Annotated in this window: 55 protein-coding genes (1 of these 55 only partly in view); 36 read left to right on the top strand and 19 right to left on the bottom strand. The window is 71.2% G+C overall.

Annotation, left to right across the window (positions count from 1 at the left end):
* Positions 1-182: 182 nt before the first annotated feature.
* On the top strand, positions 183-497 hold the full coding sequence (locus tag IEY61_RS26450) for an alpha/beta fold hydrolase (protein ID WP_229706457.1): 315 nt from the start codon (positions 183-185) through the stop codon (positions 495-497).
* 83 nt (positions 498-580) lie between these two features.
* On the opposite strand, the gene IEY61_RS26455 is transcribed toward IEY61_RS26450, so the two are convergent.
* A complete protein-coding gene (locus IEY61_RS26455; protein ID WP_189049096.1) occupies positions 581-1201 on the bottom strand; it encodes a TetR/AcrR family transcriptional regulator in 621 nt (206 codons plus the stop codon).
* 59 nt (positions 1202-1260) lie between these two features.
* Between IEY61_RS26455 and IEY61_RS26460 the strand changes: the two genes are divergently transcribed.
* Positions 1261-2139: an alpha/beta fold hydrolase gene (locus IEY61_RS26460; RefSeq protein WP_189049098.1), complete on the top strand. Its 879-nt coding sequence runs from the start codon at positions 1261-1263 to the stop codon at positions 2137-2139.
* Between the two features lie 116 nt (positions 2140-2255).
* Here the strand turns inward: IEY61_RS26460 and IEY61_RS26465 are convergent, their stop codons facing one another.
* Positions 2256-2861, bottom strand: a complete 606-nt coding sequence (locus IEY61_RS26465) for a YdeI/OmpD-associated family protein (RefSeq protein ID WP_189049101.1) — start codon at positions 2859-2861, stop codon at positions 2256-2258.
* A 1184-nt stretch (positions 2862-4045) separates the two neighbouring features.
* On the opposite strand from IEY61_RS26465, the gene IEY61_RS26470 reads away from it, so the two are divergent.
* On the top strand, positions 4046-4960 hold the full coding sequence (locus tag IEY61_RS26470) for a hypothetical protein (protein ID WP_229706458.1): 915 nt from the start codon (positions 4046-4048) through the stop codon (positions 4958-4960).
* A gap of 195 nt (positions 4961-5155) precedes the next feature.
* Here IEY61_RS26470 and IEY61_RS26475 read toward each other — a convergent pair whose 3' ends face one another.
* On the bottom strand, positions 5156-5803 hold the full coding sequence (locus IEY61_RS26475) for a hypothetical protein (RefSeq protein ID WP_189049103.1): 648 nt from the start codon (positions 5801-5803) through the stop codon (positions 5156-5158).
* Positions 5804-6012: 209 nt separating this feature from the next.
* On the opposite strand from IEY61_RS26475, the gene rapZ reads away from it, so the two are divergent.
* The 8 genes from rapZ to IEY61_RS26515 all read left to right on the top strand — a co-directional run bounded on the left by rapZ (position 6013) and on the right by IEY61_RS26515 (position 13036).
* Positions 6013-6930 carry an RNase adapter RapZ gene (rapZ, locus tag IEY61_RS26480; RefSeq protein WP_189049105.1) on the top strand — a complete coding sequence of 306 codons (918 nt, stop codon included), beginning with the start codon at positions 6013-6015 and terminating at the stop codon, positions 6928-6930.
* Positions 6927-7904: a gluconeogenesis factor YvcK family protein gene (locus tag IEY61_RS26485; RefSeq protein WP_189049107.1), complete on the top strand. Its 978-nt coding sequence runs from the start codon at positions 6927-6929 to the stop codon at positions 7902-7904. Before rapZ ends, IEY61_RS26485 begins: the two co-directional genes overlap by 4 nt.
* A 55-nt stretch (positions 7905-7959) precedes the next feature.
* Complete coding sequence (whiA, locus tag IEY61_RS26490; protein ID WP_189049110.1) at positions 7960-8940, top strand: DNA-binding protein WhiA; 981 nt, start codon at positions 7960-7962, stop codon at positions 8938-8940.
* A 264-nt stretch (positions 8941-9204) separates the two neighbouring features.
* Positions 9205-10209 carry a type I glyceraldehyde-3-phosphate dehydrogenase gene (gene gap / locus IEY61_RS26495; protein ID WP_189049112.1) on the top strand — a complete coding sequence of 335 codons (1005 nt, stop codon included), beginning with the start codon at positions 9205-9207 and terminating at the stop codon, positions 10207-10209.
* Positions 10206-11408 carry a phosphoglycerate kinase gene (locus tag IEY61_RS26500; RefSeq protein WP_189049114.1) on the top strand — a complete coding sequence of 401 codons (1203 nt, stop codon included), beginning with the start codon at positions 10206-10208 and terminating at the stop codon, positions 11406-11408. Before gap ends, IEY61_RS26500 begins: the two co-directional genes overlap by 4 nt.
* Positions 11408-12199 carry a triose-phosphate isomerase gene (tpiA, locus tag IEY61_RS26505; protein ID WP_189049116.1) on the top strand — a complete coding sequence of 264 codons (792 nt, stop codon included), beginning with the start codon at positions 11408-11410 and terminating at the stop codon, positions 12197-12199. The genes IEY61_RS26500 and tpiA overlap by 1 nt, the downstream gene beginning before the upstream one ends.
* Positions 12200-12294: 95 nt before the next feature.
* A complete protein-coding gene (gene secG, locus IEY61_RS26510) occupies positions 12295-12555 on the top strand; it encodes a preprotein translocase subunit SecG (protein WP_189049118.1) in 261 nt (86 codons plus the stop codon).
* 136 nt (positions 12556-12691) lie between these two features.
* Positions 12692-13036, top strand: a complete 345-nt coding sequence (locus tag IEY61_RS26515) for an RNA polymerase-binding protein RbpA (protein WP_189049120.1) — start codon at positions 12692-12694, stop codon at positions 13034-13036.
* A gap of 54 nt (positions 13037-13090) precedes the next feature.
* Here the strand turns inward: IEY61_RS26515 and pgl are convergent, their stop codons facing one another.
* From pgl to tkt, 6 genes are read right to left on the bottom strand one after another with little or no spacing between them, the layout of a single operon-like run.
* Positions 13091-13849: a 6-phosphogluconolactonase gene (gene pgl, locus IEY61_RS26520; protein WP_189049122.1), complete on the bottom strand. Its 759-nt coding sequence runs from the start codon at positions 13847-13849 to the stop codon at positions 13091-13093.
* Between the two features lie 54 nt (positions 13850-13903).
* The gene (locus IEY61_RS26525; RefSeq protein WP_189049124.1) at positions 13904-14920 is read right to left on the bottom strand and encodes a glucose-6-phosphate dehydrogenase assembly protein OpcA; all 1017 of its coding nucleotides are present in this window, start codon (positions 14918-14920) and stop codon (positions 13904-13906) included.
* The gene (gene zwf / locus IEY61_RS26530; RefSeq protein ID WP_189049126.1) at positions 14917-16431 is read right to left on the bottom strand and encodes a glucose-6-phosphate dehydrogenase; all 1515 of its coding nucleotides are present in this window, start codon (positions 16429-16431) and stop codon (positions 14917-14919) included. Before zwf ends, IEY61_RS26525 begins: the two co-directional genes overlap by 4 nt.
* A gap of 37 nt (positions 16432-16468) precedes the next feature.
* Complete coding sequence (locus tag IEY61_RS26535; protein WP_189049128.1) at positions 16469-18115, bottom strand: glucose-6-phosphate isomerase; 1647 nt, start codon at positions 18113-18115, stop codon at positions 16469-16471.
* Positions 18116-18163: 48 nt separating this feature from the next.
* Positions 18164-19369: a transaldolase gene (gene tal / locus IEY61_RS26540; RefSeq protein ID WP_189049130.1), complete on the bottom strand. Its 1206-nt coding sequence runs from the start codon at positions 19367-19369 to the stop codon at positions 18164-18166.
* Positions 19370-19386: 17 nt separating this feature from the next.
* Entirely contained in the window at positions 19387-21525 is a 2139-nt protein-coding gene (gene tkt / locus IEY61_RS26545) for a transketolase (protein WP_189049132.1), read from the bottom strand.
* 268 nt (positions 21526-21793) lie between these two features.
* Here tkt and IEY61_RS26550 point away from each other — a divergent pair, with 268 nt between their 5' ends.
* The 3 genes from IEY61_RS26550 to IEY61_RS26560 all read left to right on the top strand — a co-directional run bounded on the left by IEY61_RS26550 (position 21794) and on the right by IEY61_RS26560 (position 24263).
* On the top strand, positions 21794-22750 hold the full coding sequence (locus IEY61_RS26550; protein ID WP_189049134.1) for a heme o synthase: 957 nt from the start codon (positions 21794-21796) through the stop codon (positions 22748-22750).
* Between the two features lie 208 nt (positions 22751-22958).
* On the top strand, positions 22959-23294 hold the full coding sequence (locus IEY61_RS26555) for a hypothetical protein (RefSeq protein WP_189049136.1): 336 nt from the start codon (positions 22959-22961) through the stop codon (positions 23292-23294).
* Positions 23295-23300: 6 nt separating this feature from the next.
* Positions 23301-24263: an ATP-grasp domain-containing protein gene (locus tag IEY61_RS26560; protein WP_189049138.1), complete on the top strand. Its 963-nt coding sequence runs from the start codon at positions 23301-23303 to the stop codon at positions 24261-24263.
* A gap of 27 nt (positions 24264-24290) precedes the next feature.
* Here the strand turns inward: IEY61_RS26560 and IEY61_RS26565 are convergent, their stop codons facing one another.
* The gene (locus tag IEY61_RS26565) at positions 24291-25244 is read right to left on the bottom strand and encodes a COX15/CtaA family protein (protein ID WP_189049140.1); all 954 of its coding nucleotides are present in this window, start codon (positions 25242-25244) and stop codon (positions 24291-24293) included.
* 116 nt (positions 25245-25360) lie between these two features.
* Between IEY61_RS26565 and IEY61_RS26570 the strand changes: the two genes are divergently transcribed.
* From IEY61_RS26570 to IEY61_RS26620, 12 genes are all read left to right on the top strand, one after another.
* Positions 25361-26113 (top strand): helix-turn-helix transcriptional regulator, encoded by a 753-nt coding sequence (locus tag IEY61_RS26570; RefSeq protein ID WP_189049142.1) that lies wholly within the window; start codon positions 25361-25363, stop codon positions 26111-26113.
* Positions 26114-27544 (top strand): Fe-S cluster assembly protein SufB, encoded by a 1431-nt coding sequence (gene sufB / locus IEY61_RS26575; RefSeq protein WP_189049144.1) that lies wholly within the window; start codon positions 26114-26116, stop codon positions 27542-27544. It begins immediately after the preceding gene.
* Positions 27545-27626: 82 nt separating this feature from the next.
* Positions 27627-28769 carry a Fe-S cluster assembly protein SufD gene (sufD, locus tag IEY61_RS26580; protein ID WP_189049146.1) on the top strand — a complete coding sequence of 381 codons (1143 nt, stop codon included), beginning with the start codon at positions 27627-27629 and terminating at the stop codon, positions 28767-28769.
* On the top strand, positions 28769-29113 hold the full coding sequence (locus IEY61_RS26585; protein ID WP_189049149.1) for a non-heme iron oxygenase ferredoxin subunit: 345 nt from the start codon (positions 28769-28771) through the stop codon (positions 29111-29113). Before sufD ends, IEY61_RS26585 begins: the two co-directional genes overlap by 1 nt.
* Positions 29113-29886, top strand: a complete 774-nt coding sequence (gene sufC / locus IEY61_RS26590) for a Fe-S cluster assembly ATPase SufC (RefSeq protein WP_189049151.1) — start codon at positions 29113-29115, stop codon at positions 29884-29886. The genes IEY61_RS26585 and sufC overlap by 1 nt, the downstream gene beginning before the upstream one ends.
* 28 nt (positions 29887-29914) lie before the next feature.
* The gene (locus IEY61_RS26595; RefSeq protein ID WP_189049153.1) at positions 29915-31246 is read left to right on the top strand and encodes a cysteine desulfurase; all 1332 of its coding nucleotides are present in this window, start codon (positions 29915-29917) and stop codon (positions 31244-31246) included.
* A 45-nt stretch (positions 31247-31291) separates the two neighbouring features.
* Positions 31292-31768 (top strand): Fe-S cluster assembly sulfur transfer protein SufU, encoded by a 477-nt coding sequence (sufU, locus tag IEY61_RS26600; protein ID WP_189049155.1) that lies wholly within the window; start codon positions 31292-31294, stop codon positions 31766-31768.
* Positions 31765-32232, top strand: a complete 468-nt coding sequence (locus tag IEY61_RS26605; RefSeq protein WP_189049158.1) for a metal-sulfur cluster assembly factor — start codon at positions 31765-31767, stop codon at positions 32230-32232. Before sufU ends, IEY61_RS26605 begins: the two co-directional genes overlap by 4 nt.
* Positions 32233-32595: 363 nt before the next feature.
* On the top strand, positions 32596-33462 hold the full coding sequence (locus IEY61_RS26610; RefSeq protein WP_229706459.1) for a sulfurtransferase: 867 nt from the start codon (positions 32596-32598) through the stop codon (positions 33460-33462).
* 248 nt (positions 33463-33710) lie between these two features.
* Positions 33711-33836, top strand: a complete 126-nt coding sequence (locus tag IEY61_RS31880; protein WP_268240692.1) for a hypothetical protein — start codon at positions 33711-33713, stop codon at positions 33834-33836.
* Between the two features lie 217 nt (positions 33837-34053).
* Positions 34054-37746, top strand: coding sequence for a reprolysin-like metallopeptidase (locus IEY61_RS26615; protein ID WP_229706460.1), 3693 nt, complete (start codon positions 34054-34056; stop codon positions 37744-37746).
* 248 nt (positions 37747-37994) lie between these two features.
* On the top strand, positions 37995-38657 hold the full coding sequence (locus IEY61_RS26620; protein WP_189049162.1) for an acVLRF1 family peptidyl-tRNA hydrolase: 663 nt from the start codon (positions 37995-37997) through the stop codon (positions 38655-38657).
* Positions 38658-39310: 653 nt separating this feature from the next.
* Here the strand turns inward: IEY61_RS26620 and ypfJ are convergent.
* Positions 39311-40231 carry a KPN_02809 family neutral zinc metallopeptidase gene (ypfJ, locus tag IEY61_RS26625; RefSeq protein ID WP_189049164.1) on the bottom strand — a complete coding sequence of 307 codons (921 nt, stop codon included), beginning with the start codon at positions 40229-40231 and terminating at the stop codon, positions 39311-39313.
* 232 nt (positions 40232-40463) lie between these two features.
* On the opposite strand from ypfJ, the gene IEY61_RS26630 reads away from it, so the two are divergent.
* Entirely contained in the window at positions 40464-42068 is a 1605-nt protein-coding gene (locus IEY61_RS26630) for an ABC-F family ATP-binding cassette domain-containing protein (protein ID WP_189049166.1), read from the top strand.
* A 62-nt stretch (positions 42069-42130) separates the two neighbouring features.
* Here IEY61_RS26630 and IEY61_RS26635 read toward each other — a convergent pair whose 3' ends face one another.
* The gene (locus IEY61_RS26635) at positions 42131-42730 is read right to left on the bottom strand and encodes a cadmium resistance transporter (RefSeq protein ID WP_189049168.1); all 600 of its coding nucleotides are present in this window, start codon (positions 42728-42730) and stop codon (positions 42131-42133) included.
* Positions 42731-42962: 232 nt separating this feature from the next.
* On the opposite strand from IEY61_RS26635, the gene IEY61_RS26640 reads away from it, so the two are divergent.
* The 5 genes from IEY61_RS26640 (at position 42963) to IEY61_RS26660 (ending at position 48108) form a co-directional block, all read left to right on the top strand.
* Positions 42963-43190 carry a helix-turn-helix domain-containing protein gene (locus tag IEY61_RS26640; protein WP_007072022.1) on the top strand — a complete coding sequence of 76 codons (228 nt, stop codon included), beginning with the start codon at positions 42963-42965 and terminating at the stop codon, positions 43188-43190.
* A gap of 58 nt (positions 43191-43248) precedes the next feature.
* Positions 43249-44016, top strand: a complete 768-nt coding sequence (locus tag IEY61_RS26645) for an enoyl-CoA hydratase/isomerase family protein (RefSeq protein ID WP_189049170.1) — start codon at positions 43249-43251, stop codon at positions 44014-44016.
* Between the two features lie 112 nt (positions 44017-44128).
* Positions 44129-46105: an ABC transporter ATP-binding protein gene (locus tag IEY61_RS26650; protein WP_189049211.1), complete on the top strand. Its 1977-nt coding sequence runs from the start codon at positions 44129-44131 to the stop codon at positions 46103-46105.
* A gap of 144 nt (positions 46106-46249) precedes the next feature.
* Complete coding sequence (locus IEY61_RS26655) at positions 46250-46909, top strand: PadR family transcriptional regulator (RefSeq protein ID WP_189049172.1); 660 nt, start codon at positions 46250-46252, stop codon at positions 46907-46909.
* On the top strand, positions 46906-48108 hold the full coding sequence (locus IEY61_RS26660; RefSeq protein WP_189049174.1) for an FAD-dependent oxidoreductase: 1203 nt from the start codon (positions 46906-46908) through the stop codon (positions 48106-48108). The genes IEY61_RS26655 and IEY61_RS26660 overlap by 4 nt, the downstream gene beginning before the upstream one ends.
* Positions 48109-48132: 24 nt before the next feature.
* Here the strand turns inward: IEY61_RS26660 and mug are convergent, their stop codons facing one another.
* From mug to IEY61_RS26690, 6 genes are all read right to left on the bottom strand, one after another.
* On the bottom strand, positions 48133-48684 hold the full coding sequence (gene mug, locus IEY61_RS26665; protein ID WP_189049176.1) for a G/U mismatch-specific DNA glycosylase: 552 nt from the start codon (positions 48682-48684) through the stop codon (positions 48133-48135).
* 38 nt (positions 48685-48722) lie between these two features.
* The gene (locus IEY61_RS26670) at positions 48723-49484 is read right to left on the bottom strand and encodes an SDR family oxidoreductase (RefSeq protein WP_189049178.1); all 762 of its coding nucleotides are present in this window, start codon (positions 49482-49484) and stop codon (positions 48723-48725) included.
* Positions 49485-49629: 145 nt separating this feature from the next.
* Positions 49630-50103: an SCO6045 C-terminal-like domain-containing protein gene (locus IEY61_RS26675; protein ID WP_189049180.1), complete on the bottom strand. Its 474-nt coding sequence runs from the start codon at positions 50101-50103 to the stop codon at positions 49630-49632.
* A complete protein-coding gene (locus IEY61_RS26680) occupies positions 50100-50918 on the bottom strand; it encodes an MbnB/TglH/ChrH family RiPP precursor modification enzyme (protein ID WP_189049182.1) in 819 nt (272 codons plus the stop codon). Before IEY61_RS26680 ends, IEY61_RS26675 begins: the two co-directional genes overlap by 4 nt.
* The gene (locus tag IEY61_RS26685) at positions 50915-51850 is read right to left on the bottom strand and encodes a TIGR04222 domain-containing membrane protein (RefSeq protein WP_189049184.1); all 936 of its coding nucleotides are present in this window, start codon (positions 51848-51850) and stop codon (positions 50915-50917) included. The genes IEY61_RS26680 and IEY61_RS26685 overlap by 4 nt, the downstream gene beginning before the upstream one ends.
* Before the next feature lie 90 nt (positions 51851-51940).
* Positions 51941-52513 carry a TetR/AcrR family transcriptional regulator gene (locus IEY61_RS26690; RefSeq protein WP_189049186.1) on the bottom strand — a complete coding sequence of 191 codons (573 nt, stop codon included), beginning with the start codon at positions 52511-52513 and terminating at the stop codon, positions 51941-51943.
* Between the two features lie 150 nt (positions 52514-52663).
* Between IEY61_RS26690 and IEY61_RS26695 the strand changes: the two genes are divergently transcribed.
* Complete coding sequence (locus IEY61_RS26695; RefSeq protein WP_189049188.1) at positions 52664-53308, top strand: HAD family hydrolase; 645 nt, start codon at positions 52664-52666, stop codon at positions 53306-53308.
* 60 nt (positions 53309-53368) lie between these two features.
* Here IEY61_RS26695 and IEY61_RS26700 read toward each other — a convergent pair whose 3' ends face one another.
* Positions 53369-53617, bottom strand: a complete 249-nt coding sequence (locus tag IEY61_RS26700; protein ID WP_189049190.1) for a DUF2630 family protein — start codon at positions 53615-53617, stop codon at positions 53369-53371.
* 478 nt (positions 53618-54095) lie between these two features.
* On the opposite strand from IEY61_RS26700, the gene IEY61_RS26705 reads away from it, so the two are divergent.
* The 3 genes in view from IEY61_RS26705 to IEY61_RS26715 are tightly spaced (each overlapping or abutting the next) and all read left to right on the top strand, a layout consistent with a single transcriptional unit that may run on beyond the window.
* Positions 54096-55439, top strand: coding sequence for a cytochrome P450 (locus IEY61_RS26705; protein WP_373293222.1), 1344 nt, complete (start codon positions 54096-54098; stop codon positions 55437-55439).
* Positions 55436-56338 carry a terpene synthase family protein gene (locus tag IEY61_RS26710; RefSeq protein ID WP_229706462.1) on the top strand — a complete coding sequence of 301 codons (903 nt, stop codon included), beginning with the start codon at positions 55436-55438 and terminating at the stop codon, positions 56336-56338. The genes IEY61_RS26705 and IEY61_RS26710 overlap by 4 nt, the downstream gene beginning before the upstream one ends.
* Positions 56335-56655 carry the 5' end (the start) of a prenyltransferase/squalene oxidase repeat-containing protein gene (locus IEY61_RS26715; RefSeq protein ID WP_229706463.1) on the top strand. Its footprint extends 1311 nt past the window's final position, so 321 of the gene's 1632 nt are visible here — the first part of the coding sequence; its start codon is at positions 56335-56337; its stop codon lies beyond the right edge, outside the window. Before IEY61_RS26710 ends, IEY61_RS26715 begins: the two co-directional genes overlap by 4 nt.

A 56655-nucleotide genomic window follows, 5' to 3' on the forward strand; every position in this document is an offset into this window, starting at 1 on the left:
ACCAGCATCGCCAACAGCTCCTCGTACGAGGGCGGGACCTGCGGGACGGGCGACACACCATGATCATGCCAGCCGATCAACCAGAGTGGACCACCGGCCGCCGACTCACCTCAAGCTGAATACGTACGGTACTGCGGGCCTACATCGCAGGAGCCAGTCACGTCGGCCTCACGCCTGGGCAGATGGATGCTCTCATTTCGCCTTGGCTCGATGCCAAGGGGCAAGCCGCGTTCTACCGACAGATCGCTCAGGCGGACCAGGCCTATACAGACGAGATTCAAGGGCTCTATCCACATCTCGACTTGCCAGTGCTGGTGACGTGGGGCAGGAACGACAGCTGGATCCCGGTCGACCGCGCTCACCGGCTGGCAGAACTCATCCCTGGCGCTCAACTTAAATTGATCGATGAGGCGGGTCATCTGGTGCAGCTTGATCAGCCCGTACAACTGGCCACGACGCTGCACGGTTGGCTTACCGCTCAGGCAACGATGTCTTGACGCGATCCACCAACCCCTCATCGGCAGTAACAATCGACCATGCGGCTCCTGGAGTCGCATGGATTTGTGATGCCGGTTGGTGGTCAGGGCTTGAACAGCCGATCGATGTGATCGATGAGGATGCGCAGTGCGGCTGCACCGTCTCGTTGCCCGCCGAGCACGCTTGAGCCGAGGCCGTTGGTGAGGGCGAGCAGTCCGGCGGCGATCGTCTCCGGATTCAGGGTGGCGTCGATCTGGCCGGCCTGCTGCGCGGCGGTCAGTTGCATGGCGAGTAGTCGTTCGACCTTGTCCGGGTAGGTGGCGCCGTGCCGGGTGGTGAGGTCGGGGTCGGTGAAGACCAGGGTGTAGTAGCCGGTGTATGCCCTGGTCAGGTCGAGGCTCTCGGCGTCGGTGGGCAGGATCGCGGTGAGTGTGCCGTAGACGATGTTGCGTGGGGTCACCGGGCCCAGGGCGCGGATGTGGTTCTCGACCCGGGTGGCCAGCCGTTCGCCGAGATAGGCCAGGCTCGTGAGCAGTAGTTCCTCCTTGGTGTGGAAGTAGTACTGCACCAGACGGAGGGAGACGCCGGCTTCGGCGGCGACCTCGCGCATGCTGGCGGACTGCAGACCGCGGGCGCTGGCGATGCGCAACAGCGCCTCCCCGATCTGTCGGCGGCGTATCTCATGATTTACGCGTTTGGGCACGGCGATCCGCTCCTGGAACATCGACGGCTTTGATGATACAGTCGTATCAAGAAATGTTTGGCGAGGGTGGTGACAGCGCCATGCCGGTTGCCGGAATCAGTAGCTTCACCAGCGAGAAAACCCAGGCGCGGTTCGCGCGGGCGTACGAGGACATGCGTCGGCGGCGATGGCCGGCGGAGACGGCCGTAATCGACGTGCCGACCAGCTTCGGCTCTACCAGGGCGTACCGGATCGGTGGTGAAGGCGTCCCGTTCGTGCTGCTGTCGGGTGCCGGCGGCAACGCGTTGTCCTGGCATCGCTACATGCACCCGTTGGCCGCGGCGCGGCAGGTGATCGCTCTCGACCCGGTCGGTGAACCCGGATACTCGGTGCAGGAGAGACCATTGCGCGACGGGCGCGACTGGGCCAACTGGCTGCATGAGACCCTCACCGCCCTGGACGCGGAGCGCGTCCACCTGGTCGGCATGTCCTACGGCGGCTGGGTCGCCTTGCAGTACGACCTGCACCTGCCCGGCCATGCCGATACGATCACCCTCCTCGACCCCGCCGGCTTCGGCCGACTCAGCGGCCGTTTCCTCGCCTGGATCATGATGGGCGGACTCGCCGCGTTCAGCCCCACACCGATTCGCCGTCTCGCGGCGCGGGCCCTGCACAACGCCACCCTGCTCGACGACGACCTCGTCCGACTGTTGCGGGCCAGTACCGGCTTCCGCCGCCGCCAGTTTATTCCGCCCGAATTCACCGACGAAGAGCTACGCAAGGTGACCGCCCCAATCCTGGCCCTACTCGGAGAAAGGAGCCAGATGTACGACGTTCACGTCGTGGCTGCACAGATCCGGGCCCAGATCCCTGACGTACGCGTCGAAACCGTCCCGGAAGCCGGCCACGACCTTCCCGTCCGCAGCCCCGACCTCGTCATCGACCGGACCATCCAGTTCACCGCCGCCACCGCGAAGTAACCGGCGACATCCGCTCATCGGCAGGACCGAGCGTTGGCCCCACTCCCCGGCGCCTGTCACGCAACGTGCCCCCGCGACCTGCGGCAGATCAGCGTACTGGATCATGAAGATGTCGATTACGGCGAGTTCGGAGGTTTGGCCTTCTGCGGGTAGATCGTCTCGTGGCGCGCCAGCATGGAAACGAACTCGCCGATCTTCCGCTCGCGGGTCTGCGCCCGTTTGACGGCATTGAGGCGGTGGATGAGGGCGAACCGGTTGGTTCTGGTGAGTACGTCGAACATGGCCTGGGCGGCGGGGTCGGCGGCGATGGCGGCGAGCAGGTCGGCCGGTGTCTCGGCTTCTGACGGCGGGGCGTAGGCGGTCGCCCACCGTCCGTCCGCCTTCGCGGCTTCCACCGCGGCGCGGCCTGGGGGCATCATTCGCCCCTGCTCCTCCAGCCGGGCCACGTGGGCGACGTTGCGTTGTGACCAGGAGCTGCGGGGCCTGCGAGGGGTGAACCGGATCCAGGAGGTCTCCTGATCGCGTTTACGGGCCTGCCCGTCGATCCAGCCGAAACACAGTGCCTCGTCGACCGTTTGCTGCCAGGTCAGCGTGGTGGCTGTGCCGCCCTTCTTGGTCAGCGCGAGCCAGACGCCGGGCGACGTGGCGTGGTTGGCCGACAACCATGCGCGCAGCGCCTCGGCGTCCGCGACGATCAACTCATCCAGTTCGGTGCCCGCCATGACGGCAGGCTAACCGTTGCACCGTGGCCGCCAACCTCTCCCGGGCTTGCTCGGCGCTCATCGACATCTCGCCCTACTGGCGGCAGTCCGAGGGCGTCGTGGTGGCCGGCGCGCTCTGCTGGCACGGGGCACCAGCGTCGCTGCGGACGACAGTGGATGCGTCGGGAGCAGCGGTAGCTCGTGCATTGCTGTTCCGGATGGCCACGATGAACGAACGCCTCGCTCCCGGAGTTGGTGGAGTGGACCTGCTCGACGAAGCCCGGCGGTACGGACTCGCGGCCCTCTCCTTCCTCGGGCGGGATGCGCAGGGGATCGACGGTCGTTACGGAAGAGATTCTGTTTGCTCAGATTCTCTCCACGAGCGGTACGCAGCGAGGGAGTCCTCGGCGTTGCCGAGCTCTTCGATGACGGATGGATCGCTGGCATCCATGCAGGCCGCCGTGAGCAGGGTGCATGGGTGCGGACCTCGGAGCCACCGGTCGACATCAACCCAGAACTGATCGCGGGCCTCGGTCGATACCATCCAGTCCGGAATGAAGGCAGCCAGGTGTCTGGCTGGCGCCGCGCCCGGCTGAGAGGGCCACGCGTCGAGGTACGGGACTACGCGGTGCCCTGACCCGCCGATGGTTTCCAGCACATCTCGCGGTTCGCATCGGCTGGGCCAGGACGAGATGGTCGCCAAACCTCAGCGGGGTTCGGTGCAGAGCCTCCACCTGCTCCGGAGCCACGCAGTGATCGCAATAGTTCACCTGGTCAGGCAGCTGAACATGCCCGAACGCCTGGTAAAGCTCCTCGACCGCTGCCTTGAGGTCGTCTCGCACAGCGCCAGGCTACCGTCCGACGCCGCAAAGCCGGCTGTTCCGGCTCACGGTGCTTATCTGCGCGTGCCCGGAGGTCAGCCGAGCCTGTGCGAGGTTGCCGGCCGGCTGAGATGCCTGGCATGATCTTGGCATGATCGAAAGAATCGAGTCGTCCGTCCGCCGGTGAGCGCGGCACCCGAGCCTGGACTGCTCGGACCCCAGTTGTCGTTGTTTGATTACGCGTTGCGGATGCACCGCGAGGATCCCGACGCTCCTCTTCCCCGTGACGGTGAGCCGTATCCGGATGACGGACAGCATCGAGGTCGAGAGTCTCGTCCTCGAGAGCCGGAGGATCAGCGCCGCAGCGGTGCTGAGGTCGCCGCTGTGTTGGACGCGCATTTCGCCGAGCCGTCTGCCGTTCCAGGCGATCTTGCCGGGACGTTCCATGACCTTTATGTTCCGATCCACCCCAACGAACACATCACGGCTGCAGCCTGTCGTGTGGACGCCGAGCGTGTCCGGGCGACCGGTCGCTGGCTTGTCCAACACGCCACCGATCGTTGTGCCGCGACTGTGGGCCTGGCGTTGCTGACCACCGTGTGGGATGACGACGACATAGCTTTGATCAAGACGATCGGGTTGTTGTCGAACCACTTCGGTCCACTGGCCGCCCACGCGCTCAAGCGGCGGCGTGATGGCTCGGACGCATTGCTGTGGCTGGCGGAGCGAGTCACCGGCTGGGGACGGGTGTATGTCGTGGAGGCTCTGTGCACGGTCGGCAGCACCGTGGCGCGACCGTGGTTGCTGCGACGTGCATGTGATGGCGACTACCTCAACCGCTACTTCGCCGGAAAGGTCGCCACCGCGGCGCACCTGCATGAAGCGATCACTGCGGCGAATCCTGACAGCGAGTTGGTCGATCACACCGGCCTGCTGCTGACCATCATGGCTGACAGCGGCGGCATGGGCATCACGCTCGATTGTTATCCGCCCGCCCCCGCCGTGCTGGAGGCTCACTGCGCACACATCGGCCGTCTGGAGCCGTCGGTGAAGCGTTTCGTCATCGCCGCGCAACTGGCTCAGCAGCTGCACCAATCAGCAACGGAGCGAATGACGTGGCCCGAGGATAGACGAGAACGCGTCCTGGACGGCTATCTCTCCCTCCTCAACCGCGACGACTGGTGCACGATCGCCCGCGCTGGACTGGCCGCTGATGATCATCGGGTCACCTGGCTTGCCGAAGCACTGGCACCAGGTCTTGGGCTTCGAGCGTTCACCGACGCCGCGAACGACGAGTAGCGCCCGGAGGCCGGCGGAAAGGACGTCCGCGTTCTCCCCGCCGGCCTGCCGCCCTCCGCGTCTCTCAGATTGCGGGAGACGGTATGTGGATCTTGGACAGTTTCCGGCTGAGCCGGTGCGGCTCGGTGTGCTCGGCCTCGACCGGGTCACGGCGCTGCACCGCCACTGACCAGGGCGGCGGCAGCTCCGAGGCGGTCAGGAGGGCGACGGGACGGGGACGGGTTTGGCCCAGCGGGGGGTGCCGGTGGGGTCGACGTGACAGAAGGCGACCAGCAGGTCGGACGGGTCGGTGAGCGGTGCGGCGCCCAGGCCCATCCGGAACAGCGCCACCAGGCTGCCGCCGGCCACCGCCGAGGTGCCCACCGCGCCGAGGTTGTCCGGGGTGCGTAGCGAGTCGCTCGACTCGGGGCGGGAGACGGCATCGGCGAGCCAGTCGTACCGTGCGGCCAGTTTCTCGTACGAGCCGGCCCAGTTGGTCCCGGTGCTGCCAGCGGCGTCCCAGCCGTCGATCGGCCGCACCACCCGGGGCGGGGTGACCCGGTTGTCCAACAGGATCACCTGGTAGGTGCCGGGCTGGGGCGGCCCGTTCCAGCGCAGCCGCAGCAGCACCGCCTGATTGTCGGGGTCGCCGACGACCACGCCGTCCCGCCAGCCGTACGCGGCGGCCAGGTCGGACACCTGGTCCGGCTCTGGCAGCATGGCCTCGACGGTGACGGTGACCGCGTCGGGGCCGGCGGTGCGCTCGCGTTCGCGCTGCCGGGCGTGGTCGACTGTGGCCAGCACGGCGACGGTGACCGAGACGAGGGCCACCACCCAGCGCAGTCGCGCCCCAGGTCTGCCCATCGCCGGAGGATAGCGCCCGATCGCGCCCCGCGCCGTCAACCAGCCGACAGGAACAAGGCAGTCGGTGTTCAGGGCCGATTGACCTGGCCGGATCGTCGCCAAGGAGCTCATGGCGCCAGTGGCATCGGTCCTGGACAGCGCACTAGAGTCGCTGATTGACCAATGCCCGGTCGGCATCGACCGCGGCGCCACGGCTTGGGGGTTGATGGGTGGGCGAGGCGCACACGACCGGTCACCACACCGGCGTTTCCGGGGCGGCGGCGGAGACGGACACCACGCTGGTCGTGGTCACCGGTCTTTCGGGCGGTGGCCGCAGCACGGTGGCCCGGGCCCTGGAGAACGTCGGCTTCTACGTGGTGGACAACCTGCCGCAGGCGCTCCTGCTGGACATGGCGGAGCTGGCGGTGAAGGCCGGCGGGGCGGCCCGGCGTACCGCGATGGTGCTGGACGTACGCTCCCGGGCCTTCTCGACCGACCTGGCCGAGGCGATCCGGCAGCTGAAGGAGCGCGGCTACGCCCCCCGGGTGGTCTTCGTCGACGCCGACGACGAGGTGCTGATCCGCCGGTTCGAGAGCGTGCGGCGATCGCATCCGTTGCAGGGCGACGGGCGGCTCGCCGACGGCATCGCGGTCGAGCGGGGCCTGCTGGAGGAGGCCCGCGACCAGGCGGACGTGATCATCGACACCAGCCACCTCAACGTCAACCAGCTGCGCCGACGCGTCGAGGAGCTGTTCGGCGGCGAGGACGCCCGGCGGCTGCGGGTGACGGTGCTCTCCTTCGGCTTCAAGTACGGTCTGCCGCCCGACGCCGACTTCGTGCTCGACGCCCGGTTCCTGCCCAACCCGTACTGGGTGCCGGAACTGCGCGAGCACACCGGCCGGGAGGAGGCGGTCAGCGCGTACGTGCTGGGACAGGAGGGTGCGGACGCCTTCGTCGAGGCGTACGCGGACCTGGTCAACGCCACCACCACCGGCTTCGAGCGGGAGGGCAAGCGGTACCTGACCGTGGCGATCGGCTGCACCGGCGGCAAGCACCGCAGCGTGGCGATCGCCGAGGAACTGGCCGCCCGGCTGCGTCGTACCGGCCTGGCCGCCAACGCCCAGCACCGCGACCTGGGGCGGGAATGACGATCCGGGTGGTCGCCTTCGGCGGCGGCCACGGACTGTCCGCGTCGCTGCGGGCGCTGCGGCGCTGCGCCCCCGCGCTCGATCTGCAGATCACTGCGGTGGTGACGGTCGGTGACGACGGCGGTTCCAGCGGGCGGTTACGCGCCGAGCGGGGCGGAATACCCCCCGGGGACCTGCGGCAGGCGCTGGTCGCGCTCGCCGGCGATCATCCCGCCACCCGACGCAGCGCGGGGTTGTTCCAGCACCGCTTCACCGAGGGGGCCAACGGCGGCTGCGGTCGGGGCGACGCCCTGGCCGGCCACGCGGTCGGTAATCTGGTGCTCTGCGGGCTGATGGAACTGCTCGGCGACCCGGTGGCCGCCCTGGAACACGCCGGGGCGATGCTCGGCGCGGTCGGCCGGGTGCTGCCGATGTCGTGCCAGCCGGTCGACATAGAGGCCCGGGTACGCGGGGCGGACCCGGGCCGTCCCGACGAGGTCTGCACCGTACGGGGGCAGCACCAGGTGGCGGTCACCACCGGGCGGGTCGAGTCGCTGCGACTGACCCCGCAGGCGCCGCCGGCGTGCGCGCAGGCGGTCGCCGCCATAGGTGCGGCCGACTGGCTGATCTTCGGGCCGGGAAGCTGGTACACCAGCGTGCTGCCGCACCTGCTGGTACCTCAGCTGGCCGCGGCGATCCTGACCAGCCGGGCCCGGCGGCTGGTCACGCTCAACCTCGCCGCCGAGAAGGAGACGCTCGGTCTCTCCGTCGCCGACCACCTGGCGGCGCTGCGCTGGTACCTGCCGGAGCTGGCGGTCGACTTCGTGCTCGCCGACGCCAAGGCGGTCGGTGACCCCGAACCCGTCGGCCGTGCGGCAGAATCGCTGGGAGCTCGACTGGTCCTCGCTCCCGTCGCGGTCGACGACGGCACTCCCCGTCATGATCCGGCTGCCCTGGGCACCGCCCTGGTGCCCGTCCTGGGCGCCGATCGTTAGACACGTACGTAATCCTCCGGCGACACGCCGGAACCGGTCCGTGAGGGGACGCACAATGGCGATGACGGCTGCGGTCAAGGACGAGCTGAGTCGGGTCGACGTGCCCAAGCCCTGCTGTCGGCGGGCGGAGATGGCGGCGCTGTTGCGGTTCGCCGGTGGGCTGCACATCGTCTCCGGTCGGGTGGTGGTGGAGGCGGAGTTGGACACCGGCTCGGTGGCTCGCCGGCTCCGCCGGGAGATCGCCGAGGTGTACGGCTACCCGAGCGAGATCCACGTACTCGCCTCCGGTGGGCTGCGCAAGGGCAGCCACTTCATCGTCCGGGTGGTCAAGGACGGCGAGGCCCTCGCACGGCAGACCGGGCTGCTGGACGTGCGGGGCCGGCCGGTACGCGGCCTGCCGCCGCACGTGGTGGCCGCCAACGTCTGCTGCGCGGTCTCCGCCTGGCGGGGCGCGTTCATGGCGCACGGCTCGCTGACCGAGCCGGGCCGATCCAGCGCCCTGGAGATCACCTGCCCCGGTCCGGAGTCGGCCCTGGCCCTGGTCGGCGCGGCCCGCCGCACCGGCATCACCGCGAAGCACCGGGAGGTGCGGGGCGTGGACCGGGTGGTGGTCAAGGACGGCGACGCCATCGCCGCGCTGCTCACCCGGGTCGGCGCCCACGCCAGTGTGCTGGCCTGGGAGGAGCGCCGGGTCCGCCGCGAGGTACGCGCGACAGCCAACCGGCTGGCGAACTTCGACGACGCGAACCTGCGCCGTTCGGCGCGGGCGGCGGTGGCCGCCGCCGCCCGGGTGACCCGGGCGCTGGAGATCCTCGCCGACGACGCACCGCAGCACCTGACCTCGGCCGGCCGGCTGCGTCTGGAGCACCGGCAGGCGTCCCTGGAGGAACTGGGCGCGCTGGCCGATCCGCCGCTGACCAAGGACGCCATCGCGGGGCGGATCCGCCGGCTGCTGGCGTTGGCCGACAAGCGGGCAAGGGACCTGGGCATCCCGGATACCGAAGCTGCCGTCACGCCCGACATGCTCGTGGTCTGATAGGACGGTGGGTCGTCAGCACGCAGCGGGGAACCACCCGGCGCAGCGCGGTTCGCCGCGCTCGGATATGGTCGCTGCGTACGGCAAGGGGGCCGTTATCGGCGCTCCCGCCGTACCCACCGCCTCACGGCGGTCTGGTCCCCTGGACCGCGGCGGGGCGGCCGAGATGAATCGTCAACGGCCGGCTCCAACGGTCGGCGCACACCACTTCGCCGGCCGAGGCTCTCCACGCCGGCGGACCAGAAACGCGAGGAGATGGGACCTGTGACCATCCGGGTTGGCATCAACGGCTTCGGCCGAATCGGCCGCAACTTCTTCCGGGCAGTGCTGGCGTCCGGCGCTGACGTCGAGGTCGTCGCGGTCAACGATCTCACCGACAACGGCACGCTCGCCCACCTTGTCAAGTACGACAGCATCCTGGGCCGCCTGCCGCAGGAGGTCAAGGCCACCGCCGACGAGATCACCGTGGGCGGCAAGAGCATCAAGGCGTACGCCGAGAAGGACCCGGCGGCGCTGCCGTGGGGCGACGTCGGCGCGGACGTGGTCATCGAGTCCACCGGCTTCTTCACCGACGCCACCAAGGCCAAGGCGCACCTCGACGGTGGGGCCAAGAAGGTCATCATCTCGGCGCCGGCCAAGAACGAGGACGTCACCGTCGTGATGGGCGTCAACGAGGGCTCCTACGACCCGGCCAAGCACAACATCATCTCGAACGCTTCCTGCACCACCAACTGCCTGGCGCCGATGGCGAAGGTCCTGCACGACACGTTCGGCATCAAGGGTGGCCTGATGACCACCATCCACGCGTACACCCAGGACCAGAACCTCCAGGACGCGCCGCACTCCGACCTGCGCCGGGCCCGCGCCGCCGGGATCAACATCGTGCCGACCTCGACCGGCGCCGCGAAGGCCATCGGCCTGGTGCTGCCGGACCTCAAGGGCAAGCTCGACGGGTACGCGCTGCGGGTGCCGATCCCCACCGGCTCCGCCACCGACCTCACCGTCACCGTCGGTCGGGAGACCACGGTGGACGAGGTCAATGCGGCGCTGAAGGCGGCCGCGGACGGCCCGCTGCGGGGCATCCTCACCTACAACGAGGACCCGATCGTCTCCGCCGACATCGTCACCGACCCGGCGTCGTGCATCTTCGACGCGCCGCTGACCAAGGTCATCGGTAACCAGGTCAAGGTGGTCGGCTGGTACGACAACGAGTGGGGCTACTCCAACCGCCTCGTCGACCTCGTGAAGCTGGTTGGTTCGTCGCTGTGAGCATCCGTACCCTCGACGACCTGCTCGCCGAGGGGGTGCCGGGTCGGCGCGTGCTGGTGCGCGCCGACCTGAACGTCCCGCTCGACAAGCAGACCGGCGAGATCGCCGATGACGGTCGGATCCGGGCGGTGCTGCCGACGCTGGGGGCGCTGACCGAGGCCGGTGCCAAGGTGGTCGTCTGCTCGCACCTGGGCCGGCCGAAGGGCTCGCCGGATCCGCAGTTCAGCCTCGGCCCGGTCGCCGGCCGGCTCGGCGAACTGCTCGGCGCGTCGGTGCACTTCGCCACCGACACCGTGGGCGAGTCGGCCCGGGACACCGTGGCGGGGCTCGCCGACGGGGAGGTCGCGCTGCTGGAGAACCTCCGCTTCAACAAGGGGGAGACCAGCAAGGACGACACCGAGCGGGGTGCCTTCGCCGACCAGTTGGCCGCGTTCGGTGACGCGTACGTCGACGACGCGTTCGGCGCCGTGCACCGCAAGCACGCCAGCGTGTACGACGTACCCGCTCGCCTGCCGCACGTCGCCGGTCGCCTGGTGCTGCGCGAGGTGGAGGTGCTCTCCACCCTCACCGGCAACCCCGAACGGCCGTACGTGGTGGTGCTCGGTGGCTCCAAGGTCTCCGACAAGCTCGCCGTGATCGAGGCGCTGCTGCCGACCGTGGACCGGCTGCTCATCGGCGGCGGCATGTGCTTCACCTTCCTCAAGGCGCAGGGTCACGAGGTGGGCAGCTCGCTGCTCGAGAAGGACATGGTCGAGACCTGCCGCAACCTGCTGGAGCGTTCCGAAGGCAAGATCATGCTCCCGGTCGACGTGGTGGCCGCCGACGCCTTCGCCCCGGACGCGGCGCACGACGTGGTTCCCGCCGACGGCATCCCCAGCCACCGGGTCGGGCTCGACATCGGGCCGGAGACGGTGGCCGGTTTCGCCGCCGCGCTCAGGACCGGCACCCGGACCATCTTCTGGAACGGCCCGATGGGCGTGTTCGAGATGCCCGCGTTCGCGGCGGGCACCCGGGGCGTCGCCGAGGCGATCGCCGGCTCCGAGGCGTTCAGCGTCGTCGGTGGCGGCGACTCGGCCGCAGCGGTGCGGGCGCTGGGGCTGGACGAGAAGGCCTTCGGCCACATCTCCACCGGCGGCGGCGCCTCCCTGGAGTACCTGGAGGGCAAGACCCTCCCCGGCATCGCGGCTCTGGAGAACTGATGACGAGCGCTCCCCGTCGGCCGTTGATGGCCGGCAACTGGAAGATGAACCTCAACCACCTCGAGGCGAACCTGCTGGTGCAGAAGCTGGCGGCCAGCCTCACCGAGAAGCAGCTGACCGAGGTGGAGACGGTGGTCCTGCCGCCCTTCACCGACCTGCGTACGGTGCAGAGCGTGGTGGAGGGCGACAAGCTGCTGATCGGCTACGGCGCGCAGGATCTGTCGCCGCACGCGTCCGGCGCGTACACCGGGGACATCTCCGGGCCGATGCTGGCCAAGCTGGGCTGCACGTACGTGGTGGTCGGGCACTCCGAGCGGCGGGCCTACCACCACGAGGACGACGCCCAGGTGCGGGCCAAGGTGCAGGCCGCGCTGACCCACGGACTCACTCCGATCCTCTGCGTGGGGGAGGGGCTGGACATCCGGGAGCAGGGCGGACACGTCGCGCACTGCTCCGACCAGCTCGACGCGGCGCTCAAGGGGCTGCCCGCCGAGCAGGTCACCAAGGTCGTGGTCGCGTACGAGCCGGTCTGGGCGATCGGCACCGGCAAGACGGCCACCCCCGAGGACGCGCAGGAGGTCTGCGGCGCGGTACGGGCCCGGCTGGCCAAGACCTTCGACCAGGGCACGGCCGAGCAGGTCCGGATCCTCTACGGCGGCTCGGTGAAGTCGTCGAACATCGCCGCGATCATGGCTCAGCCGGACGTGGACGGTGCCCTGATCGGCGGCGCCAGCCTGGACGCCGAGGAGTTCGCGAAGATCTGCCGGTTCCCGGAGCACATCTCCGGCTGATCGCTCGCTATCCTTGACTCCGCCCGTCCGCCGGTCGGTGCCGCCGTGCCCGAACTGCCCGGGCGAGGATCGTAACGAGAGGACTGACCCCCGCCATGCCGATCTGGTTCGCCTACACGTTGGTCGTGTTGCTGGTCACCACGAGCGTCCTGCTCACCCTGCTGATCCTGCTGCACCGCGGTAAGGGCGGTGGGATGTCCAGCATGTTCGGCGGTGGCGTCAGCTCCAGCCTGGCTGGGTCGTCGGTGGCCGAGAAGAACCTTGACCGCTACACCGTTCTGGTGGGCATCGTCTGGTTCGCCTGCATTGTCGGGCTCGGCCTCTGGCTCCGCCTTCAGGTAGGCACAGGAGTCTGAGCAGCCCGTCTGGTCGTACAATCTGCGCGCGGTTCGTCACTCGACGAGCCGCGCGCAGTTCGTTTCACCCGCTGCACCGCGTCGCCCGCCGTCCACCCCTCGACGGCGGTCCCCTCCCACGACAGGAGTCAGCGCCGTGTCGAACGGCCACGTCATCCGGGGCGCCCGGGTCGGGTCCGCCCCCGCACGTCACCCCGAACGGCATCAGCCGGTCCCGTGCCGGTCGGTCAGCTACTGGTGCCGCAACGGGCACCGCACCGACATCCGCATCGTCGCCGACGTGGCGGCCCCGCCCGTCTGGGACTGCCCCCGCTGCGGCCAGCCCGCCGGTCAGGACGCGCAGGATCCGCCGGCCCGAACCCGCGACGAGCCCTACAAGACCCATCTGGCGTACGTCAAGGAGCGGCGTACCGACGCCGAGGGTGAGGCGATTCTCGCGGAGGCGCTCGCCGCCCTGCGGCACCGCCGTGGCACTCGCTGACCCACCGCGGATCGCGCGCGGTGTTAAGAGGGGGCCCCTCCTATGCACCAGGCGTTAAAAGGGGGCCCTTCCTTTCACTTCGGCGGCGGCAGCGCGGTCGAGCAGCCAGAGGGTGCGGCTGGTGCCCTGCACCCCGGCCGCCGGGATCTGCACCGGCTCGGCGCCGGCCAGGGCCATGCCGACCGCGTGGGCCTTGTCGGCGCCGCCGGCGACCAGCCACACCTCCTCGGCGGTGTTGATCGTCGGCAGGGTGAGGGTGACGCGTACCGGCGGCGGCTTCGGGCTGTCCCGCACCGCGCTGACCGGGCGGCTCTCGTGGTGCACCGGGTGCTCCGGGAAGACCGAGGCGACGTGCCCGTCCTCGCCCACGCCGAGCAGCAGCACGTCGAAGTGGGGCAGCGCGGCGGTGCCGGGCCGGGCCGCCCGGGCGAGTTCGTCCGCGTACCGGGCGGCGGCCTCCTCCGGGTCGGCGCCGCCGTCGGAGGCGGGCATCGGGTGGATCCGGGCCGGATCGAGCGGCAGCGCGTCCAGCAGCGCCGCCCGGGCCTGGGTCTCGTTGCGCTCCGGGTCGCCGGCCGGCAGGAACCGTTCGTCGCCCCACCACACGTCGACCCGGGACCAGTCGACGGCGTCGGCGGCGGGCAGCGCGGCCACCGCCCGGTAGACCGCTGCGGCGATCCGGCCGCCGGTGAGCACCACCGACGCCTCGCCGCGTGCGGCCTGCGCGTCGAGCAGCCGCACCACCAACCGGGCCGCGACGGCCTGCGCCAGCAGGTCGGCATCGGCGTGTACGGCGACACTCGCCTCACTCATGGGTGGTCCTTCCGCGACCGCACGGCGGTCGTGTCGTGCCAACGAATAAAGAAGTCAGGATCCGGTGTTGGTCGCGGCGTGCGTGGTGACGCCCGCCTCGGCCCGTTGGGCGGTGGCCGGATCCTTCCAGACGTGCACCCGCCGCCCGGGGCGCCGGTCGAGGTTGGTCAGACCGGCGAAGGCACCCAGGGCGTCCGCGTACACCTGGTCGGGGCCGAGCCGGCGCAGTTCCTCGGCCAGTTCGTCGCCGAGTGGCCGACGGACCAGCGGCAGCATCCGGTCCTCCTGGCCGGTGCGCCGGAAGACGGCCATGCTGTCGTCGCGGGTCAGCGTCAGCTCGTCGCCGTTGGCGCAGCGCAGTTGCACCTCGCGCATGCGCGGGAACTCCCGGGTCCGCTCCCAACGCGGCTTGATACCCAGCCGGCTGCGCAGCCAGCCGCGCATCAGCGCGGCGGTCGGGTCGGTCGGGGGCGCGACCACCACGGCCTCGGTGAGCTGCGCCTCGGTGGTGTCGAACGCGCCGGCGACCAGGGTTCGCCACGGGGTGATCCGGGTCCAGGCGAGGTCGGTGTCGCCCGGGGCGTAGTCGCGGGCCCGCTGCCGAAGCGCCTCGATCGGGTCGGGGGCCTGGGCGCTGTCGGTGATCCGCCGGTCGGCGACCACGCCGAGGAAGTCGGTGGCGATCTCGTCCGGCGGTTCGCCGTGCCACCAGGTGACCACGGGCACGTCCGGCACCAGCAGCGGCATCACCACCGATTCGGCGTGCAGGGCCAGCCGCCCGTACATCCGCATGACCACCGCCTCGCACGGGCCGAGCCGCCCGCCCACGACGATCTCCGCGTCCAGCCGGCTGCGGTCTCGCTCCACGTCGGAGCGGACGACCACCAGCAGCCGGCACGGGTGCGCGGCGGCGGCGATGGTGGCCGCCGCCTCCGCGTCGCGGACCCGCTTCTCGTCCACCACCACGATCAGGGTCAGCGCCATTCCGCTGGCCACCCCACCGGCGCTGCGCCGCTCGGCGGCGAGTGCCTTGACCACCTCGTTGCCGGTGGTGTCCCACAGTCCGATCATGCTCGTCTCCAGGCCCGGCCCTCGCGGGCCAGCATCTCGTCGGCGGCCCGGGGGCCCCACTCGCCGGCGCGGTAGGCCTCCGGCTTCGTGCCCTCCCAGGCGTGCTCCAGCGGGTCCACCACGGCCCAGCTCTGTTCGACCTCGGCGGCGTCCGGGAACAGCGTCCGGTCGCCGACCAGCACGTCCAGCACCAGCCGTTCGTACGCCTCCGGGCTGGCCTCGGTGAACGCCTCGCCGTACTGGAAGTCCATCGCGATGTCGCGGACCTCCATGGTGGTGCCCGGTACCTTGGAGCCGAACTTGAGCACCACACCCTCGTCCGGCTGCACCCGGATGACCAGCTGGTTGTTGCCGAGCATCTCCATGTCGGCCGGGGTGAACGGCAGGTGCGGCGCCTTCTTGAAGATCACCGCGACCTCGGTGACCCGCCGCGACAGCCGCTTGCCGGCCCGGATGTAGAACGGCACCTCGGCCCAGCGGCGGTTCTGGATGCCGAGCCGGACCGCCACGTACGTCTCCGTGGTCGAGGTCGGCGGGACCCCGTCCTCCTCCAGGTAGCCCCTGGCCCGCTGGCCACCGACCCAGCCGGGTAGGTACTGCCCGCGTACGGTGCCCTCCGCGACGTCCTGCGGCAGGGTGATCGCCTTGAGCACCTTCAGCTTCTCGGCCCGGATCTCGTCGGCGTCGAAGCTGGTCGGCTCCTCCATGGCGACCAGGGCGAGCAGTTGCAGCAGGTGGTTCTGCAACACGTCGCGGGCGGTGCCGACCGAGTCGTAGAAGCCGGCCCGGGTGCCGATCCCGACGTCCTCGGCCATGGTGATCTGCACCGAGTCGACGTACTGCGAGTTCCACAGCGGCTCGAAGAGGTTGTTGGCGAAGCGCAGGGCGAGGATGTTCTGGACTGTCTCCTTGCCCAGGTAGTGGTCGATGCGGAACACGTCCTGCCGGGTGAACACGTCGTCGACCAGGTCGTTGAGCGCCTTGGCCGAGGGCAGGTCGTGCCCGAACGGCTTCTCCACCACCACCCGGCGCCAGCCGCCGCACTTCTCGTTGTCGGCCATGCCGGTGCGGGCCAGCTGCTTGAGCACGACCGGGAAGGCCGTCGGTGGGATGGAGAAGTAGAAGGCCGCGTTGCCGTGGATGCCGTGACTGTCCCGCAGGGCCTCCATGCAGTGGGCGAGCCGGTCGAAGGCGTCGTCGTCGTCGAACGAGCCGCCGACGAACTTGATGTTGTGCTCCAGCCGTGACCAGACCTCCTCCCGCCACGGAGTGCGGGAGTGTGTCTTGGCCGCCTCGCGGGCCAGCGACGAGAAGTCGCCGTCGGTCCAGTCCCGCCGGGCAAACCCGACGACCACGAAGCCGGGCGGCAGCAGCCCCCGGTTGGCCAGGTCGTACACCGCCGGAATCAGCTTTTTCTGGGCCAGGTCACCGGTCACTCCGAAGATCACCAGAGCACACGGCTCCGGGATCCGCGGCAATCGCCGGTCCTGCGGGTCGCGCAGCGGGTTCACGCCGCCTCCTCGCTCCGCTCGTCCACGTCGTCCATCGTCATGCCCGTAGCGACCCGACCGCGTCGAGCAGTTGGGCCAGGCCCACCGTCCGGTCGGTCAGGTGCAGGTGCAGCAGCGGGCGTTCGCGACCGGCCAGGGCCTGGCGGTCGCCGACGGCCTGCGCCGCCTGTAGTTCCCCGAAGGAGTACGGCCGCCCGGGCACCGGTAGATCAACGTCGACCGTACCGGTCACCTGAAGAAAGGTACCCACCTGCGGGCGGCCCATGTGGTACTGGCCGATCAGGTGGGAATGGCGCGGTCGCCAACCGAAGGTGACCGGCCGCCGGGTGGCCTCGGCCAGCAACGGACGCAGCCGGGCCGCAGCGGCGTCGGCGTGCCGGTCGAGGTACGCGACCACCGTGAGGTGACTCTCATCGCCGATGCCGTGCAGCAGGTGGCGCAGGGCGCCGGTCAGGTCGGCCGGGGCGCCCGGCGGGGCGTACACCTCGATCGCGCCCTGGACGGCCGACGGCGCCGCGGCCGGGACCGCGCTGATCCGCTCGCCGGCCCCGACGCCCGGCGCGTCGAACGGGTCGCCCCCGCGCACGGTGGCGTCGAACGGGTCGACCCCGCGCACGGTGGCGGCGACCGCGGCGGCGTACTGCCAGGCCAGGAACTGGGCGCCGAGCGGGCCGTTGACCGCGATGTCGGTCGCCGGGCCGGTGGCGGGCACGTCGCCGGCGGTGAGCGCGCCGCCGTAGCTGACGGTGAGCACGTCGGCGCCGGTCACCCCGGGAGCCGCCGGCGACTCGACCACCACCGGCAGGAGGCCCAGGCCGACGCCGGCGAGCAACTGCGCCACCCACTCGCCGAGCCCTTCGAGGCCGCTGCCGTCGGCGACCAGCGCGACCTTGTCCCGCCCGGTCGTCGTGGCGGCGGCCAGCGCGGCACCGAGCGCCAGGGCCGGGTTGCCCTCCGACCGGCTCAGCGACGCCGTGAACTCCTCGGCCTGCTCGAGCAGGTCGGCCACGGCGACGCCGGCCAGCGCGCAGGGCACCAGCCCGTACGCGGTCAACGCGCGGTAGCCGTCGGCCACCTCGGGGTCGGCCGGCACGGTGATCGCGCCCAGTTCGGCGGCGACCGCCTCCAGCGGGGAACCCGGGGCGGTGACGACGACGAAGTGTCGCCCCGCCTCGGCCTCGGTCATCCCCGCGTCCAGGAACGCCCGCCAGTAGGCGCGCCGGTGGCTGTCGAGCTGCACCGGGTCGCCGCAGTGGTCGGCCAGCACGACCACGGTGCGGGCCGGCCGGTCGGCCAGCGTGGCGCGGACCCGACCGGGGTCGGCCGTGTCGAGCACGGTCAGCGGCCGGCCCGTGGTCCGCGCGACGGCATCGGCCGCGAGCGACGCGTCACCGGTGCCGACGAGCACCACGTGGTCCAGGTCGGCCAGCTCCGCCGTCAGCTCCGCGAGCTGGGGGAGCAGCTCACGGCCGCGGCGGTAGGTGTCGAGCGGGCCGAGCCCGACTCCGGCGCCAGCCGCCGGTGGACCCCACAACGTCGGGTCCCCGGCGGCCAACCGGCCCGGTACGCCGGCGTCGACCAGCGCCTGCCGAACGGAGGCCGGCGCGCCGCCGTCGACGGCCCGCGCGCCGTACACGGCGAGACCGCCGGCGGCCTCGCCGGGTGCGTCCAGCAGGTCACCCACGCCGCCACCCCGTCGGGGCGGCGGCGTGGGTGGAGCCGGGAAGCACCGTCACGCATTTCCTCCGGCCCGCGCGGCGGCGTCGGCGTTGGTCCGGGCGGCCTCGCCCGGACTGTCGGTGCCCTGCCCGGCGGCGGCCAGCGACTTGCGGACGCCGTCGAGCAACTCGTTCCAGCTCGCCTCGAACTTCTCCACACCCTCGCGTTCCAGGGTGTCGATCACGTCGGCCATGTCCACACCCACCGACGCGAGGTCCGCGAAGACCTGCCGGGCGTCGTCGTACGCGCCGGTGACGGTGTCCGGGCGGGTCTCGCCGTGCTCGGCGTACGCGTGGATGACCGACTCCGGCATGGTGTTGACCGTGCCGGTGGCGATCAGCTCCTCGACGTAGATCACGTCCCGGTAGTCCGGGTTCTTGGTCGAGGTGGACGCCCACAGCGGCCGCTGCGGGTGCGCCCCGGCGTCGGCCAGGGCCTGCCAGCGGTCGGAGGAGAAGACCTCGCTGTAACGCTCGTAGGCCAGCCGGGCGTTGGCCACCGCGGCGCGCCCCTTGAGTCCCAGCGCGCGCTCCTTGCCCGCGCTGTCCGACGCCTCACCGGCGATCCGGTCCAACCGCTTGTCCACCTCGGTGTCGACCCGGGAGACGAAGAACGAGGCCACCGAGCCGATCTTCGACAGGTCGTGGCCGTTGGCCCGGGCCTGCTCCAGGCCGGCGAGGAAGGCCTCCATCACCTGCGAGTAGCGGTCCAGCCCGAAGATGAGGGTGACGTTGACGCTGATCCCCTCGGCCAGCGCGGCGGTGATCGCCGGCAGGCCGGCCTCGGTCGCCGGGATCTTGATGAACAGGTTCGGCCGGTCCACCAGCCACCACAGCGCCTTGGCCTCGGCGACGGTACGCCGGGCCTCGTGGGCCAGCCGTGGGTCCACCTCGATGGAGACCCGACCGTCGACGCCCGCGCTGGCGTCGTACGCCGGACGCATCACGTCGCAGGCCCACCGCACGTCGTACGTGGTGAGCATGCGGACGGCCTCCTCGACCTCGATGCCCCGGGTGGCCAGGTCGCGCAGCTGCCAGTCGTATTCGTCGGCGTCGCTCAACGCCTTCGCGAAGATCGTCGGGTTGGTGGTCACCCCGACGACGTGCTTCTCGCGGCGCAGCTGGTCCAGCCCGCCGGAGCTCAGTCGTACCCGGGAAAGATCGTCGAGCCAGATCGCCACTCCCGCAGCGGTCAGCTCGCCCAGCCGGTCGGTCGTCATGTAGGCCAACGCTCCCCTCAGTTGCCGGTCGTGAAACCGGTGATGTCCCCGACCCGGGTCAGCGCCGCGTGCGCGGCGGCGACGATCCGGTCCGGGGTGAAGCCGAACTGCTCGAAGAGCATGGAGTGCGGGGCACTCGCGCCGTAGTGCTCGAGGCTGACGGTCTCACCGCAGTCGCCGACGATGGCGCGCCAGGACATCGCGATGCCCGCCTCCACGCTCACCCGGGCCTTTACCCCGCGCGGCAGCACCGACTCCCGGTACGCCTCGTCCTGCTCGAAGAACCACTCCTGGCAGGGCATCGAGACCACCCGGGTGGGCGTGCCGTCGGCCTCCAGCCGCTCCCGGGCGGTCAGGCAGAGCTGCACCTCCGAGCCGGTGCCGACGAGGATCACCTGCGGCTTGGCGTTGGACGCCTCGGCGAGCACGTAGCCGCCCCTGGCGGCACCGTCGGCCCCGGCCAGTTCAGACCGGTCCAGGGTGGGCAGCGGCTGGCGGCTCAGCGCCAGCGCGGTCGGCCGGTCGGTGTGCTCCAGCGCCCGCCGCCAGGCCCACGCCGTCTCGTTGGCGTCGGCCGGACGGACCACGTCCAGACCGGGGATGGCCCGCAGCGCGGTGAGGTGCTCCACCGGCTGGTGGGTCGGGCCGTCCTCGCCGAGCCCGATGGAGTCGTGCGTCCAGACGTAGATGACCGGCAGCTTCATCAGCGCGGCCAGCCGCACCGAGGGACGCATGTAGTCGCTGAACACCAGGAAGGTGCCGCCGTAGGGGCGGGTGCCGCCGTGCAGGGCGATGCCGTTGAGGATCGCGCCCATGGCGTGTTCGCGGATGCCGAAGTGCAGCGTGCGGCCGTACTCGTGGCCGGGGAACTCCTTCGTGGCGTACTGGCTGGGCACGAAGGAGGGCTCGCCCTTCATCGTGGTGTTGTTGCTCTCGGCCAGGTCGGCCGAGCCACCCCACAGCTCGGGCAGCACCGGGGCGAGCGCGGCCAGCACCTTGCCGGAGGCGGCCCGGGTGGCCACGCCCTTGGCGTCGGCCGGGAACTCCGGCAGCGCCTCGGTCCAGCCTTCGGGCAGGGCCCGGCCGGCCAGCCGGTCGTAGAGCGCGCGGCGCTGCGGGTTGGCCCCGGACCAGGCGTCGAAGGCGGCTGTCCACTCCTGCTGCGCGGCCTCGCCCCGGCGCAGCGCCTGGCGGCTGTGGGCGAGCACCTCCTCGGTGACCTGGAAGGATGCGGCCGGGTCGAAGCCGAGGATCCGCTTGGTGGCGGCCACCTCATCGGCGCCGAGCGCCGAGCCGTGAATCTTGCCGGTGTTCTGCTTGTTCGGCGCCGGCCAGCCGATGATGGTGCGGAGCGCGATGAACGACGGGCGGCCCGTCTCCGCCTTGGCGGCCAGCAGCGCCTGGTACAGCTCCTCGACGTCCTCGTGGTAGTCGCCCTGGTCGGCGTCGCCGCGCCGCCAGTCGACCGTCTGCACGTGCCAGCCGTACGCCGCGTAGCGGGCCGCCACGTCCTCGCTCAACGCGATGCGGGTGTCGTCCTCGATCGAGATCTCGTTGTCGTCGTAGATCACGCAGAGGTTGCCCAGCTGCTGGTGCCCGGCCAGGGCGCTGGCCTCGTGGCTGATGCCCTCCTCGATGTCGCCGTCGGAGGCGATGCACCAGATGTGGTGGTCGAAGACCGACTCACCGGGCTCGGTCTCCGGGTCGAACAGGCCGCGCTCGCGGCGGGCCGCCATGGCCATGCCGACGGCGTTGCCCAGCCCCTGCCCGAGCGGGCCGGTGGTGGTCTCCACGCCCGGGGTGTGGCCGTGCTCGGGGTGCCCCGGGGTGAGCGAGCCCCACTGCCGCAGCGACTTCAGGTCGTCCAGGTTCAGCGGGTAGCCGGCGAGGAAGAGCTGGATGTAAAGGGTCAGGCTGGAGTGGCCGGCGGAGAGCACGAAGCGGTCCCGGCCGGGCCACAGCGGATCGGCGGGGCTGTGTCGCATGACCCGGTTGAACAACAGGTACGCCGCCGGAGCGAGGCTCATCGCGGTGCCCGGGTGGCCGTTGCCGGATTTCTCCACGGCGTCCATGGCCAGGACGCGGACGGTGTCCACGGCACGGCGGTCGAGATCGGTCCAGTCGAGTGGGGGGTGGGCGGATCGGTTGGCTGCCACGGTGGTGATTGCTCCTCGGCGAGATGGGCGGAACCCTCACTGGTGACCCTATCGAGCGGTGCTGAAAGTGCACCCGAGGATCTCAGCATGCTGGTCTGTACGTTTTCAGTCGCCGCCGCGGTTCAGCCCCTGGTGTGACGGTCCGCACCGTTACCGGGTCGCCCGGGCAGCCAAAACGACAGCGCGTAGTGTGTGGGGCGGTGCGCCGCTCCGCAGCCTGGTCCGGCCGCACCGACCTCCCCCCGCCGACGCCGGAAGGTGACTATCCGTGAGCATGATCACCGAGCGTCCGGTCAGTAACCCTGCCGGACAGTCGCCGGTGGGCGCGACGGAGGAGGCCCCGGGCCGTTCCCGGAACCTGCGGGTGGTGCTGGCGGCGTACCTCACGCTGACCAAGCCGCGGATCGTCGAGCTGCTGCTGGTGACCACCGTGCCGGCGATGATGCTCGCGCACGGCGGGATGCCCTCGCTGTGGCTGGTCGCCGTGGTGCTGGTCGGCGGCTCGCTCGCCGCCGGGGCGGCCAGCGTGCTCAACTGCTACCTCGACCGCGACATCGATCAGGTGATGCGGCGGACCAAGCGCCGACCGCTGCCGGCGCACACCGTGACCCCCCGCAACGCCCTGATCTTCGGCCTGGTGCTGGCGGTGGTCTCGCTGGCGATCATGGTGGCCTTCACCAACCTGCTCGCCGCCGGGCTCACCCTGGCCGCCATCCTGTACTACGACGTGGTCTACACCCTCTGGCTCAAGCGCACCACGGTGACGAACACCTTCTGGGGTGGCGCCTGCGGCGCGGCCCCGGTGCTGATCGGCTGGGCGGCGGTGACCGGGTCGCTGTCGCCGATGGCCTGGGCGCTGTTCGCGGTGGTCTTCTTCTGGCAGCTGCCGCACTTCTACCCGCTGGCGATGAAATACAAGGACGACTACGCCCGAGCGGGCATCCCGATGCTGCCGGTGGTGGCCTCCGTCCGGCGGGTCAACGCCGAGATCGTGCTCTTCGCCTGGCTGACGGTGCTCACCTCGTTGGGCGTCTGGGCGCTCGGCCTGAGCCCGATCTACGGCGTACCGACCCTGGTGGTCGGCGCGATCTTCATCATCGAGGCGCACAAGCTGGCCGGCCGGGCCAGCCGGGGCGAGGCGGTCAAGCCGATGCGGCTGTTCCACTGGTCGACGACCTACCTGACCATCGTCTTCGCCGCCGCCGCCCTCGACGCCCTGCTGTAAGGAAGGGCCCCTTCTTAACGCCTCGTGCATAGGAAGGGCCCCCTTTTAACACGCCGTCGGTGTTCACCGGATTGGTGTTTTCGGGCCTTTCCGTGCGGAGAAATCCGGGCGAAACGCCCGCGGGCCTGCCTAAACCGAGGCGTAATGGGTATCACAAAAGGTTCATGGTTCTCGCCCGTCCGGGTGGTCGTCTGCATAGGCTCGGGTCATGACAGATGGTTCCGACACGACGCTGACGGCTGATCAGACCGTCCCCGGGCCGGCCCCCAGCGGCGTGGTCGCGGGTATCAAGTCGTTCGCCGCCGAGCACGGCGGGGCGAGAGCGGTCATCGAGTACGTCGGCAAACGCGGCGCGCGGATCGTCCTGGTGGGCTCCGACGGCGCGTGGGGCGACCAGTTCGCGGAGGACACGGTCCAGGCCCGCGAGGCCTGCGCACAGGCCGGGGTCGCCGTGGAGAACGCGTGGGAGCGGGAACTGATGGACCAGATGCGCCCGAGCAACGACCTCTGGCGTTCGATGGCCCGGCGCACGATGGCCCGTTGAGATAAATTGACCGACCATCACCAGTCGACCCGGGGGAAGCCCCGGGTCGCTCTCGTCACCTGCTCCGAACTGCCCGAACTCGACCCGGATGATCGCCTCGTCCGGGGCCCGCTGTCCGCGCGTGGAATCGCCGCGGAACCCGCCGTCTGGGACGACCCGGCCGTCGACTGGACGGCGTACGACCTGGCGGTGCTCCGGTCGCCCTGGGACTACTCGTCGCGGCGCGACGATTTCGTCGCCTGGGCCGCCCGGGTGCCCCGGCTGGCCAACCCGGCCGACGTGGTGCGCTGGAACACCGACAAGCGCTACCTCGACGAACTCTCCGTCGCCGGGGTGCCGACGGTGCCGACCGGCTGGGTGCTGCCCGGCGAGCGCTGGCAGCCGCCCGCCGACCGGGGCGAGTACGTCATCAAGCCCGCCGTCAGCGCCGGCAGCCGGGACACCGGCCGCTACGACCTGGCCGACCCGGAACACCGGCGACTGGCGTCGGCCCATGTCGGGCGGCTCGGCGCGACCGGCCGGGTGACCATGGTTCAGCCGTACCTTCGCGCCGTGGACACCGCCGGCGAGACCGCGCTGCTCTACCTCGCCGGCCCGGACGGCCTGGCCTTCAGCCACGCGATCCGCAAGGGGCCGATGCTGACCGGGCCGGACGAGGGCGTCGAAGGGCTGTACAAGCTCGAGGAGATCGCCCCGCGTACCGCCGACGGCGCCCAGCTCGCCGTGGCGGAGCGGGCCCTGGCTGCGGTGCCGGGCGGACCGGACCGCCTGCTCTACGCACGGGTGGATGTGATTCCCGGCCCCGACGGCACCCCCGTGCTGGTGGAGCTGGAGCTGACCGAGCCCTCGCTGTTCATCGGGTACGCCGAGGGCGCCCCGGACCGCCTCGCCGAGGCCATCCGCGCCCACCTGGCGCGCGACCGCCCGTCCGGGCACGCCCATGCCGCGGCCGTGGCGCCCGACGCCTGACCCGTCCGGGCGTGCCGGCGGCGCCCGTTACGCGGGGACCGGCTCCTCGGCGGCCGCGACCGGCGCGGCCGCCCGGGTCGGCGCGTCGGCCGGGCGGCGCTCGCGGATCGACCAGAGAACCGACAGGGTGGCGAGCCAGACCAGGCAGGACCCGAGCATGTGCGCGCCGACCAGCAGCACGGGCAGGTTCGTGAAGTACTGCACGAAGCCGATCACGCCCTGGGCCAGCTCGACCAGGAGTAGCGTGCGGGCGGCGCGTACGGCCGACGCCGGGGCGCCGACCGCGTGCAGGGCCAGCCAGAGGCCCACGGTCAGGCCGACGAGCAGGAAGACGAGGTCGGCGTGGATCTGGGAGATCGTCTGGGGGTCGAGGCCGTTGCGGATCGCGTCGGCGTCGCCGGCGTGCGGACCGCTGCCGGTCACCGCGACCCCGACCACGATCACCGCCGCGCTGACCACCACCGTGCTCCAGGTCAGGGCCCGCAGCGCCGGGGGCACCAGCGGAACCTTCGGCCCGTCCGGCTCGGCGACGCGACGCCACAGGGCGTACGCGACGAGCAGCAGCAGCATCGAGACCACGAAGTGGATGCCCACGATCGAGGGGTGCAGTTGGGTGCGTACGGTGATCCCGCCGATCACGGCCTGGGCGATGATGCCGAACACCACGCCCAGCGCGAGCGGCACCACGCCCCGTCGGCGCGGCCGGTGGGCCAGCGCGGCCAGCAGGGTGGCGCCCGCGATCAGCACCAGGCCGAAGGTGAGCAGCCGGTTGCCGAACTCGATCGCCCCGTGCACGCCCATCTCGGCGGTGGTGGTGTAGGACTCGTCGGTGCACCGGGGCCAGGTGGGGCAGCCGAGCCCGGAGGCGGTCAACCGGACCGCCCCGCCGGTGACCACGATCCCCGCGTTGGCGACGATGTTGGCGAACGCGAGACGGCGCAGCAGGGTGGCGGAGACCGGAAACCGGGCAGGTCGCTTCACGCAGCGAATCCTACGCACCGTAGTTGATCCCGATCGGGTGACTCCGGCGCCGCGGTGGTTCGGATCACCGGATCGGGAATTTGCAGGGCCTGGACGAATTACGTAACGTGGGTGTTGTGAAAAAGGCGGCAGGGTTCTTCGGGCACCCGCCGGCGGCTGATTCGGCCGCCGGCCGGTCCGCGCCGGCCGCTGACCGGTCGACCCGCGACCGGGTCACCCAGCTGCTGCTGGCACGCCGGGCGGCCACCGCCGCCCAGTTGGGCGACGCGCTGGGGCTCAGCCCGGCGGCGATCCGCCGGCACCTCGACGCGATGCTCGTCGACGGCGACGTGATCGCCCGCGAGCAGACTGTTCGCGGGCAGCGGGGAAGAGGACGCCCGGCCAAGGTGTTCCTACTGACGGACGCCGCCCGTAGCCGGTGCGGCACCCATCACTACGACAACATGGCCACCGCCGCGTTGCGCTGGATCGCCCAGACCGGCGGCGCGCGGGCGGTGGAGGAGTTCGCCGCCGAGCAGGTAGCCGCCCTGGAGGCCCGCTGCCGGGCCGCCCTGGCCCACGCCGGGGACGATCCGATGGCCCGGGCGGAGGCACTCGCCTCGGCGTTGACCGCTGAGGGCTACGCTGCCAGTGCGTCCACGATCGCGTCCGGCGGCCAGCTCTGCCAGCACCACTGCCCGGTGGCGCACGTGGCCGCCGAGTTTCCCCAGCTGTGCGAGGCCGAGACCACGGTGATCTCCCGCCTGGTCGGCACCCACGTGCAGCGCCTGGCCACCATCGCGCACGGCGACGGGGTGTGCACCACGCACATTCCCGGTCCGCCGCCTGCCCAGTCCGGTAAGACCGTCACCACTGTGAGGGACAGATAGATGACCGAGCAGACCGTCCAGCCCCTGACCCAGGAGGAGCAGCTCGCCGCCCTGGGCAACTACGAGTACGGCTGGGCCGACCCGGACGTCGCCGGCGCTGCCGCCCAGCGTGGCCTCAGCGAGGCGGTGGTGCGGGACATCTCGGCCAAGAAGAACGAGCCGGCCTGGATGCTCGACCTGCGCCTGAAGGGGCTGCGGCTGTTCGAGCGCAAGCCGATGCCGGCCTGGGGCGCCGACCTCACCGGGATCGACTTCGACAACATCAAGTACTTCGTGCGCTCCACCGAGAAGCAGGCCACCAGCTGGGAGGACCTGCCCGAGGACATCAAGAACACCTACGACCGGCTGGGCATCCCGGAGGCGGAGAAGCAGCGCCTCGTCGCCGGTGTCGCCGCCCAGTACGAGTCCGAGGTGGTCTACCACAAGATCCGTGATGACCTGGAGGAGCAGGGCGTCGTCTTCCTCGACACCGACACCGCCCTCAAGGAGCACGCGGACCTGTTCAAGGAGTACTTCGGCACGGTGATCCCGGTCGGCGACAACAAGTTCGCCGCGCTGAACACCTCCGTGTGGTCCGGTGGCTCGTTCATCTACGTGCCGAAGGGCGTGCAGGTGGAGATCCCGCTGCAGGCGTACTTCCGGATCAACACCGAGAACATGGGCCAGTTCGAGCGGACGCTGATCATCGTCGACGAGGGCGCGTACGTGCACTACGTCGAGGGCTGCACCGCGCCCATCTACTCCTCCGACTCGCTGCACAGCGCGGTGGTCGAGATCATCGTCAAGAAGAACGCCCGGTGCCGCTACACCACCATCCAGAACTGGTCGAACAACGTCTACAACCTGGTCACCAAGCGCGCGGTGTGCCACGAGGGCGCGACCATGGAGTGGGTCGACGGCAACATCGGCTCCAAGGTGACCATGAAGTACCCGGCGGTCTACATGACCGGCGAGCACGCCAAGGGCGAGGTGCTGTCGGTGGCCATGGCCGGCGAGGGCCAGCACCAGGACGCCGGCGCCAAGATGGTGCACGCCGCGCCGCATACCAGCAGCACGATCGTGTCGAAGTCGATCGCCCGGGGCGGTGGCCGCACCTCGTACCGTGGCCTGGTGCAGGTGCTGGAGGGTTCGCACAGCAGCGCCAGCACGGTCAAGTGCGACGCGCTCCTGGTCGACACCATTTCCCGCTCCGACACCTACCCGTACGTCGACATCCGTGAGGACGACGTGTCGATGGGGCACGAGGCGACCGTCTCCAAGGTCAGCGAGGACCAGCTCTTCTACCTGATGAGCCGGGGTCTGAGCGAGGACGAGGCGATGGCGATGATCGTGCGCGGCTTCATCGAGCCGGTCGCCAAGGAACTGCCGATGGAGTACGCGCTGGAGCTCAACCGCCTGATCGAGCTGCAGATGGAGGGCGCGGTCGGCTGACCCGCGCCGCCCGGCGGGCCGGCTGATGCCGGCCCGCCACCGAAGCATCAGACCGTCGTCGCAAGAACAGACCAAGGACGAGATGACTACCCAGGCTTCCGCGCCGCCCAGCACCAAGTCGCAGGCGCTTCGCTCGTACGACGTCGCCGACTTCCCGGCCCTCACCGGCCTGGAGGAGGATTGGCGCTTCACCCCGCTCAAGCGACTGCGCGGGCTGACCGGCGGGGCTCAGGCCGCGACCGGCACGGTCCGGCACGAGTACGCTGACCTGCCCGAGGGCGTCACCGTCGAGCGGATCGCGAAGGACGACCCGCGGGTCGGCAGCGTGCTCACCCCGGTCGACCGGATCAGCGCGCTCGGCTACGGCGGTGCGGCCGAGGCGCTACTGGTGCGGGTCGCCCGCGAGGCCGTGGTGGCCGAGCCGGTGACCCTGCGGGTGGTCGGCGAGGGCACCGACGGGGTGGCCTTCGGGCACACCTTCGTCGAGGTGGAGCGGTTCGCCGAGGCCACCCTGGTGCTGGAGCACGTCGGTTCGGCGACGCTCGCGGACAACGTCGAGGTGACGGTGGCCGACGGGGCGAAGCTGACCCTGGTCACCGTCGCCGACTGGGCCGACGACGCGGTGCAGGCGCAGCACCTCAAGGTGAAGCTGGGCCGCGACGCGCGCGTGGTGCACGTGCAGGTCAGCCTCGGCGGCGACCTGGTCCGGCAGTACACGTCGGTCGAGTACACCGACCGGGGCGGCGAGGCCGAGCTGTACGGCCTCTACTTCGCCGACTCCGGCCAGCACCTGGAGCACCGCCAGCTGGTCGACCACACCGTGCCGGACTGCCGCAGCTACGTCGGCTACCGGGGCGCGTTGCAGGGGGAGAGCGCCCGCACGGTCTGGGTCGGCGACGTGCTGATCCGCGCCGAGGCGACCGGCACCGACACGTACGAGATCAACCGGAACCTGCTGCTCACCGAAGGCGCGCGGGCGGACTCCGTACCGAACCTGGAGATCGAGACCGGCGAGATCGCCGGCGCCGGCCACGCCAGCGCGACCGGCCGCTTCGACGACGAGCAGCTGTTCTACCTGATGACCCGGGGCATCCCGGAGGCCGAGGCCCGGCGCCTGGTGGTGCGCGGCTTCTTCGCCGAGCTGCTCAACAAGATCCCGGTCGAGGAGCTGCGCGAGCGCCTCGGTGCGGCGATCGAGGCCCGGCTCGCGAAGGCCGGCGCCTGATGATCCGCATCTGTTCCACCGAGGATGTGCCGAAGGGCACCGTGATCAGCGCCGACATCGACGGCACCCAGATCGCGCTGGTGCACGCCGAGGACGGTGCCTTCTACGCCATCTACGACGAGTGCTCGCACGCCGCGGTGCCCCTGTCGGAGGGGGAGGTGGAGGGCTGCACGCTGGAGTGCTGGCTGCACGGCTCCCGCTTCGACCTGCGCACCGGTGAACCGACCGGGCTGCCCGCCACCGAACCCGTTCCTGTCTATTCCGTCGAAGTCCGCGACGGCGACATCTACCTTCCCGTGGGCGCCGACGGCCGCCCGATGCCGAGCAATGGAGTGACCCGATAATGAGCACCCTGGAGATCCGTGACCTGCAGGTGTCGGTCAAGCTGCCCGACGGTGAGCTCAAGCCGATCCTGACCGGCGTCGACCTGACCGTGCGCTCCGGCGAGACCCACGCGATCATGGGCCCGAACGGCTCCGGCAAGTCGACCCTGGCGTACGCGGTCGCCGGCCACCCGAAGTACGAGATCACCGGCGGCTCGGTGACCCTGGACGGCGAGGACGTCCTCGAACTCTCCGTCGACGAGCGGGCCCGCGCCGGCCTCTTCCTGGCCATGCAGTACCCGGTCGAGGTGCCCGGCGTGTCGGTGGCGAACTTCCTGCGTACCGCCAAGACCGCGATCGACGGCGCGGCGCCGAAGCTGCGCACCTGGGGCGGCGAGCTGCGCGGCGCCATGGAGCGCCTGCACATGGACCCGGCCTTCGCCCAGCGCAACGTCAACGAGGGCTTCTCCGGCGGCGAGAAGAAGCGGCACGAGATCGTGCAGCTGGAGCTGCTCAAGCCGAAGATCGCCATCCTCGACGAGACCGACTCGGGCCTGGACGTGGACGCGCTGCGCGTGGTCAGCGAGGGCGTGAACCGGGTGCGCGACACCGGTGACACCGGTCTGCTGCTGATCACCCACTACACCCGGATCCTGCGCTACATCAAGCCGGACTTCGTGCACGTCTTCGTCGGCGGCCGGATCGTCGAGGAGGGCGGCCCGGAGCTGGCCGACAAGCTCGAGGACGAGGGCTACGAGCGGTACGCGGCCGGGGCCGGTTCGGCGCGGGCCTGATCTTCCGAGGGAAAGGCCGGTCACGACGATGACCACCATCGCGATCCCGTCGGGGATGCCGCAGTACGACGACGTGCCCCGCTACGACGTGGCGGCGGTACGCGCCGACTTCCCGATCCTCGACCGGGAGATCAACGGGCACCCGCTGGTCTACCTGGACAGCGCCAACACCTCCCACAAACCGCGGCAGGTGCTCGACGTGCTGCGCGAGCACTACGAGCGGCACAACGCCAACGTGTCGCGCTCGGTGCACACGCTGGGCACCGAGGCGACCGAGGCGTACGAGGGCGCCCGGGCGAAGATCGCCACGTTCGTCAACGCGCCCAGCGTGGACGAGGTGGTGTTCACCAAGAACTCCACCGAGGCGATCAACCTGGTGGCGTACGCGTTCGCCAACGCCTCGCTGCGCTTCGACGCCGCGCGGTCCGCGTCGTCCGGCGGGACGGACGACCGGTTCCGGCTCGGCCCCGGTGACGAGATCGTCATCTCCGAGATGGAGCACCACTCGAACATCGTCCCGTGGCAGTTGCTGGCCGAGCGCACCGGCGCGACGCTGCGCTGGTTCCCGGTCACCGACGCCGGTCGGCTGGACGAGTCGGGGCTGACGGACCTGGTCAACGAGCGGACGAAGATCGTCTCGCTGGTGCACATGTCCAACATCCTCGGCACGGTCAACGCCACCTCACGGATCACCGCGCGGGTCCGCGAGGTGGGGGCGCTGCTGCTGCTCGACTGCTCGCAGTCGGTGCCGCACATGCCGATCGACGTGGTCGACCTGGACGCGGACTTCATCGTCTTCACCGGGCACAAGATGTGCGGCCCGACCGGCATCGGGGTGCTCTGGGGCCGGGCGGAACTGCTCGCGGCGATGCCGCCGGTGCTCGGCGGCGGCTCGATGATCGAGACGGTGACGATGGGTGGCTCCACGTTCGCCGCGCCGCCGGCCCGCTTCGAGGCGGGCACCCCGCCGATCGCCGAGGCGGTCGCGCTCGGCGCGGCCGTGGACTACCTCTCCGGCCTCGGCATGCGGGCCGTCCAGTGGCACGAGAAGCAACTGACCGCGTACGCGCTGGACGCCCTGGGCACCGTGCCCGGCCTGCGGATCTTCGGCCCGGAGGTGCCGGTGGGCCGGGGCGGCACGATCTCGTTCGCCCTCGGCGACGTGCACCCGCACGACGTGGGGCAGGTGCTCGACTCCCTCGGCGTGCAGGTGCGGGTCGGCCACCACTGCGCCCGGCCGGTCTGCACCCGGTTCGGGGTGCCCGCGACGACCCGGGCCTCGTTCTACCTCTACACCACGACGGAGGAGATCGACGCCCTGGTCGCGGGCCTGGAGCAGGTGCGGAAGGTGTTCGGATGAGCCCGGCGACGCGGGCGCCCGGCGATTCGACGGGGGTTCGGCCCGATGCAGCTTGAGTCGCTCTACCAGGAGATCATCCTGGACCACTACAAGCACCCGCACGGTCGCGGCCTGCGTGACGCCGCCGACCCGGCCGACCAGGTGGGCGAGGCGCACCACGTCAACCCGACCTGCGGTGACGAGGTGACCATCCGGGTGGCCACCGACGGCGACACGTTGCACGACGTGTCGTACGACGGGATGGGCTGTTCGATCAGCCAGGCGTCCGCGAGCGTGCTGCACGAACTGCTGACCGGCCGGGCCGCGGCCGAGGCGTTCGAGGTGCACGCGGCGTTCCTGGCGTTGCTGTCCGGCCGTGGCGAGGTCACGCCGGACGAGGACGTGCTCGGCGACGGGGTGGCGTTCGAGGGCGTGGCCCGCTACCCCGCCCGGGTCAAGTGCGCGCTGTTGCCGTGGATGGCGTTCAAGGACGCCGCGGCACGCGCCGGTGTGGGCGCGAGCCCGACGGAGGTGAAGGCATGAGCGAGGAAACCACCACGCCGGAGGTGGGCGCTGTGGCAACCGAGGGCGCTGTGGCGACCGACGGCGCGGCGCCGGCTGGCGGTGCTGCGGGGGCTGGCGCTCCTGCGGCGGCTGATGGCGCTGTGGCGGCTGGCGGCACGAAGGCCGCCGCCGCCGACGTCGAGGAGGCGATGAAGGATGTCGTCGACCCGGAACTGGGCATCAACGTGGTCGACCTGGGCCTGGTGTACGGCGTCCACGTCGACGACGACAACGTGGCCACCCTGGACATGACGCTGACCTCGGCGGCGTGCCCGCTGACCGACGTGATCGAGGACCAGGCGCGGCAGGCCCTGACCACCGGCCCGGGTGGCGGCCTGGTCAAGGACATGCGGATCAACTGGGTCTGGCTGCCCCCGTGGGGGCCGGACAAGATCACTGACGAGGGCCGGGACCAGCTCCGCTCCCTCGGCTTCAACGTCTGACCCGGGCCGGACCGGCCCTTCGCACCGCTCCACGTCGGGCGTGGCACCCACCAGGGTGCCGCGCCCGCTGCTCTTCCCGGCAAGGCCACTGCCACTGCGCCGGGGGCGACCGTCGGGGCCGGCAGCCGCGCGGCCAGCCGGTCCAGCACCTCCTCGGCCAACCGTGATGTCACACAGACATATTCATGTCGCTGTGACATCACGCCCGCGAGGAGCAATGCCGCCTTGGCGCGGCAGGCATCCCGGTGGGCTGTCGCATGAGCTGCGCCACCTGTCGGAATACCTGGTGGAGGGCGTGACTTGTGATCGACATGATCCCGACTGTTTTGGTAGGGATTAGCGCCGATGGCATCAGGAGGACCCATGGCTGACCTGCCCACCCCGCTCGTGTCCACCGAGTGGCTGGCCCAACACCTCGACGACCCGAAGCTGCGGATCTTCGACGCCACGGTGCACCTGGCCCCGCCGACCGAGGCGGGCGGGGAGTGGAGCCAGACGTCCGGTCGCCCCGACTACCTGGCCGCCCACATCCCCGGCGCGGCGTTCGCGGACATCATCGACGATCTCTCCGAGCCGGACGGTGGCTGGTTCACCAAGCCATCGCCGGAGCGGTTCGCCGCGGCGGCCGGCCGGCTGGGCATCGGCCCCGACACGGCGGTCGTGGTGTACGCGGCCAACGTGTTCTGGGCCACCCGGCTGTGGTGGCTGCTGCTCGCCAACGGCTTCGACAACGTGGCGGTGCTCGACGGTGGCCTCGGCAAGTGGACCGCCGAGGGCCGGCCCACCCGGTCCGGGGCGGAGAGCTACCCGCAGGCGGAATTCGTCGGCACCCCCCGGCCGGCGCTCTTCGCCGAGCTCGACGAGGTCAAGCAGGTGGTGGAGAGCGGCAGCGGCGCCTGCCTGATCAACTCGCTGTCGCCGGAGGACCACCACGCCACCGAGACGGTCAGCTACCCGCGGCCGGGCCGGATCCCGGGCAGCCGCAACGTCTTCGTCGCCGCCCTGCTCAACCCGGCCGACGGGACGTTCCGACCGGTGCCAGAGCTGCGTGAGATCTTCAAGGAGGTGCAGGCCCAGTCGGGACGGAAGGTCACCTACTGCGGTGGCGGGATCGCTGCCACCGGAGACGCCCTGGCGCTGCGCCTGATCGGCGAGACGGACGTGGCGGTCTACGACGGCTCGCTGTGGGAATGGACCAACGACCCGTCCCTGCCGCTCGAGGTCGGCTGAGCGCGGTAGCGCTGCTGTAAGGCTCGAATAACGCGTGGCCCCGGGGGCGGCACCGACGCAGGATGGTGCGGTGATCGAGCCGTACCCGATGATGCCGCCCGCGGTGGCCACGGCCACCGCCGCGACCCGACAGCGGACCATGTTCGGGGTGGCCTCGCCGCACCGTCCGCCGTCGTGACCACGGCGTTCCTCGCCGGTCTGATCGCCGGCTACGGCGTCGCGGCGTTCGGCGGCGCCATTGTCGCCGGTTGGCTGGCACCGCTCGCCACGCCGCTGCGGCTGGCCGCGGCTCCGGTACGGCCATCGCCGCCCTCTTCACCCTCGGGGTGTTCGTCGCCTCGGCCCTCGCCCTCGCCACCCTCCTCGGTCACTGACGGTCGCAGATCGTCCACTCCGGGCCGGTACGCGCGTCACGTGGGTCTGTACCGGCTCGCCGCCGCGACGGTCCTGCCAGAGCTTTTTCCGCTTTCCGGTGGATGTTCGGCATCCACCGTCCGCTTAGGGTTCTTTCAGTTCGAAGATCTTCCGCGTCCGCTCCGCCGACCCGGGGCGACACGGTTCGGTCTCACCCTTCACCATCAGGGAGCTGACTTGAGGACCCCCCTCACCCATCAACCGGGTGGCCGGCCACGCCGTGGTCGACTCGCCGGAATCCTGGTCGCCGCGCTGACCGCGGCGATGCTGCCGATCCTGGCGGCACCGTCGCCGGCCGGCGCCGCACCCGCCGCCGACGGGCCGTGGCGCAAAGTGGACGGCAAACCCGCCGCGACCAAGTCGGGCCGGAAGGCCGCCATCGAGGCGAAGCGGCTGAGTGCCTACACACTGGACCGTGTCGGCATCAAGGGCCTGCTGGACAAGGCGCCGACGGAGAACCGCCGGGCGCTGCGCCAGCAGAGCCAGGTGGTGTCGCTGCCCGCGCCGGACGGCACCTTCCAGCGCTTCCAACTGGTGAAGTCGCCGGTGATGGAGCCGGGCCTGGTCGCGAAGCACCCCGAGATCAGCACGTACGCGGGCAAGGGCCTGGATGATCCGACCGCGACGGTCCGGGCGGATCTGACCCCGCTCGGCTTCCACGCGTCGGTCCGCTCCGCCGATGGCGCCTGGTACATCGACCCCTACTATCAGCGCGACCAGAGCCTGTACGCGAGCTACTTCGCCCGGGACCTGGAGAACCGGGACGGCGACTTCGTCGAGCGGGAGGACGTCGAGTCGGCGGCCCACGCGCTGCACGACGAGATCTCCTCGGCACTGGACGAGCCGGTGGTGGGTCCGCTGGTGACGCTGCGCACCTACCGCCTCGCGTTCGTCACCGACCCGTCGTACGCCAACTACTTCGGCGCGGAGAACGTGACCGCGGCGAAGGTGACGCTGATCAACCGGGTGAACCAGATCTACGAGGACGAGACCGCGATCCGGCTCGTCCTGGTCAACGACACCGACAAGACGAACCTGAACACCCCGGTGCTGGCCACCGAACCGAACGGCCCGTGCGGTGCGGCACCCTGCTACACCCCGGCCCAGATCAGCGGCTGCACCAGCGGGCTGCTCAACCGCAACCGGATCGTGCTCGGCCAGATCATCGGCGCCAGCAACTACGACGTCGGCCACATCGGCCTGGGCCTCAGCGGTGGCGGCGTCGCCGGGCTCGGCGTGGTCGGTGGCGACGGCAAGGCGCGGGGCTGCACCGGCCTGCCGAACCCGATCGGCGACTACTTCGCGGTGGACTACGTGGCGCACGAGATCGGCCACCAGTTCGCCGGCAACCACACCTTCAACGGCAACCAGTGGAACTGCTCCGGCGGCAACCGCAGCGCGGCCAACTCGTACGAGCCGGGCAGCGGCTCGTCGATCATGGCGTACGCCGGCATCTGCCAGCAGGACAACCTCCAGCCGCACACCGACCCGTACTGGTCGCACCGCACCTACACCGAGATCACGAATTTCGTGACCTCGAACCGCCCGGAAATCAACGAGGTGCAGACGGTCTCGCTGGTGGACTTCGACACCAACGGCGACTCGTTCACCGTCAACTACCGTGGCGCGGACTCGGCCCCGATCGTGCGCGGAGCCAACTACACCACCGCCGGGATCAAGGCCGCGATCGAGTCGGTCCCGGGCTGGCCGGCGGGCGGCACGGTGACCGTGGCTGCCTTCGGGGGCAGCGGCACGCTGAACGACACCGGGTTTCAGCTCACCTTCGGTGGCACGCTGGCCCGCACCAACGTCGACGCGCTCACCCTGACCAACCTCACCGGCGCCGCGGGCTTCGTCGGTGAGACCGCCAAGGGTGGCGCCATCGACAACGGTGGCCACCTGGTCGAGCAGACCACCAACCACGCGCCCGTGGTCACCGTGCCGGACACCGTCACCATCCCGGTGCGTACGCCGTTCGCGCTCACCGGCAGCGCCACCGACGCCGACGGCGACACGCTCACCTACCTGTGGGAGCAGAACGACCGGGGCGGCTCCGCCGGTGCCGCGTTGACGAACAACATCAAGACCAACGGCCCGCTGTTCCGGGTCTTCGGTGAGCCAGCGTGGGTGTCGCCGGAGGACGCCATGAAGTACCACTCGCCGGGCCAGAACGCGGTGACCACCAACTCCACCCGGGTCTTCCCGGACCTGAGACAGATCCTGGCGGGCAACACCAACGCCAAGACGGGTACCTGCCCGGCCGCCCCGGCGCCGCCCGCCAGCGGAAGCGCCTCGAACGTCCCGGCGGACATCCTGGACTGCTACTCGGAGTTCCTGCCCACCCGGGACTGGGTCGGCTTCAACAACGACCGGACCCTGAACTTCAAGCTCACCGCCCGCGACGGGCGGCTGGGCGGCGGCGGCGTCGGCAGCGCCAACGTCGCCGTGGCGCTGGCCCCGAACGCCGGGCCGTTCCTGGTCACCTCGCAAAGCAGCACCACCGTCCTCGATGGTGCCTCGACCCAGGCCGTGACCTGGGACGTGGCCGGCACCGACGCGGCGCCGGTGAACGCCGGCAACGTGAAGATCACGCTTTCGGTCGACGGCGGCGAGACCTTCCCGCACGTGCTGGCCGAGAGCACCCCGAACACCGGTAGCGCGACGGTCAGCCTGCCGAACGTGGCGACCGAACAGGCGCGGATCAAGATCGAGGCGGTCGGCAACATCTTCTTCGCCGTCAACGACGCCGAGTTCACCATCCGGTCCGCCCCCGAGGTGTCCCACAACGCCCCGGCGGGCGGGGCGAGCGTCCAGTACAGCGACGCGCTCTCGCCGACGGTGACGATCACGGCGACCGACGCCGACAGCACCGGCGCGGCGCTGACCGCGTCCGCCACCGGCCTGCCGGCCGGCCTGGCGCTGACCGTCGCGGACACCTCCGGGACGAACCCTCGGCCGGGCACCCGAAGCTGGACGGTCACCGGCACCACCACGGCGGCCCCGGGCGACCACCCGGTCACCGTCACCGTGACCGACGGCTCCGGCCTGACCGGCAGCACCTCGTTCACCATCCGGGTCACCCCGGAGAACGCGGCGGTGAGCTGGGCCGGTGACACGCTGGTGAGCACGGCTACCCGCGGGGACGCCGGCAAGGCCCTGCTTCGGGCCGTGCTGCGGGACAGTTCGGTGCTGCCCTCGGCGACCGACACCACCGGCGGCGACCTGCGCAACGCCACGGTGACCTTCACTGCGGGCGGGGCGACCCTCTGCACCGTCCCGGTGGAACTGCTCGCCACCTCCACCACCACCGGTTCGGCGGCCTGCGCGGCCACCCTGCCGGCGGGCACCCACACCGTCACCGCGACGGTCGGCGGGCACTACACCGGCAGCACCACCGCCACGGTCCGGGTGGCCGTCTCCGACGGTGGCTTCCTCACCGGTGGCGGCCACCTCACCGTCGACCGCTCGGCCGGGGCGTACCCGGCCGACCGGAACTCGAAGGCCGAGGTGGAGCTGAATGCCAAGCCGGCCACGGGCAAGAAGGCCGCCTCGGGTAAGGCCGAAATCGAGTTCCGCTCTGGCGGCAGGACGTACCAGATCAAGGCCACGACCATCGACGGCCTCGGCGTGACCTCGGCGGGCAAGCTGGCCGATCTGCGCTACCAGGCCAGCCTGTACGACAGCAAGGGCAAGCTCGTGGCCAGCGGCCTGACACTGGCGGTGACGGTGACCGACCGGGGCGCCCCCGGCCGCAACGACACCCTCGGGCTTACCCTCTGGCAGGGCGGCCGCCTGCTCTTCTCGTCCGACTGGACGGGAGCGGGCACCGGCGAGGTGAAGCTGACCGGCGGCAACCTCACGGTGCACTGACCGACGGACAGATGAAGCGGGAGGACACCGGCAAGGGTGTCCTCCCGCTTTCGTCTGCCTCCTGTCAGTGGCGATTCCCGGCGATCTTGGTCGCGCTGGCGGCCTCGTTGATCCACACAGTTTCGGGGAAGTTGCTGCCTCAGGGTGCCGCCGAGGCCGCAACTTCGCCGAAGTTGCGGCCTGGCGGGTCGGTCGGACGTTCGTTCCCGCCCACCGTTGCCGAATCCCCACTGCCGTAAGGTCGGGGGATGAGCAGCCGACCCGCCGCCGGGGGTGGCCGGTGGATCGAGGTCGACCCGGCCCGGATCAACCGCTGGGTCGCCGGCTTCACCGACCGGCACGGCCCGCCCAGCGTCACAATCCAGGAGTACGGCCTGCTGCTGTCGGCTCCGGACGGTGCCACCGCCGAGCTGCACACCCCGCCCGGTGCGCCGGCCACCACCGACCTGGACGCCTTCGTGGCCGCCGCGATCGCGCCGCGCCGGCTCGGCCTGCTGCTGGCGCGCAAGGGGGCGGTGGCGGTGGGGGCCGCCGAGGGGGAGCGGCTGCCGGTGCACAAGGTGGACACCCGGTACGTGCAGGGGCGTACGGCTGCGGGTGGTTGGTCGCAGCAGCGGTTCGCCCGGCGGCGGGAGAACCAGGCGAAGGCGGCGCTGGCCGACGCGGCGGACCTTGCGGTGCGGCTCCTGCTTCCGGAGGTCGACCGCTTGGATGCGGTGGTCGCGGGCGGCGACCGGCGGGCGGTGGACGGGATCCTCGCCGATCGGCGACTCGCCCCGCTCGCGGCGCTGCGGGCGGACCGACTGCTCGATGTTCCGGAGCCCCGGTACGCGGTGCTGGTCGCCGCGGTCGCCGCCGCCCGGGCCGTGCACGTGCTGGTGCGGGAACCCGACCGCGACCCGGCCAACTGACGGCGGGATGGGCTGCGGCGGCCAAGTGTGTTGCCGCCGCGACAGGCGCTGATCAGGCCAGCAGGATCCCAAAGCCGTTGGCAAGTTCTGGCTCGATAGCGCCCCGGCTTGCAGGCCATACATGAATGATTGTCGAAATGTGCGAGTCCGGCACGAGGCCTGGCGGAGGAAGGTGGAAATGGTGGACGGCGGTCCTCGGCGTCGGCATTTGCTCTGGATTTTGGCATATGCGGCAGCAGCGGTTTGGGCGGGTGTGAGTGTAGCTTCGCGAATCGACGAGGGAAACTTCGGCTTGGGAACGTTCCTCCGGGTTCTCTTGACCGTGGCCATGTTGGGTGCCCTCGGGGAGGAGATTCGACAGCATCGCCGCCGTCGGTGATCACGGGCGGCGCGGGTTACGGCATGTCGGGGTGTTCGGGCCGATCGGGCGGGCGCGGGATGCGGCATGCCGGGGTATCCCGTCCGGTGGGCGGCGCAGGTTGCGGTATGTCGGGGTGTCCGGGCTGGCTGAGGCGGCGAGTTGCGGCATCGCGTGGGCAGGGCCGCGAGATGCCGCAACTCGTGCGCAGACCGCGAGGTGCGGCGCCCTGTGTGACGGTGCCGGGTGAGAGCGCCGCAGAGAGCTGACGATCTTCCGATCGCTCTGGTCGTGGTCAGGCCGCGCCGCGGAAGGTGTCGCAGGAGGCCGGGTCGCCGGTTTCGTAGCCCCGGTTGAACCAGCGCTTGCGGTCGGCCGACGAGCCGTGGGTGAACTCGTCGGGGTTGACCGGGCGGTTCGCCCGCTTGGAGATGGCGTCGTCGCCGATCGCCTCGGCGGTGTCGATGGCCTCGGCGATGTCCCGCTCGGTGATGCTCTTGAAGATCTTCTGGCCGCGGTCGTCGGCGGTGCCGGTGGCGTTGCGCGCCCACGCGCCGGCGTAGCAGTCGGCCTGCAACTCCAGGCGCACCGACAGGGCGTTGGCGTTGCCGGGGTCGCGCTGCTGCTGGCGGCGGACCTGCTCGTTGGTGCCGAGCAGGTTCTGCACGTGGTGGCCGTACTCGTGGGCCAGCACGTACGGCTGGGCGAACTCGCCGGAGGCGCCGAGCTGCTGGGCGAGCACCTGGTAGAACGAGAGGTCGATGTAGACCAGCGAGTCGGCCGGGCAGTAGAACGGGCCGACGCCGGAGTCGGCGGCGCCGCAGGCGGTGTTGACGGCCTGGCTGAAGAAGACGGTACGGGTCGGGCGGTACTGCTCGCCGAGGGCCTGCGGCAGGGCGGTGCGCCAGTACGCCTGGATCGAGTTGACGTAGAGCGTGTTGCGGCAGTCCAGCTGCTTCAGCGCGTCCGGGGCGTCGCACCGCTGCTCCAGGGCGGTGTTGTCGCCCTGCTCCTCGCCGCCGGTCATGGCGTTCAGGCCGAAGCCGCCGCCGACCAGGGCCACCAGCACGGCGATGATGATGCCGACGATGCCGACGATGCCGCCGCGTCCGCCGCCGATCGGGATCGGGATGCCCAGCCCGCCGCCGCCTCCGCCGCTACCTCGCCGGTCCTCCACCTGGCTGGTGTCGATCCGTGCGTTCTCGTTCAGCTCCATGATGATTCCGATCAGTCAGTGGCTCGCGGGCCGCTACCGCTCCGGATGGCGATTCCGGTACCCGACGATCTTGGTCGGTAATCCCCGGGGAGCGTCGACCGGGTCCCGGTACACTTGCCGGGTGCTGCGCTGCGAAGGCTGAACGCCCCGCGCCGACGGGTCGACCGGGACCCGCCGGCGCTTTCGTGTGCCCTGAGTCAGCCCTTCGGATCCTGAGAGCGAGTACCCCGACATGATCACTGCCACCGGCCTGGAACTGCGCGCCGGCGCCCGGATCCTGCTGTCCGACACCACGCTGCGGGTGCAGCCGGGCGACCGGATCGGCCTGGTCGGCCGCAACGGCGCCGGCAAGACCACCACACTGAAGGTGCTCGCCGGCGAGGGACAGCCGTACGCCGGGCAGGTCGACCGGCGCAGCGCCGTCGGCTATCTCCCGCAGGACCCGCGTACCGGCGACCTGGACGTCACCGGCCGGGACCGGGTGCTCTCCGCCCGCGGCCTGGACGTCCTGATGGCGCAGATGAACGAGCTGGAGCAGCGACTCGCCGACGGCGGGGACGAGAAGCTGGTCCGCCGCTACGGCGCGCTGGAGGACCAGTTCGCCGCGCTCGGCGGGTACGCCGCCGAGGCCGAGGCGGCCCGGATCTGCGCCAACCTGGGGCTGCCCGACCGGGCCCTGGCCCAGACCATCGGCACCCTCTCCGGCGGTCAGCGCCGCCGCATCGAGCTGGCCCGGATCCTGTTCCGCGACGCCGCCGACGACGGTGGCGGCATCCTGCTGCTCGACGAGCCCACCAACCACCTCGACGCCGACTCGATCACCTGGCTGCGCGGCTTCCTCGCCAACCACAAGGGCGGGTTGATCGTGATCTCCCACGACGGCGACCTGCTGGAGTCGGTGGTCAACAAGGTCTGGTTCCTCGACGCCACCCGGTCGGTCGTCGACGTCTACAACCTCGGCTGGAAGGCGTACCTGGAGGCGCGGGAGACCGACGAGCGGCGGCGCCGCCGGGAGCGGGCCAACGCCGAGAAGAAGGCCGGCGCGCTGATGGCCCAGGCCGACAAGATGCGCGCCAAGGCCACCAAGACCATCGCCGCGCAGAACATGGCCCGCCGGGCCGAGCGGCTGATGTCCGGTCTGGAGGAGGTACGCGTCGCCGACAAGGTGGCCAAGGTGCGCTTCCCCGCTCCGGCCCCGTGCGGCAAGACCCCGCTGACCGCCACCGGCCTGTCGAAGTCGTACGGCTCGTTGGAGATCTTCACTGACGTCAGCGTCGCGGTGGACCGCGGCTCGCGGGTGGCCATCCTCGGCCTCAACGGCGCCGGCAAGACCACGCTGCTGCGGATGCTCGGTGGCCTGCTGAAGCCGGACACCGGCGAGGTGCACCCCGGTCACGGGCTGCGGTTGGGCTACTACGCCCAGGAGCACGAGACGCTGGATGTGGAGCGGACCGTGCTGGAGAACATGCGGGCCGCGTCGATCGAGCAGACCGACACCGAGCTGCGCAAGATCCTCGGGGCGTTCCTCTTCTCCGGCGAGGACGTCGACAAGCCGGCCGGGGTGCTCTCCGGCGGGGAGAAGACCCGGCTCGCCTTGGCCACCCTGGTCTGCTCCGGCGCCAACGTGCTGCTGCTCGACGAGCCGACCAACAACCTCGACCCGGTCAGCCGCGAACAGGTGCTCGACGCCATCGCCCGCTACCCCGGAGCGATCGTGCTGGTCACCCACGACCCCGGCGCGGTCACCGCCCTGAAGCCCGACCGCGCCATCCTGCTGCCCGACGGCGACGAGGACGCCTGGAGCGACGACCTACTGGAACTCGTCGAACTCGCCTGAGGTGCAAGGAGGGGCCCCTTTTTAACGCCTGCGGTAGAGGAAGGGCCCCCTTTTAACACCGATCAGCGGGCCAGGTCGAGCAGGTGGCCGACGACGCCGGAGGTGGCCAGGATGACCACGCCGATGGCGACGAAGACCGCCGGCACCAGCCACCGGCCGGCGCGTTCGACCAGCCGGGTCACCCTCGGGTGGCTGCCGAGCCAGGCGCCGGCCGCGCACCACAGCGCGACGAGCACCACGAAGACCAGCACGAGGACGGCCGTGTCGGCCGCGCCGAGCGTACGGAACACCGGCACGTAGACGGCCACGTTGTCGGCGCCGTTGGCCACCGTCACGCCGGCCACGCCGAGGGTGCCGGCGACCACTGGCGGCGCGTCCTCGTCGTCGCGATGCAGCAGCGCGCGTACGCCGAGGGCGATCGGCAGCAGCCCGAGCAGGCCGGTCCACTCGTCGGGCACCACCAGCAGCCCGGCCGCGACCACGGCGCTGACCAGCACGAGTCCACCGATGCCGAGGTACTGGCCGGCGACGATCTGCCAGGCACTGGGACGGCCGGTGGCGCGGGCGGTGACGAAGAGCAGCGTCAGGATGACGATGTCGTCGATGTCGGTGGCGGCGAAGACCACGGCGGCCGCGGCCGCGGTGCCGATCAGGTCGAGCACGGCAGGCAGGCTACCGGGCGTACGCCCGCCGATGCGCGGCGCGGTCGGGCCCGACGGCGGTCAGCGGCGACCAAATCGGGGCGGACCGGTCCGGTGGCATCACCTATCGGGAACTTGACATTGCATAGCGTGTCGGTTGGCGAATAGTTGATATCTGGCGCATGATCGTTCGAGGCGGTCTAATAGGTGGGACCGTATCCGAACCGCACAGTCTGGGACGTGAGGACACAGCATGGCAGCCACGGGCACAGCCACCAGCACTGAGAAGGGTCGCCGGATCGTCGGTGCCGAGCGCCAGACGCTCGCCAAGGACCTGGTAAAGCGGTACACCGGGGGAGAGAGCATCCGTGCCCTCGCGGCCTCGACCGGCCGCTCCTACGGTTTTATCCACCGGGTGCTCACCGAATCCGGAGTGCAACTACGGCAGCGCGGCGGCGCACGGCGTCGCAAGAAGGCGTGACGCGCCCGCCAGCGGTGCTCACCACAACCACAACCACAACCGCGACCCGGGCCGCCCGGTGACCGCCGAGGCGACCGGGGTGCGGCTGGACTGCGACGGGCCGGTAGCCACCGTCACCCTGTGCCGGCCCGGCGTGCTCAACGCGCAGACCCCGACCATGTGGCGCGCGATGAGCGACTTCTCCCGCGACCTGCCCGGTGACGTACGCGTCGTGATCGTCCGGGGCGAGGGGCGCGCGTTCTCCGCTGGTCTCGACCTGTCGGTCGCGGGCGCCTCCGGGCCGGGTTCCTTCGCCGAGCTGTCCGCCCTTCCCGAGGCGGAGTGCGCCGACCTGATCGCCGACTTCCAGGACGCGTTCACCTGGCTGCACCGGCCGGACATCATCTCGATCGCCGCCGTGCGGGGGCACGCCATCGGCGCCGGTTTTCAGCTGGCGCTCGCCTGCGACCTGCGGGTGCTGGCCGAGGACGTGAGGTTGTCCATGGCCGAGGTCACCCTGGGTCTGGTGCCGGACCTGGCCGGCACCAAACGCCTGGTTGAGCTGGTCGGCTATTCCCGGGCGCTGGAGATCTGCGCCACCGGCCGGCGGATGGACGCCGCCGAGGCGGACCGGATCGGCCTGGCCACACTGGTCGTACCAGCGGTCCAGCTGGACGACGCGGTGCGCAACCTCGCCGAGGGGCTGCTCGCCAACGACCGGAACGCCGTGGTGGAGATCAAGGCGCTGCTCGCCGGCGCGGCCGGGCGTACCCAGGCCGAGCAGCAACGGGCGGAGCGCGAGGCGCAGACGCGGCGGCTGCGCGACCTCGCCGGGCGCGGCGAGTAATTGTAAGGACCCTTCGGGAAGATCCTGGTTACTCGCGAGGTTGTAGGCATCGGGAGAATTGGCGCGACGGCGTGCTGAGCACGACGACCCGGAGGTGACGGTGTCCAACCACATGACCGCCGGCGGCATGGGCGGTTGGAGCATGCTCCGGTCGATGCGCAGCCGCGACGAGATCTCCACCCACCGGTTGCAGCGCGGTGTCGCCCGCCGCATCGTGGCGTTCGCCCGGCCCTACCGCCGCGACATCATCGTCTTCCTGATCACGGTGATCGTCGCCGCGGTGATCGGGGTGGCCACCCCGCTGCTGGCCGGTGACGTCATCGACGCGATCACCCGGGGCGGTCCCGACGCCGGCGCGGTGGTGATCCGGCTGGCCCTGTTCATCGCCGCGCTCGCGGTCGCGGACGCGCTGCTCTCGCTCGCCCAGCGGTGGTATTCGGCGCGCATCGGCGAGGGCATCATCCTCGACCTGCGGACCCGGGTCTACGACCACGTGCAGCGGATGCCGTTGCAGTTCTTCACCCGCACCCAGACCGGTGCGCTGGTCAGCCGGCTCAACAACGACGTGCTCGGTGCGCAGCGGGCCTTCACCTCGACGCTGTCCGGCGTGGTCAGCAACGTGATCCAACTGGTGCTGACCGCCGCGGTGATGCTCACCCTCTCCTGGCAGATCACCGCGCTGTCGCTGGTGCTGCTGCCGGTGTTCATCATCCCGGCGCGGCGGGTCGGCCGACGGCTGGCCGAGATCACGCGTGAGTCGTACAACCTCGACGCCAAGATGAACGCGACCATGACCGAGCGGTTCGGGGTCGCCGGCGCGCTGCTGGTGAAGCTCTTCGGCCGGCCGGACGCGGAGGCCGCCCGGTTCGCCGCCCGCGCCGAGCGGGTACGCGACATCGGCATCACGTCCGCGATGTACTCGCGGACCTTCTTCGTGGCGATGCTGCTGGTGGCCTCGCTGGCCCAGGCCCTCACCTACGGCCTCGGCGGCTGGCTGGCGGTGACCGGCGACGTCAGCGCCGGCACGGTGGTCACCCTGGCCCTGCTGCTCACCCGGCTCTACGGCCCGCTCACCGCGTTGAGCAACGTGCGGGTCGACGTGATGAGCGCACTCGTCTCCTTCGACCGGGTCTTCGAGGTGCTCGACCTGGAGCCGGCGATCAGGGAGCAGCCCGACGCGGTGCCGGTGCCCCGGGGCGCAGGCACGGTGGAGTTCCGCGACGTGCGCTTCCGCTACCCCAGCGCCGCGGAGGTTTCCCTCGCGTCGCTGGAGGAGGTCGCCGCCCTGGATCGTACGGTGAACGAGCCGGTGCTCAAGGGCGTGTCCTTCCGGGTCGAGCCGGGGCAGATGGTGGCCCTGGTCGGCCCGTCCGGCGCCGGCAAGTCCACGCTCTCCATGCTGATCTCGCGCATCTACGACGTCACCGACGGCCAGGTCCTGGTCGGCGGGGTGGACGTGCGTGACGCCACGCTCGACGCGCTGCGGGACGAGATCGGCGTGGTCACCCAGGACTCTCACCTGTTCCACGAGACCATCGCGGAGAACCTGCGCTACGCCAAGCCGGAGGCCACCGACGACGAGTTGTGGGCGGCGCTGGCCGGCGCCCAGGTCGCCGACCTGGTCCGGTCGCTGCCCGACGGGCTGGACACCACCGTCGGCGAGCGGGGCTACCGCTTCTCCGGCGGCGAGAAGCAGCGGATCGCCATCGCCCGGCTGCTGCTCAAGGCACCGTCGATCGTCATTCTCGACGAGGCGACCGCACACCTGGACTCGGAGAGTGAGGCGGCGGTGCAGCGGGCGCTGTCGGTGGCGCTGACCGGGCGTACCGCACTGGTGATCGCGCACCGGCTCTCCACCGTCCGGGACGCCGACCAGATCCTCGTCCTCGACGAGGGGCGGATCGTCGAGCGGGGCCGCCACGACGAACTGGTCGCGGTCGGCGGTCTCTACGCCGAGCTCTACCGCACCCAGTTCGCGGTGGCCGACTCGCGGTCGCCGTACGCCGACGCGACCGGGCCCGAGCCGGTGGTCATCCCGACCCGCGAGTACGTCGCCGACGAGGCGCTGCCGCCCGCCGCCGCCAACTGACGCCGCTTCCTTCGCCCGTTTCCTTCCCGGCAGCGGACGCAAGCCTCGCGGGGTGAGCTTGCGCGCAACCATGAATCGCTGGCCTGATGGTTGCTCGTAGGCGTACACTCGTCTGCGAGTACTCGGGCGCGAGGAGATGTCGGGATGGCCAAGCGACGCAAGGTCGGCAACCTGATGGCACTGGCCGTGCTCTCCGTTCTGGCGCACCGACCGATGCACCCCTACGAGATCGCCTCGGCGTTGCGTGGCTGGGGCAAGGACCAGGACGTGCCGATCAAGTGGGGATCGCTCTACACGGTCGTCGGCAACCTCGACAAGCACGGCTTCATCACCGCGGTGGAGAGCGCACGCGCCGGCCGGCGTCCCGAACGGACGGTCTACCGGATCACCGAAGCCGGCCGGGCCGAGCTGGTCGACTGGGCCCGTGAGCTGCTCGCCACCCCGATGGCCGAGTACCCGCAGTTCCGGGCCGGCCTGTCGGTCCTGGCCGCGCTGCATCCGGACGAGGCCGCCGACCTGTTGCGACAGCGACTGAGCCAGGTGGTCGAGAACATCACCGAGGGCCGGTCCGCGCTGGCCGAGCACTCCACCGGAGTGCCCCGGCTGTTCCTGATCGAGTCCGAGTACGACCTGGCGCTTCGGGAAGCCGAGGCGGCCTGGATCCGTACGGTCCTCGCCGACTTCGACTCGGGCACCTTCCCCGGGCTCGACCAGTGGCGGGCGTTCCACGAGACCGGGGAGATCCCGGTCGAGGTGGCAGATCTCGCGGAAAGGACCAGCAGGCCCAGCGGAGGGGACCAATGACCGACATACGGACAGCGATCATCATCGGCGGCGGGATCGCCGGCCCGGTCACGGCGCTCGCGCTGCACAGGGCGGGCATCGCGGCCACCGTGTACGAGGCGTACCCGAGCACCGCCGACGGCATCGGCGGCACACTGGCGCTGGCACCCAACGGCGTCGCGGCCCTGCGGATCGTGGGCGCGGACGAGCTGGTGACCGACATCGGGACGCCGATCCACCGCAGCGTGCTGGCGATCGGCGCCAACCGTATCGACCTGCCCGTCCTGACCGGCGTCCCGCCGCTGCGCGTGGTGCACCGCAACGCCCTGCACCGGGTGCTGCATGAGCGGGCGGTCGCCGAGGGCGTTCCCATCGCGTACGGCAAGCGGCTGGTTGCCGCGCGGGAAACCGCGACCGGGGTCACCGCCGAGTTCGCCGACGGGAGCACCACCAGCGCGGACATCCTCATCGGAGCCGACGGGGTGCACTCCACGGTGCGCGCGCTGATCGATCCGCAGTCGCCGGGGCCGCGGTACACCGGCGTGCTCGGGTTCGAGTCGGTGGCGGAGCACACCGTGGCGGCCGAGCCGGGCACGATGACCTTCACCTTCGGTCGGCGCGGGTACTACCTCTACTGGCCGGAGCCGGGCGGCGGCACCCGCTGGGGCGCCAACCTGCCGCAGGACCGGCCGATGAGCCTGGCCGAGGCGAGGGCGGTGCCCTCCGCCGAATGGCTGCACCGGCTGCGGGCCGTCTACGGCGACGACGATCCCGGTGCCGCGCTGATCCGTACCAGCGACCCCGACGAGTTGCGGATCTCCGGATCGCTGCACATCATGCCTCCGGTGCCGCACTGGCACCGGGGCCGGATGGTGCTGGTCGGCGACGCGGTGCACGCGCCGTCCAACAGTTCCGGGCAGGGGGCGTCGCTGGCCATCGAGAGCGCCATGCAACTCGCCCGCTGCCTGCGTGACCTGCCGGACGTACCGGCGGCCTTCGCGGCGTACGAGCGGCTGCGCCGGGCCCGGGTCGAGGGCATCGCCGCCCGCGCGGCCCGGATCAACCACGCCAAGGCACCCGGACCGGTCGGGCGGGTGGTCATGCCGGTGATGATGCGGCTGCTGATGAAGGTCGCGATGAGGCCGGAGAAGACCCTCGGCCCCGAGCAGCGCTACGCGATCGACTGGGCGGCCTCGGCCGCCACGGAGCAGCCGGCCTGAGTCCGGCGTACGCACCTTCGGGCTTCATCCCGGAAGGGTGGCCTGGCGTAGCTCGGCGAAGGCGGCCCCGAGGGTCTGCGGCGTGAAATGCGCGTTCAGGCCGCTGGGATTGGGCAGCACCCAGAGCCGGGCGCCGGCCAGCGGCTCCGGCTGCGGGCCGAAGCCCGCCTTCGGCCGGGCGAACCCGATCCGGTACGCGGTCACCCCGACCACCGCCACCCAGCGGGGCCGATGCCGGGCCACCTTGGTGGCCAACGTCTGCGCGCCGGTGACCAGCTCGGCGGGGGTCAGCTCGTCCGCGCGGGCGCTGGCCCGGTCGACCAGATTGGTGATGCCGAGCCCCGGCCCGGGCAGCTCGTCCTGCTCGCTGGGGTGCAGCAGACGCGGGGTGAATCCGCCCCGGTGCAGCGCCGGCCAGAACCGGTTGCCGGGGCGGGCGAAGTGCCAGCCGGTCGCCGCCGACCACAGCCCCGGGTTGATCCCGACGAAGAGCACGTCCAGCCCGGGGGCGATGACGTCCGGCAGGGTCCGGTCGGCGGCCGCCGCCAACTCCTCCCGGCTGGGCCGCGGGTTCACCCGGCCGGCGTGCCCGTCGTCGCCGCCAGGCGCGGCCGTCACAGGCCGCGCAACGCGCCACCGTCCACCGGGACGGTGACCCCGGTGAGGTAGCTCGCCGCGGGGGAGAGCACGAAGGCGGCCACCCGCCCGAACTCGGCCGGGTCGCCGATGCGGCGCAGCGGGATGCCGGCCTCCGCTTCGGCCTGCGCCCGTTCGGGATCACCGGTGGCGGCGAACAGCTCCCGGTTGCGGTCGGTCATGATCCGCCCCGGCAGCAGCCCGACCACCCGTACGCCGCGTGGGCCGTACTCGTCGGCGACGTCCTTGGCGACGCCGGCCAGGCCGGGGCGCAGCCCGTTGGAGATGCCCAGCCCGGGCACCGGGCCACGCGCCGAGGTGGAGAGCACCAGCGCGATCGCGCCGCCGTCGGGCAGCGCGGTGGCGACGGTGCGCACCGCGCGTACGCTGCCCAGGAAGACCGTCTCGAAGGACTGCCGCCACTGTTGGTCGTCGACCGAGGCGGCGCTGCCGGGCGGTGGCCCGCCGACCGAGACGAGCGCGCCGTCGAGCCGACCGAAGTGGCGTCGGGCGGCGTCGACCAGCCGTTCGGGCGTGGCCGGGTCGGCCAGGTCGCCGGTGATGCCGATGGCCCGCTCCGGCCCGCCGAGGCCGGCCGTGGCGGCGGCCACCGCGTCGTCGCGCCGGGCGGACAGGACCACCCGCGCTCCGTCGGCCACCAGGCACTGCGCGGTGGCGTAGCCGAGGCCACGGGAGGCGCCGGTGAGTACGTACACCCGGTCGGTCAGTCCGAGATCCATGCCGTCGATCCTCCCGCAACCGATCCGCCCCGGCATCTCCGGCCCGCCAGCCGGTGCGCGGCGCCCGGTGCCCGGCGGTGCGGGTGCGCGGTGTGCGGTGCGGGTGCGGGTGTGTTAATAAGGGGCCCTTCCTATACACGAGGCGTTAAAAAGGGGCCCTTCCTTTCACCAGCCGCAGGCGGGCGGCGAGCTGGATGGCGAGGGTGGTGACGGCGGGAAGCCGGCGGCGGCGTGGTGGGCGCTGGCCGTCGTAGCGGAAGAGCGCCTCCCGTACGGCCAGCTCTCGAGCACCGAGCGGCGGTAGCGTTCCGCGAGTGCGCAGCGTGCGGGCCAGATCCCAGCCGTCGCGCAGCCCGCCACCGGTGGGCCGGTCCGCTGCCCACTCGGCGAACGTCGCGGACCAACGCGCGCCGAGCCCGGCGGCGAGTAACGGCCAGTGCCGGGCGACCTCGCCGGCGCGTTTGCGCAGCAGTGCGGCGCGGGCGGCGGCCAGCGGGGCCGGCGCGAAGCCTGGTGGCGGCGCGGCGCCCGCCACCAACGCCGCCACCAGCCGCGCCTGCCGGTCGGCCAGTGAACCGGGCGCGGCGGGGGCGCCGCCGCGGGGGTCGGCGGCGGTCACGTCACCACTGGGAAGCCCGCGGCGTGGGCCACGGCGTCCAGTTCGGCGCGCAGGTCGGCGGCGGGCGGGTAGTGTCCGTCGCGCTCCAGCAGCACCGCCGGTGGGCGGTGCCGGGAACACAGCTCGGCGAGCAGGTCCAGCACCGCCGCCGGGACCGGGTCGGTGTGCGTGTCGTGGTAGAAGCCGCCCTGCTCGGCGCCACCGGCGATGTGCAGGTACGCGATCCGCTCCAACGGCAGGCCGTCCAGCAGCGCGACCGGGTCGGTGCCCCGGTTGCGGGCGTTGGCGTACACGTTGGCAATGTCGAGCAGCAGCAGCGCGCCGGTGCGGTCCAGGATCTCGGTCAGGAACGCCGCCTCGTCGAGTTCGTCGTCCGGCCAGTCGAACAGCGCCGCGATCGGCTCCAGCGCGAGCGGCACCGGCAGTTCCGCCTGCGCCCGCGCCACGTTGGCGCAGACCACGTCGACGGCTTCCCGGGTGCGCGGCAGCGGCAGCAGGTGCCCCGCTTCCAGGCCGCCGGCGCGCACGAAGGCGATGTGCTCGCTGACCAGTGGGGCCGCGACGAGGTCGGCGACCGCCGCAAGGTGGGCCACCCGGGCCGGCTCGACCGGTTCCGCGCCGCCGAGGGAGAGCCGCACCCCGTGCGGTACGACGGCCACGCCGCGCTCCCGCAGCTCGGTCAGCCCGTCCGGTGGCGGGCCCGCCACCGGCACCGCTTCGGCGATGACCTCGACGAAGCGCAACCCGGGCAGCTCGGCGACGAAGCCGGCGATCTCCGGCCGCCAGCCGATGCCCACCCCGTCCGGGCCGGTCATCCGCCGCACCCTCCGCCGCAGCCGCCGCCCCCGCCGCAGCCTCCGCCGCCTCCGTCGCCACCACCACCGCCACCGCTGCAACTGTTTCCGCAGCCGCCTGTACCGCTGGTCGTGCCGCCGTAGCCGGCGTCCTTCGCTCGCAGGTGGATGTCGGCCTGCTCGGCGAAGGCGGGATCCATCGCCCAGAGCGACGCGGTGCCGTAGAGCCCCATCGCCATCGCCACCCCGGCAGCCCCGTAGATGGCGTACGCCGGATTCGACGCGGGGGACAGGTGCCGATGGCGCGTGCGTAGGGTGCCCAGCGCGGTGTCGGCCGCCCGGGTGCGCCAGGGCATCCGGACGAACAGCACGGTGGTGAGCACCGCGAGCCCGCACACGATGAGCACCAGGTACCAGACCGGACGGCCGTTGGCCAACCCCGCGACGATCCGGAAGAGGCCGAGCAGCAGCAACGCGACCAGCAGCAGCGGGCCGAGTCGTAGGGCTGCCCGCCGGGTCTGGCCGACCAGCAGGCCGTGCCGTTCCAACCCGTCGCGCAGTTCGGTGAGCGCGCGGTCGACCCACTCGGTGCGGCGCAGGTCGCGGCCGTAGGCACCCTGCGTCGCCGCGTAGTGGACGGCCCGGTCGAGCTGGCTCGCCGCGGGCGGCAGCGGTCCGCCGACGGTCAGCCGGCGGTTCGCGTCCACCCCGATCACGCCCTGGCTGCGCAGGGTGGCGAGGGAGGCCCAGACCGCGAGCTCCTCCCGGCCGTTGAGGTAGGCGACCTGTTGGGGATTGAGCTGGTCGGGCGGGGGTGCGGACCAGCCCGCCAGCAGGGCCCGGCGGTGGATCAGTACGCCGGCCACGAACAGCACTGTCGCCGCCAGGTAGAACGCGAGGAAGGTGCTGCTGGGAACGCCCCAGGTGTCGAAGTCTGCAGCGAGAGCCGTCATGGTCTGCTCCTGTCGCGCGAGGGAACGCGGCTTCATTGTGAGCGGCCACGCCAAGGGATGCTCGCCCGAGGTGGCTCAGTTACCTGGCCGTTACCTGCGCCGCACGGCCTCCTCGACCAGATCGAGCACCGGGCCGAGGTCGCCGGCCGGTCGACCCATGGCCAGGTGCAGCACCAGGCCGTCGTAGGCGAGCTCGAGGAAGCTGGTCAGCACGTCGATCGGTACGTCCTCGCGGAGCACGCCGGCCTCCCGCTGGCGGACCAGCCGCTCCTGGGTCGCCTCGGCGATGGCGGCCGAGCGTTCGGCCCAGCGCTTGGCGAAGGCCGGGTCGGTACGCAACCGCCGCGACACCTCCAGCTGGCTACCCAACCAACCGGTGGTGTCCGGGGAGACCGCCCGGGCGAGCAGGTCACGCATCACCTGGACCAGGCCGTTGCGGGCCACGGTCTCCACCATCGCCGCCGCGTCGTCCTCGGCGACGGCCAGGAAGAGGGAGTCCTTGTCCCGGAAGTGGTGGAAAATGGCGCCTCGCGACAGCCTGGTCGCCTCCTCCAGGCGGCGTACCGTGGCACCTTCGTAGCCGTGCCGGGCGAAGCAGGCCCGGGCGGCGGCGAGGATCTCCTGCCGGCGGGCGTCGAGCTGGTCCTGACTGACTCTGGGCACGTCCCGATCGTGTCAGCTCACCAGGGGTGATGCAAACCGTACGTACGGCTTGGGAGTGGCGACGGGGCCAGGGCGTCCGGTGACGGACCGATCCGAACGGGTAACACCCGGCCCTGTCGGCGGAGTGCCCGATTCCCGTAAGGTGCCCGAGTGCCGCTGCTCCTGCTGGACCTGGACAACACCCTGCTCGACCGGGCCGGGCCGTTCCGCGCCTGGGCAGAGCGTTTTCTGGACAGCATCGGCGCGCCGCCGGACGACGTCGACTGGCTGTTGTCCATCGATGCCGACGGGCTGACCGACCGCTGGGACGTCGCGGACGCCATTCGGGACCGCTATCGCCTCCGGATTCCCTCCATCGATCTGGTCGAGGCGCTGCACGACGGGGTGGTCGAGTTCACCCGGCTCGATCCGCTGGTCGCCTGCGCGTTGCGGATCGCCGACGACGCCGGCTGGACGCCGGTGGTGGTGACCAACGGCGCGGTGCGCCAGCAGGACACCAAGATCCGCCGCACCGGGCTGGACCGGTACATCGCCGACTGGGTGATTTCCGAGGAGGCCGGGGTCAGCAAGCCCAATCCCCGGATCTTCGCGTTGGCCGCTCAACGGGCCCGGATGCCGCTGCGCGGTGCCTGGGTGATCGGTGACGGTCCGGAGGCCGACATCGGTGGCGCCACCGCGGTCGGCCTGCCCAGCGTCTGGCTGCACCGGGGCCGACCGTGGACGGACGTCCGGTTCGCGCCCACCGCGACGGTGGACACCGTGATCGCCGCCATCGCCGTGATCATGAGGGCGTGACCAGGCCCGGGTCTGGGGGGGTCGGCGAGCGGCACGGCACGGTCGCGGGCCGTCGGTTCCTCACTGCAGGTAGCGCTCGACCTCCGGCACCGGTCGGGCGCCCTGCGCGTCGGGGTCGCCGTGGGCCTGGCGGGCGGCCCGGCGGCGGCGGAGCAGATCCCAGCACTGGTCCAGGGACTCCTCCAGATCGCGCAACCGGTTGCGGGCCTCGTCGTCGGTGCCGACCTCGTTGGCCTGCGCCGTCGCGCGCAGTCGATGTTCCTCGTCGACCAGATCCGAGATCCGGCTCAGGATGGTCTTGTCGTCCATATCCCTGAGCCTGGCACAGCGAGGCGGGCGGCGCCCGGATTCCTTCCGGCCAGGCCACCGGGTTGGCGGGGACGCTTCCGTGGCGCTGCTGGTCGCGTTCCCGCCGGGTGAACGGTCACCGGGCATGATCAAGATCACCGGTGCTGTGGCAGGGGAGCCGTCGCCGGGCCGGCCTGGGCTGCCGCCGGCCTGCCCGGCGTACGTCTCGATTCCGTCCTTGACCAGGAACAACGTGGCATCTGGCGATCTCGTGCCTGCTCCGGCGGGGCCCGCGAGGCTGGTTTGCGCCGGCCTTCCGTTGTGGACGGCGGGAATGTCGACCATGAAGATTTCTCGTCACGCGACTAGTGAGGAGCGCCATCGCGGTGTCATGCTCATTGCGACCGTGGCATTTCGAAGAGTGATGCCCCCTACCCCTGGGGCCATCGCAGGCGGGAGCAACAACCACATGTCCGTCCAAACCAGACGTGCGGGATCCATACCCTTCCGGCACACGGTGCCGAGCCTGATGCGTGATCCAGCCCGCGCCCTGGTCGAGTTCGGCGAGCGGTCCGGAGGCGAGGTGGTGAAGCTCAACCTCGGTTCGTTGCGCCCCTACCTGATCACCCACCCCGACCATCTTCAGCGGGTGCTGCGCGAGAAGTCCGACAACTACGTCCGAGGCGGCGACGGTCTACAGTGGCGGCCACTGAAGCGGCTGTTCGGCGAGGGCATTCTCGGCGACGGTGAACACTGGACGAACAGCCGCCACATCCTGCAGCCGCTGTTCACGGCCCGGCGCATCGACGGGCTGGTCGACCGTCTCGCGGTGGCGATCGAGGAGGCCATCGGCGAGCTGGAGGAGCCGGCGCGGACCGGCCGGCCGGTGGACATGGGCAAGGTGCAGGCCCAGATCGTCTGTTCGGCGACCATGCGGATCTTCTTCGCCGACAAGATCACCGTGCCGGATGCGATGCGGATCATGCAAGCGCAGGACGCCATCGCCTGGTCGGTGATGCCCCGGATCCTCGTGCCGTGGGCGCCGCTGGCCGCGCCCATGCCCGGCGACCGGACGTTCCGGCGCGCCGTGCAGCTCATCGACGACCTGCTGCTGCCGACGATCCGGGCGGCGCGGGCCACCGCAGACGATGACGTCGACGCCGACGACATCATCTCCACGCTGTGGCGAGGGCGCACCGAGGACGGCGGCCGACTCGACGAGCGCCAGGTGCGCAACGACACGGTGGCGATGGTCGCCACCACCACCGAGACCACGATCAGCGTGCTCACCTGGCTCTGGCCGCACATCGAGCAGAACCCGGCGATCGCCGCCCGGCTCTACGAGGAGCTCGACCAGGTGGTCGGGGACCAGCCGGTACGCCGCGAGCACCTGCGCGAGCTGCGCTACACCCGGCAGGTGCTCGACGAACTGCTGCGGCTCTATCCGGTCGGCTGGCTCTTCCCCCGGATGGCGGTCGAGGAGGACGTGATCGGCGGAGTCCGGATACCGGCCGGCGCCACCCTGGTGGGCAGCCCGATGATCACCCAGCGGATGTCGCAGTTCTGGGACCGGCCCGAGGTCTTCGACCCCGACCGGTTCAGCCCGGAGCTGGTCCGCAGCCGGCCCAAGTACGCGCACTTCCCGTTCGGGGGCGGTCCCCACCAGTGCATCGGAATGCACCTGTTCTATCTGGAGGCGACACTGATCGTGGCCACTTTGCTGAGTCGGTTCCGGCTCCGGCTGTGTCGAAACGTCGTGCCCGGCATCAAGGTGGCCGCCGCGTTGCGCCCCCTCGACCGGGTCGAGGTGACCCTGCGACGAGTGCAGGGCGTTGCGGCGTGAACGCGTTGACCGGTATCTCGCCGGGCATCGGCGACGACCAGATGAGCGCAGCCGCCGAGCAGGGGCGGATCTGCGCCCTCGCCGCGAAGGGGCAGCGTGATCTGGCGGGGATCGCCGCATCACATCCGGATCTCTTTCCGGGCCGGCCGTTCGACGCGGCGCTGTTCTCGACCGTGGCCATGACCGTCGCCTTCAACGCGCCCTGGCGCGAACTCGCCCAGCTGCGGCTCACCAACCGGGCGGTGCTGTGGGCGTTCGCGGTCGACTGGCTGATCGACCACGAGGCCCGATCGCGCGACGAGATCGACGGGCTGACCGCCCGCTGCCTCGCCGTGATCGACGGCGACGCGCCGGAGGAGGGAGACCTGCTGGGCGCCTTCACCGCCGAGATGCGCGACGAACTCGCCGCGGCGCCGGCCTTCGCCGCATACCGTGAGTGCTGGCGCGAGGAGAGCCGCAAGGTGCTCGCCGCCATGGCCCGGGAGTGGAGCTGGAAGCAGAACCCGGGCCGGCTGCCCAGCCTCGACGACTACGTGGACAACTCGGCGAACCTGGCCTCCACCGTGGTCAACGTGGTGCACTGGATGCACTCCGACGACGCGGCCACGCTGCGTCACCTCGACGCGCTGCTCGCCACCAGCGACCAGGTGCAGCGGATCCTACGACTGGTCAACGACGTCGCTACGTATGAGCGCGACCTACGTTGGGGAGACCTCAACGCGCTGTTGCTGGTGCCACGTGTCGACGTCGAGCGGCGGATCGTCGAGCTGGTGGCACAGGCCCGGCGGATGCTGGAGCCGCTGCACGGCAGCTGCCCGGTGGAGGCGAACTACCTGGCCCGCCAGCTCGGCTTCAGCAGCGGCTTCTACCAGTCCACCGACTTCTGGGGCGTGTCGTGACCGCCGCGATCGTGGCCCGCGCCGGGCAGGGGCCCGCGCTGGCCGGCGCCGTGGGCGAGCTGCTCGCCCTGCTGGAGCGGGAACCACACGGGCAGGTGAGCAGCTCGGTCTACGAGACCGGCCGGCTCGTCGCCGACGCTCCCTGGCTCAGCGGGCACCCAGAGCGGCTGGCATACCTGCTCCGGCGGCAGGGCGACGACGGCAGCTGGGGCCCGACCGGCGGGTACGCGTTGGTGCCCACGGCGAGCGCGGTGGAGGCGCTGTTCGCCGAACTGGTCCGAGCCGAACCGTCCAGCCGGGCCGGTCCGGCTCGTTCC

This window comes from Micromonospora sonchi, from assembly GCF_014646235.1.
In the GTDB taxonomy this organism is placed as follows: Bacteria; Actinomycetota; Actinomycetes; order Mycobacteriales; family Micromonosporaceae; genus Micromonospora; species Micromonospora sonchi.

What these genes read in the sequence shown, in the direction of transcription:
- IEY61_RS26450 (WP_229706457.1), top strand. Translation starts at nt 183, where the DNA reads ATGGATGCTCTCATTTCGCCTTGGCTCGATGCCAAGGGGCAAGCCGCG.
- IEY61_RS26455 (WP_189049096.1), bottom strand. Translation starts at nt 1,201, where the DNA reads ATGTTCCAGGAGCGGATCGCCGTGCCCAAACGCGTAAATCATGAGATA.
- IEY61_RS26460 (WP_189049098.1), top strand. Translation starts at nt 1,261, where the DNA reads ATGCCGGTTGCCGGAATCAGTAGCTTCACCAGCGAGAAAACCCAGGCG.
- IEY61_RS26465 (WP_189049101.1), bottom strand. Translation starts at nt 2,861, where the DNA reads ATGGCGGGCACCGAACTGGATGAGTTGATCGTCGCGGACGCCGAGGCG.
- IEY61_RS26475 (WP_189049103.1), bottom strand. Translation starts at nt 5,803, where the DNA reads ATGGGCAGACCTGGGGCGCGACTGCGCTGGGTGGTGGCCCTCGTCTCG.
- IEY61_RS26485 (WP_189049107.1), top strand. Translation starts at nt 6,927, where the DNA reads ATGACGATCCGGGTGGTCGCCTTCGGCGGCGGCCACGGACTGTCCGCG.
- whiA (WP_189049110.1), top strand. Translation starts at nt 7,960, where the DNA reads ATGGCGATGACGGCTGCGGTCAAGGACGAGCTGAGTCGGGTCGACGTG.
- tpiA (WP_189049116.1), top strand. Translation starts at nt 11,408, where the DNA reads ATGACGAGCGCTCCCCGTCGGCCGTTGATGGCCGGCAACTGGAAGATG.
- secG (WP_189049118.1), top strand. Translation starts at nt 12,295, where the DNA reads ATGCCGATCTGGTTCGCCTACACGTTGGTCGTGTTGCTGGTCACCACG.
- pgl (WP_189049122.1), bottom strand. Translation starts at nt 13,849, where the DNA reads ATGAGTGAGGCGAGTGTCGCCGTACACGCCGATGCCGACCTGCTGGCG.
- IEY61_RS26525 (WP_189049124.1), bottom strand. Translation starts at nt 14,920, where the DNA reads ATGATCGGACTGTGGGACACCACCGGCAACGAGGTGGTCAAGGCACTC.
- tal (WP_189049130.1), bottom strand. Translation starts at nt 19,369, where the DNA reads ATGACGACCGACCGGCTGGGCGAGCTGACCGCTGCGGGAGTGGCGATC.
- IEY61_RS26555 (WP_189049136.1), top strand. Translation starts at nt 22,959, where the DNA reads ATGACAGATGGTTCCGACACGACGCTGACGGCTGATCAGACCGTCCCC.
- sufB (WP_189049144.1), top strand. Translation starts at nt 26,114, where the DNA reads ATGACCGAGCAGACCGTCCAGCCCCTGACCCAGGAGGAGCAGCTCGCC.
- sufD (WP_189049146.1), top strand. Translation starts at nt 27,627, where the DNA reads ATGACTACCCAGGCTTCCGCGCCGCCCAGCACCAAGTCGCAGGCGCTT.
- IEY61_RS26585 (WP_189049149.1), top strand. Translation starts at nt 28,769, where the DNA reads ATGATCCGCATCTGTTCCACCGAGGATGTGCCGAAGGGCACCGTGATC.
- sufC (WP_189049151.1), top strand. Translation starts at nt 29,113, where the DNA reads ATGAGCACCCTGGAGATCCGTGACCTGCAGGTGTCGGTCAAGCTGCCC.
- IEY61_RS26595 (WP_189049153.1), top strand. Translation starts at nt 29,915, where the DNA reads ATGACCACCATCGCGATCCCGTCGGGGATGCCGCAGTACGACGACGTG.
- sufU (WP_189049155.1), top strand. Translation starts at nt 31,292, where the DNA reads ATGCAGCTTGAGTCGCTCTACCAGGAGATCATCCTGGACCACTACAAG.
- IEY61_RS26605 (WP_189049158.1), top strand. Translation starts at nt 31,765, where the DNA reads ATGAGCGAGGAAACCACCACGCCGGAGGTGGGCGCTGTGGCAACCGAG.
- IEY61_RS26610 (WP_229706459.1), top strand. Translation starts at nt 32,596, where the DNA reads ATGGCTGACCTGCCCACCCCGCTCGTGTCCACCGAGTGGCTGGCCCAA.
- IEY61_RS26620 (WP_189049162.1), top strand. Translation starts at nt 37,995, where the DNA reads ATGAGCAGCCGACCCGCCGCCGGGGGTGGCCGGTGGATCGAGGTCGAC.
- ypfJ (WP_189049164.1), bottom strand. Translation starts at nt 40,231, where the DNA reads ATGGAGCTGAACGAGAACGCACGGATCGACACCAGCCAGGTGGAGGAC.
- IEY61_RS26630 (WP_189049166.1), top strand. Translation starts at nt 40,464, where the DNA reads ATGATCACTGCCACCGGCCTGGAACTGCGCGCCGGCGCCCGGATCCTG.
- IEY61_RS26640 (WP_007072022.1), top strand. Translation starts at nt 42,963, where the DNA reads ATGGCAGCCACGGGCACAGCCACCAGCACTGAGAAGGGTCGCCGGATC.
- IEY61_RS26650 (WP_189049211.1), top strand. Translation starts at nt 44,129, where the DNA reads ATGACCGCCGGCGGCATGGGCGGTTGGAGCATGCTCCGGTCGATGCGC.
- IEY61_RS26655 (WP_189049172.1), top strand. Translation starts at nt 46,250, where the DNA reads ATGGCCAAGCGACGCAAGGTCGGCAACCTGATGGCACTGGCCGTGCTC.
- IEY61_RS26660 (WP_189049174.1), top strand. Translation starts at nt 46,906, where the DNA reads ATGACCGACATACGGACAGCGATCATCATCGGCGGCGGGATCGCCGGC.
- IEY61_RS26670 (WP_189049178.1), bottom strand. Translation starts at nt 49,484, where the DNA reads ATGGATCTCGGACTGACCGACCGGGTGTACGTACTCACCGGCGCCTCC.
- IEY61_RS26680 (WP_189049182.1), bottom strand. Translation starts at nt 50,918, where the DNA reads ATGACCGGCCCGGACGGGGTGGGCATCGGCTGGCGGCCGGAGATCGCC.
- IEY61_RS26685 (WP_189049184.1), bottom strand. Translation starts at nt 51,850, where the DNA reads ATGACGGCTCTCGCTGCAGACTTCGACACCTGGGGCGTTCCCAGCAGC.
- IEY61_RS26700 (WP_189049190.1), bottom strand. Translation starts at nt 53,617, where the DNA reads ATGGACGACAAGACCATCCTGAGCCGGATCTCGGATCTGGTCGACGAG.